The 51027-nt window shown below is 71.1% G+C and carries 41 protein-coding genes; 26 read left to right on the top strand and 15 right to left on the bottom strand.

Features of this window, described 5'->3' with window-relative positions:
• Positions 1-144: 144 nt before the first annotated feature.
• From ACWGI6_RS34250 to ACWGI6_RS34235, 4 genes are all read right to left on the bottom strand, one after another.
• Entirely contained in the window at positions 145-2586 is a 2442-nt protein-coding gene (locus ACWGI6_RS34250) for a transglutaminase family protein (RefSeq protein WP_453271104.1), read from the bottom strand.
• 136 nt (positions 2587-2722) lie between these two features.
• A complete protein-coding gene (locus ACWGI6_RS34245) occupies positions 2723-4105 on the bottom strand; it encodes a DUF58 domain-containing protein (protein WP_453271103.1) in 1383 nt (460 codons plus the stop codon).
• Positions 4105-5124 (bottom strand): AAA family ATPase, encoded by a 1020-nt coding sequence (locus tag ACWGI6_RS34240; protein ID WP_393909696.1) that lies wholly within the window; start codon positions 5122-5124, stop codon positions 4105-4107. The genes ACWGI6_RS34245 and ACWGI6_RS34240 overlap by 1 nt, the downstream gene beginning before the upstream one ends.
• A 232-nt stretch (positions 5125-5356) precedes the next feature.
• A complete protein-coding gene (locus ACWGI6_RS34235) occupies positions 5357-5917 on the bottom strand; it encodes a beta-class carbonic anhydrase (RefSeq protein ID WP_393909695.1) in 561 nt (186 codons plus the stop codon).
• Positions 5918-6424: 507 nt separating this feature from the next.
• On the opposite strand from ACWGI6_RS34235, the gene rsmH reads away from it, so the two are divergent.
• The 16 genes from rsmH to ACWGI6_RS34155 all read left to right on the top strand — a co-directional run bounded on the left by rsmH (position 6425) and on the right by ACWGI6_RS34155 (position 24506).
• Positions 6425-7393: a 16S rRNA (cytosine(1402)-N(4))-methyltransferase RsmH gene (gene rsmH, locus ACWGI6_RS34230; RefSeq protein ID WP_453271102.1), complete on the top strand. Its 969-nt coding sequence runs from the start codon at positions 6425-6427 to the stop codon at positions 7391-7393.
• Positions 7390-8061, top strand: coding sequence for a septum formation initiator family protein (locus ACWGI6_RS34225; RefSeq protein ID WP_453271101.1), 672 nt, complete (start codon positions 7390-7392; stop codon positions 8059-8061). The genes rsmH and ACWGI6_RS34225 overlap by 4 nt, the downstream gene beginning before the upstream one ends.
• 7 nt (positions 8062-8068) lie before the next feature.
• Complete coding sequence (locus ACWGI6_RS34220; RefSeq protein WP_393909692.1) at positions 8069-10051, top strand: peptidoglycan D,D-transpeptidase FtsI family protein; 1983 nt, start codon at positions 8069-8071, stop codon at positions 10049-10051.
• A gap of 18 nt (positions 10052-10069) precedes the next feature.
• A complete protein-coding gene (locus ACWGI6_RS34215) occupies positions 10070-11824 on the top strand; it encodes a UDP-N-acetylmuramoyl-L-alanyl-D-glutamate--2,6-diaminopimelate ligase (RefSeq protein WP_453271100.1) in 1755 nt (584 codons plus the stop codon).
• A 62-nt stretch (positions 11825-11886) separates the two neighbouring features.
• A complete protein-coding gene (locus tag ACWGI6_RS34210; protein WP_453271099.1) occupies positions 11887-13338 on the top strand; it encodes a UDP-N-acetylmuramoyl-tripeptide--D-alanyl-D-alanine ligase in 1452 nt (483 codons plus the stop codon).
• Positions 13339-13343: 5 nt separating this feature from the next.
• On the top strand, positions 13344-14408 hold the full coding sequence (gene mraY, locus ACWGI6_RS34205) for a phospho-N-acetylmuramoyl-pentapeptide-transferase (protein WP_030085860.1): 1065 nt from the start codon (positions 13344-13346) through the stop codon (positions 14406-14408).
• The gene (murD, locus tag ACWGI6_RS34200; RefSeq protein ID WP_393909689.1) at positions 14405-15883 is read left to right on the top strand and encodes a UDP-N-acetylmuramoyl-L-alanine--D-glutamate ligase; all 1479 of its coding nucleotides are present in this window, start codon (positions 14405-14407) and stop codon (positions 15881-15883) included. The genes mraY and murD overlap by 4 nt, the downstream gene beginning before the upstream one ends.
• 60 nt (positions 15884-15943) lie before the next feature.
• Positions 15944-17290 carry a putative lipid II flippase FtsW gene (gene ftsW, locus ACWGI6_RS34195; protein ID WP_453271098.1) on the top strand — a complete coding sequence of 449 codons (1347 nt, stop codon included), beginning with the start codon at positions 15944-15946 and terminating at the stop codon, positions 17288-17290.
• A gap of 6 nt (positions 17291-17296) precedes the next feature.
• The gene (murG, locus tag ACWGI6_RS34190) at positions 17297-18388 is read left to right on the top strand and encodes an undecaprenyldiphospho-muramoylpentapeptide beta-N-acetylglucosaminyltransferase (protein WP_393909687.1); all 1092 of its coding nucleotides are present in this window, start codon (positions 17297-17299) and stop codon (positions 18386-18388) included.
• 22 nt (positions 18389-18410) lie between these two features.
• A complete protein-coding gene (locus ACWGI6_RS34185) occupies positions 18411-19226 on the top strand; it encodes a cell division protein FtsQ/DivIB (protein WP_453271097.1) in 816 nt (271 codons plus the stop codon).
• 282 nt (positions 19227-19508) lie between these two features.
• On the top strand, positions 19509-20735 hold the full coding sequence (gene ftsZ, locus ACWGI6_RS34180) for a cell division protein FtsZ (protein WP_453271096.1): 1227 nt from the start codon (positions 19509-19511) through the stop codon (positions 20733-20735).
• Between the two features lie 13 nt (positions 20736-20748).
• Positions 20749-21513 (top strand): peptidoglycan editing factor PgeF, encoded by a 765-nt coding sequence (gene pgeF, locus ACWGI6_RS34175; protein ID WP_453271095.1) that lies wholly within the window; start codon positions 20749-20751, stop codon positions 21511-21513.
• Positions 21510-22232, top strand: coding sequence for a YggS family pyridoxal phosphate-dependent enzyme (locus ACWGI6_RS34170; RefSeq protein ID WP_453271094.1), 723 nt, complete (start codon positions 21510-21512; stop codon positions 22230-22232). The genes pgeF and ACWGI6_RS34170 overlap by 4 nt, the downstream gene beginning before the upstream one ends.
• Positions 22233-22355: 123 nt before the next feature.
• On the top strand, positions 22356-22976 hold the full coding sequence (locus tag ACWGI6_RS34165; RefSeq protein WP_030085876.1) for a cell division protein SepF: 621 nt from the start codon (positions 22356-22358) through the stop codon (positions 22974-22976).
• A gap of 71 nt (positions 22977-23047) precedes the next feature.
• Positions 23048-23341, top strand: a complete 294-nt coding sequence (locus ACWGI6_RS34160; protein WP_006606159.1) for a YggT family protein — start codon at positions 23048-23050, stop codon at positions 23339-23341.
• 49 nt (positions 23342-23390) lie between these two features.
• Complete coding sequence (locus ACWGI6_RS34155; protein ID WP_393909682.1) at positions 23391-24506, top strand: DivIVA domain-containing protein; 1116 nt, start codon at positions 23391-23393, stop codon at positions 24504-24506.
• A 221-nt stretch (positions 24507-24727) separates the two neighbouring features.
• Here the strand turns inward: ACWGI6_RS34155 and ileS are convergent, their stop codons facing one another.
• A complete protein-coding gene (gene ileS / locus ACWGI6_RS34150) occupies positions 24728-27865 on the bottom strand; it encodes an isoleucine--tRNA ligase (protein WP_453271093.1) in 3138 nt (1045 codons plus the stop codon).
• Between the two features lie 625 nt (positions 27866-28490).
• Here ileS and ACWGI6_RS34145 point away from each other — a divergent pair.
• The 4 genes from ACWGI6_RS34145 to ACWGI6_RS34130 all read left to right on the top strand — a co-directional run bounded on the left by ACWGI6_RS34145 (position 28491) and on the right by ACWGI6_RS34130 (position 32693).
• Positions 28491-29249 carry a TraR/DksA family transcriptional regulator gene (locus ACWGI6_RS34145; RefSeq protein WP_453271092.1) on the top strand — a complete coding sequence of 253 codons (759 nt, stop codon included), beginning with the start codon at positions 28491-28493 and terminating at the stop codon, positions 29247-29249.
• A 121-nt stretch (positions 29250-29370) separates the two neighbouring features.
• A complete protein-coding gene (gene lspA, locus ACWGI6_RS34140) occupies positions 29371-29973 on the top strand; it encodes a signal peptidase II (protein ID WP_453271091.1) in 603 nt (200 codons plus the stop codon).
• Positions 29974-30053: 80 nt separating this feature from the next.
• Positions 30054-30995, top strand: coding sequence for an RluA family pseudouridine synthase (locus tag ACWGI6_RS34135; RefSeq protein WP_453271090.1), 942 nt, complete (start codon positions 30054-30056; stop codon positions 30993-30995).
• A 120-nt stretch (positions 30996-31115) separates the two neighbouring features.
• Positions 31116-32693, top strand: coding sequence for a Na+/H+ antiporter (locus ACWGI6_RS34130; RefSeq protein ID WP_453271108.1), 1578 nt, complete (start codon positions 31116-31118; stop codon positions 32691-32693).
• Between the two features lie 29 nt (positions 32694-32722).
• Here the strand turns inward: ACWGI6_RS34130 and ACWGI6_RS34125 are convergent, their stop codons facing one another.
• Complete coding sequence (locus ACWGI6_RS34125) at positions 32723-33814, bottom strand: mechanosensitive ion channel family protein (RefSeq protein ID WP_453271107.1); 1092 nt, start codon at positions 33812-33814, stop codon at positions 32723-32725.
• Positions 33815-33926: 112 nt separating this feature from the next.
• Between ACWGI6_RS34125 and ACWGI6_RS34120 the strand changes: the two genes are divergently transcribed.
• Positions 33927-34538, top strand: coding sequence for a dienelactone hydrolase family protein (locus ACWGI6_RS34120; protein WP_453271089.1), 612 nt, complete (start codon positions 33927-33929; stop codon positions 34536-34538).
• A 34-nt stretch (positions 34539-34572) separates the two neighbouring features.
• Here ACWGI6_RS34120 and ACWGI6_RS34115 read toward each other — a convergent pair whose 3' ends face one another.
• The 6 genes from ACWGI6_RS34115 to ACWGI6_RS34090 all read right to left on the bottom strand — a co-directional run bounded on the left by ACWGI6_RS34115 (position 34573) and on the right by ACWGI6_RS34090 (position 41209).
• Positions 34573-36216: an alkaline phosphatase D family protein gene (locus ACWGI6_RS34115; RefSeq protein ID WP_453271088.1), complete on the bottom strand. Its 1644-nt coding sequence runs from the start codon at positions 36214-36216 to the stop codon at positions 34573-34575.
• Between the two features lie 89 nt (positions 36217-36305).
• Entirely contained in the window at positions 36306-37244 is a 939-nt protein-coding gene (locus ACWGI6_RS34110; protein ID WP_453271087.1) for a thioredoxin domain-containing protein, read from the bottom strand.
• Between the two features lie 46 nt (positions 37245-37290).
• Complete coding sequence (locus ACWGI6_RS34105) at positions 37291-38004, bottom strand: hypothetical protein (protein ID WP_453271086.1); 714 nt, start codon at positions 38002-38004, stop codon at positions 37291-37293.
• Positions 38005-38127: 123 nt separating this feature from the next.
• Positions 38128-38982, bottom strand: coding sequence for a thioredoxin domain-containing protein (locus ACWGI6_RS34100; RefSeq protein ID WP_453271085.1), 855 nt, complete (start codon positions 38980-38982; stop codon positions 38128-38130).
• A 99-nt stretch (positions 38983-39081) separates the two neighbouring features.
• Positions 39082-39741 (bottom strand): hypothetical protein, encoded by a 660-nt coding sequence (locus ACWGI6_RS34095; RefSeq protein ID WP_453271084.1) that lies wholly within the window; start codon positions 39739-39741, stop codon positions 39082-39084.
• Between the two features lie 109 nt (positions 39742-39850).
• A complete protein-coding gene (locus tag ACWGI6_RS34090) occupies positions 39851-41209 on the bottom strand; it encodes a DUF2252 domain-containing protein (protein ID WP_393909671.1) in 1359 nt (452 codons plus the stop codon).
• A gap of 234 nt (positions 41210-41443) precedes the next feature.
• On the opposite strand from ACWGI6_RS34090, the gene dnaE reads away from it, so the two are divergent.
• Positions 41444-44995, top strand: coding sequence for a DNA polymerase III subunit alpha (dnaE, locus tag ACWGI6_RS34085; RefSeq protein WP_453271083.1), 3552 nt, complete (start codon positions 41444-41446; stop codon positions 44993-44995).
• A gap of 78 nt (positions 44996-45073) precedes the next feature.
• Here dnaE and ACWGI6_RS34080 read toward each other — a convergent pair whose 3' ends face one another.
• Positions 45074-45253, bottom strand: a complete 180-nt coding sequence (locus ACWGI6_RS34080) for a hypothetical protein (RefSeq protein ID WP_393909669.1) — start codon at positions 45251-45253, stop codon at positions 45074-45076.
• 272 nt (positions 45254-45525) lie between these two features.
• Between ACWGI6_RS34080 and ACWGI6_RS34075 the strand changes: the two genes are divergently transcribed.
• From ACWGI6_RS34075 to ACWGI6_RS34060, 4 genes are all read left to right on the top strand, one after another.
• Positions 45526-46827 carry an NYN domain-containing protein gene (locus tag ACWGI6_RS34075; protein WP_453271082.1) on the top strand — a complete coding sequence of 434 codons (1302 nt, stop codon included), beginning with the start codon at positions 45526-45528 and terminating at the stop codon, positions 46825-46827.
• Positions 46828-46943: 116 nt separating this feature from the next.
• Positions 46944-47921, top strand: coding sequence for an ABC transporter ATP-binding protein (locus ACWGI6_RS34070; RefSeq protein WP_453271106.1), 978 nt, complete (start codon positions 46944-46946; stop codon positions 47919-47921).
• A gap of 70 nt (positions 47922-47991) precedes the next feature.
• Positions 47992-48807, top strand: coding sequence for an ABC transporter permease (locus ACWGI6_RS34065; protein ID WP_453271105.1), 816 nt, complete (start codon positions 47992-47994; stop codon positions 48805-48807).
• 68 nt (positions 48808-48875) lie between these two features.
• Positions 48876-49529 (top strand): ABC transporter permease, encoded by a 654-nt coding sequence (locus ACWGI6_RS34060; protein WP_453271081.1) that lies wholly within the window; start codon positions 48876-48878, stop codon positions 49527-49529.
• Between the two features lie 52 nt (positions 49530-49581).
• Here ACWGI6_RS34060 and ybaK read toward each other — a convergent pair whose 3' ends face one another.
• Entirely contained in the window at positions 49582-50076 is a 495-nt protein-coding gene (ybaK, locus tag ACWGI6_RS34055) for a Cys-tRNA(Pro) deacylase (RefSeq protein ID WP_453271080.1), read from the bottom strand.
• A gap of 34 nt (positions 50077-50110) precedes the next feature.
• Entirely contained in the window at positions 50111-50857 is a 747-nt protein-coding gene (locus ACWGI6_RS34050; protein ID WP_393909664.1) for an LON peptidase substrate-binding domain-containing protein, read from the bottom strand.
• Positions 50858-51027: the final 170 nt, after the last annotated feature.

Below are 51027 nucleotides of genomic sequence, written 5' to 3'. Positions count from 1 at the left end.
CCGGGGGTGTGGTGTACACTTCTCGGGTGACCCCGGCCCGGGGCCACCACCGGCCCGGCGCGGTGTGCCCGGGTTTTGTTGTGGTGGGGCCCCCCCGGCCGGTGGGGGCGCCCACCACACGTTTTCCGTGCCAGATGCCGCTGGCTACGCCCGCTGCCGGCCTGGCCGGAGGGCGGCAGCCGCGCGCCGTGCCGAGGCCACCGGGCGGCTGCCGCGGCAGCGGAGCAGCCATGCCGTCCAGCGGGCGGACCAGGCCCAGCGGAGGCGGGCCACGGAGCGCGGGGCGAACTGGGCGCGCAGCCGCATGCCACGGGTCGCGCCGGCCCGCAACCCGGCCCGCACCTGTTGTACGTCGAGGGCGAGACCGGACACCGGCTGCGGTTGCGGTGCGTACAGAACCTGCTCGACCGCCGCCGCAACGCGCTGGGCGGCCGCGGCGGGCTCCGGTTGCAGTTCTCCGAGCTGAATGATCCGCGTCGCCGCCTTACGCGGAGTCAGCGACTCGTCCGGCAGGATGCCGAAGTCCCAGGCGGTGTCCAGCAGCTCCCGCCAGGCGGCGAGGGTGCCCGCGGCGAAGTCCCCGTCCGGACCGTCGGCCGCCAGCCGTCTGGAGCGCGTACGCAGACGCCACAGCAGCGGGGCCGTGGGCAGCAGCAGGACGAGCAGGGCGGCCAGTGCGATACCGGTGGCCGCCCAGGGGGACGAGCCGCTCTCCGGGGGGCGGGCGCCGGGATCCGTGGGCAGCGTGACACATCCCGGGCCGGACCCGGACCGCTGCTCGCCGGGGCCGCACGACGGGGCCGCGGAGGGCCCCTCCGAGGGTGCCGCGGACCGGGAGGGCGCGGGGTCCGGGCCGCCGGGGTCGGCGGTGCCCGGGGTTTCGGGGTACGCGTAGTCAGGGATACTGCCGCGGCTCGGGGTCGGCTCGAAGCGGGTCCAGCCGATGCCCTGGAAGTACAGCTCGGGCCAGGCATGTGCGTCCTTCAGGCCGACCGAGGTCGTGCCGTCGGGCTGCTTGGTGCCCGGGGTGAATCCGACCGCGACCCGGGCCGGGATGCCCAGCGTCCGGGCCATCGCCGCCATCGAGAAGGAGAAGTGGACGCAAAAGCCCTCCTTCTGCCGCAGGAACCGCACAATGGCCGCGGAACCGCTGCCCGCCCGGACGTCCGTGTTGTAGCTGAAGCCGCCGTTGAGCGCGAACCAGTCCTGGAGCTTGACGGCCTTGGCGTAGGTGGTCGGTGCGCCGCGGGTGACCCGGCGCGCGGTGGTCCGTACGACCGGGGGCAGCGAGTCCGGCACCTTGGTGTACTCGCGCAGCAGGCCGGCGGGCGGCGCCGGCGCGGCGGCCAGCTGCCCTGACGTGGGCCGCACTTGGAGGCTCTCGACCTGGTACTGCAGGCCGTGGGTGTTCTGCCCGCGGTCCCCGACGAGCGTGCGGCCCCTGGGCTCGAAGCGCCAGCGTCCGGAAATGTCCACCTTGGACGCCGGGTAGGGGAGCGGCAGCCAGTTCTGGGCGTACCACTCGGCGGTCGAGATGGAGGTGTTGATCCGGTTGAGGCCGACCGCGGAGCTGAGGCCGGGCGGTCGCGGGAGCTGCTCGGGGACATCCGTGACCGTACGCTCGGACGGCTTCCAGGTCGTGCCGTCGAACTGGTCGAGGGCGACGATCCGCAGATACAGATCGCGGGTGTCGGAGGCGGTGGTGCGGTAGTTGAGGACTTCCTTGTCCTCGGGCTGGTTGAGGCTGTCCTGCAGCGACACCAGCGGGTTCACCGCGGAGATCGTGCCACCGCCGCCGCCGGGCCCCGCGCCGCTTCCGGAGGCGCCCAGCAACCCGCCGCCGAGGGAGGGCAGCACGGCGGGCACCACCACGGCGAGCCCGAGCGCCAGCGCGCCGATCCTGCGGCCCGTGCGGACCGGGGCGTACGCCGGCCCGTCGGCGCCGGTGGCGAATCCCCGTCCGCCGCCCGGCAGGTCGGCTCCGGCGCCCGGCCCGCCGAACACCCGGCCCCACTGGGACAGCCGGTCGCGGCCCTCGGCCAGCAGAAGCAGCAGATATCCGGCCGCCGCAATCAGGAACAGCAGCCAGCCCGCGCCGCCCTGGGACAGTCCCGCCGCCACCGAATACAGCGCGAGCAGCGGCAGCCCGGCGGGCGCTGCGCTGCGGTAGGTGACGGCCAGCGCGTCCACGGCCAGGCCGATCACCAGCACGCCGGCGATCAGCAGCAGCCGGATGCCGGGGGTGACCGGGGCGGGGATGGCGTACCGGCCGACGTCCTGTACGCCGTCCTGCAGCAGTCGGCCGAACTCCGCGACGGCGTCCGGGCCCGGCAGCAGTCCGAGGACCGCCTCGTTCCGGGTGAACAGCAGGGTCATCAGCAGGACGGCGGCCAGGGCCTGTGCGCCGATGGTCAGCGGTCCGGCGAGGGGCACCCGGCGGGCGGCCGCGCCCACGCCGCTCATGATGGCCAGCAGGATCGCTGCCTCGAAGATCCAGGTGAGGGGATCCACCAGCGGCAGCAGCGAGCCGGCGGCACACAGGGTGGCCACCGCCGCGCACAGCGCCAGCCGCGCCCGGCCGCTCATGCCCGTGCCTCATTTCCCTCGGGACCCGGGCACCGCCCGCACGGTCCGCCGACCCGGCCGCGGTGGCGGGGTGCACCCGGTTCCCCGTCCCTCAGCGGCCGCCCGTCCGTAGGCCGTCGCATGTCCACGCCCCCGTTCATGACCAGCCCCCGGTCACCGTCTCCGGCGCGCCCGCGTCCGCCGGCCGGTGCGGCTCCGCCCCGCTACGGTCCGCGGCCGTACGCCACAGGTCGGCGAGCGCCTCGCCCGGAGTCACCGGCAGCGCCGTCCAGCCCGCCCTGCGCAGCAGCCGCAGCCGTTCGGCCACCGGGACCTGGCCGCCGGAGAATCTGATGCCGCCGGGGCCCCGCGTCCAGGCGTCGCCGTCCAGGACGAAGGCGACGGCCGCGCCGCTGCGCTGCCGCATCCGTCCGGCGACCGCCGCCTGCTCCTCGTCCAGATCGCCGAAGAAGGCGATCAGCAGTCCTTCGCTGCCGCTGCGCACGGCGTTGTACGCCGCCGACAGCCCCTCTTCCTCGGAGTGGTCCACGACGGCGAGGGTGTCCAGCAACAGGCCCATGGCGTCGGCGGATTCGGCGCCGCCCGCGAAGCCGCCGGCGCCGTCGGGGCCCGGCACCGAGGTGCCCGTGTCGGTCAGCAGCCGCACCGAGAAGCCACGCTCCAGCAGATGCACCGCGGCCGAGGCGGCGCCCGCCACCGCCCACTCGAAGGCCGAGTCGGGGCCCGCTCCCGGGTGGGCGATCCCGCGGGTGTCGAGCAGGACCGTGCAGCGCGCCTTCTGCGGCTGCTCCTCCCTGCGGACCATCAACTCGCCGTAGCGCGCGGTGGACCGCCAGTGGACCCGGCGCAGATCGTCGCCGTGCCGGTAGTCGCGCGGAATGAGATCGTCCTCGCCGGTCAGCGCCAGGGAGCGCCGGCGTCCGTCGCCGTACCCGGCGGCCTCGCCCGCCAGCCGCACCGGCGGCAGCGGTTCGACCCGCGGCACCACCGTCAGGGTGTCGACGGCGCTGAACGAACGGGTCAGCTCGCACATCCCGAAGGGGTCGGAGAGCCGCAGTTGCAGCGGTCCCAGCGGATAGCGTCCGCGCAGATCGGAGCGGACGCGGTAGGAGACCTCGCGGCGGCCGCCGGCTTCGACCCGGTCCAGGACGAAGCGCGGCCGGGGCCCGAGGACGTACGGCACCCGGTCCTGCAGCATCAGTACGCCCGTCGGCAGCCGGGAGATGTTCTCCATCCGCAGCCGGACCCGGGACTCGGCCGCCGCGGGCACCCGGGCGGGGGAGAGCGTACGGCTGCCCGCGACCCGGTAGCGGGTGCGGTGCAGGACCAGGACACACACCAGTGGGAGGGCGGCGAGCAGAAGACCGACCCGCAGCAGATCCGCCTGTCCCAGGAGGTAGGAGCACGCCATGGCAGCCACCCCGGCCGCCAGGAACGATCTGCCCCGCGTCGTCAGCCCCCCGAGGGCCGCCCGCAGTCCGCTGCGCCCCGGCGTCCCCTCGCCGCCCCCCTCGGACATCACAACCCCCGTACGCCGGGCGGCTGCTGGCCGGGTGTCCGCCAGGCCTGCGCGGACGGGTCGGGGACCGGGACGCGCTGCAGGATCTCCAGCACGATCTGTTCGGCCGTCCGGCGGTTCAACTGGGCCTGGGCGGTGGGCAGCAGCCGGTGCGCGAGCACCGCCGCCGCCAGCGACTGGACATCGTCCGGGAGGGCGTACTCCCGCCCCAGGAGCGCGGCCGAGGCCTTGGCCGCGCGCAGCAGATGCAGGGTCGCCCGCGGCGAGGCGCCGAGCCGCAGCTCGGGGTGGCTGCGGGTGGCCGCCACCAGGTCCACGGTGTATCTGCGCACCGTCTCGGCGACATGGACCGTACGCACCGCCTCGATCAGCTTGAGGATCTCGTGGGCGTGCGCGACCGGCTGGAGGTCGTCGAGCGGCGAGGCGCCGCCGTGCACGTCCAGCATCTGCAGCTCGGCCGCCGGGCTGGGATAGCCGATCGACACCCGCGCCATGAAGCGGTCCCGCTGCGCCTCGGGGAGGGGGTATGTGCCCTCCATCTCGACCGGGTTCTGGGTGGCGACCACCATGAACGGGCTGGGCAGCTCATAGGTCTGCCCGTCCATCGTGACCTGGCGCTCCTCCATGGATTCCAGGAGCGCCGACTGGGTCTTGGGCGAGGCGCGGTTGATCTCGTCGCCGATCACGATCTGGGAGAAGATCGCGCCGGGCTTGAACTCGAAGTCCCGCTGCTGCTGGTCGAAGATGCTCACGCCGGTGATGTCGGAGGGCAGCAGGTCGGGCGTGAACTGGATACGCCGCACCGAGCAGTCGATGGAGCGGGCGAGCGCCTTGGCGAGCATGGTCTTGCCGACGCCGGGCACATCCTCGATGAGCAGATGTCCCTCGGCCAGCAGCACGGTCAGCGCGAGCCGTACGACCTCCGGCTTGCCCTCGATCACGCCCTCCACCGACCGGTGAACACGCTCCGCGGTGGTGGTCAGATCGCTGAGGCTCGCTCGTTCGTCATACGTCGTCACTCGGCCCTCCTCGGCCCCGTACTACGGGCCGATGCCCCCTGTGCGGACCCGGCCCACCCCGAAAGTGTGCGTCGCACCCGGCACCGCCAAGACGACGTCACTCACGCATTCTTGCCGCCCGCGCGGCTTCGCGTCATGACCTGTGGATAACTCACAAGGATAAGTCCCGGCCTTCCCGGCGAATCCGGCTTTCCGGGCCGGTCCGCACATCGGCCGGACCGGCCCCGGAGCGTCAGGGCCGCGGGTCGATCTCCCGGAGCAGCCCCGTGGTCACGTCGAAGACGAAGCCGCGGACATCGTCGGTGTGCAGGAGGAAGGGCGAGGTGCGCACCCGCTGCATGGACTGCCGTACGTCCTCGTCGAGGTCCTTGAACGCCTCGACGGCCCAGGTGGGACGCTGCCCGACCTCGGCCGCCAGGTCGTGGCGGAAGTCCTCGGTCAGGCTGAGCAGACCGCAGCCGGTGTGGTGGATGAGGACGACCGAGCGGGTGCCGAGGGCACGCTGGCTGATGGTCAGGGACCGGATGATGTCGTCGGTGACCACACCGCCGGCATTGCGGATGGTGTGGCAGTCGCCGAGCTCGAGGCCCAGCGCGTCGTGCAGGTCGAGCCGGGCGTCCATACAGGCCACGACGGCGACCTTGAGCACGGGCCGGGCGTCCATCCCGGGGTCGCTGAACGCATCGGCGTAGCGCTGGTTCGCCTCGACGAGTCGGTCGGTGACGGTGTCACCGGCACGGCCGCCGGCGCTGTCGGCGGACGGGGGCAACGGCTGCGATGCAGGTATGGGCATGGATTCAAGGTAATCGTCACCCGGCCTTTCGGCTGCATGAGAGGTGGGGCATAGGGGTCAACTTCACCCCTTGTGAGGTAATCCACAGGGCCGTCCGTGTCACCGCCGTCCGGGTGAGAAGCCCGCGGGAAAGGTGGCGCGAAAGCCGTCGGAGGACGCGCGGAACCGGTTGATTGACCGGGACAGCCGGTGGACTAAAGTGGCGCGAAGTGGGAGGCGTGACGCTCTCCTTGGATACCGGATTCCTCGCGTGCGCGCATCGTACGTACGGCTCGGCCTCCTCCCGCTCCCATGGTCTTCCGACGTCACTTCCCCGTCGCCGGAGGGCCACTTCCCCTTCAGAGCGGGCGGGGACCAAGCGGTACGTGCGGCAACCCCCCAGCCAGCGGCCGGGGACCCACCTGCCGCCCAGCCCATCGGAAGGCACATGAGCGAGCGTAGCGAGCGATTCAGGAAGCGGTGCGCGCGTGGCGCCTGCAGGCGGGCCGAGCGCAGCGGGGCCGTCGTATGACCAACAACACTCGCCACGTCCCCGTCATGCTCCAGAGGTGTCTGGACATGCTCGCCCCCGCCCTCGCCGAGCCCGGCGCGGTCGTCGTGGACTGCACGCTCGGACTCGGCGGGCACAGCGAGGCACTGCTCTCCACCTTCCCGGCGGCCCGGCTGATCGCGCTCGACCGCGACCCGTCCGCCCTGAAGCTCGCGGGCGAGCGGCTCGCCCCGTACGGAGAGCGCGCCACCCTGGTGCACGCCGTCTACGACGAGCTCCCCGAGGTCCTCGACCGTCTCGGCACCCCGCGCGTCCAGGGCGTCCTGTTCGACCTCGGGGTGTCCTCCATGCAGCTCGACGAGGCCGACCGCGGCTTCGCGTATGCGCAGGACGCCCCGCTGGACATGCGGATGGACCAGACGACCGGCATCAGCGCCGCGGACGTCCTCAACACCTATGCGCCCGGTGAGCTGGTCCGGATCCTGCGCTCCTACGGTGAGGAGAAGCAGGCCAAGCGGATCGTGGAGGCCGTCGTACGCGAGCGCGCCAAGGAACCGTTCGCCAACAGCGCGCGGCTGGTCGAGCTGATCCGTGACGCGCTGCCGCAGGCCGCCAAGCGCACCGGCGGCAATCCCGCCAAGCGCACGTTCCAGGCACTGCGCATCGAGGTCAACGGTGAGCTGGCGAGTGTCGAGCGCGCCGTTCCGGCGGCTGTGAAGGCGCTCGCCGTGGGCGGCCGGATCGCCGTGCTCTCCTACCAGTCGCTGGAGGACCGGCTGGTCAAGCAGGTCCTCGCGGCCGGAGCGGCCAATACGGCGCCGGCCGGGCTGCCGGTCGTCCCCGAGCGCTACCAGCCCCGGCTCAAGCTGCTCACCCGCGGCGCCGAACTCCCCACGGAGGAGGAGGTCGCCGAGAACCGCCGCGCCGCCCCTGCCCGGCTGCGCGGCGCAGAGCGCATCCGCGAGATCGTCGAGGACACCGCGTGAGAGGCCAGGGGGTGCCGCGCGGCAGGCAGAAACGCTTTGCCGCGCTGTTCCCCTCCGGCGTCGGCACCGCGGCGCGCACGCCCTTCGTGCTCCTCATCGTCGTCCTGCTCGGCTCCGGCCTGATCACCCTGCTGCTGCTCAACTCGGCCCTCAACCAGGGGTCGTTCGAGCTCAGCAAGCTGGAGAAGAAGACCGACGAGCTGACGGACGAGCAGCAGGCGCTGCAGCAGGATGTGGACGCGTACTCCGCCCCGGGCGCGCTGGAGCGGCGGGCCCGCCGACTGGGCATGGTGCCGGGCGGCAGCCCCGCGTTCCTGCTCCCGGACGGCACCGTCCGCGGCAGGACGAGCGCGGCCACGTCGGACGGGGCGCCGCTGAGCACCTCCGCCGAGCCGTCGAGGCCGGGCACGGCCGGCCCCACCGTCCCGTCCGCACCGCCCGTCCCGCCGGAGCCGCCGGCCGTGCGGCCGCCGGTGCCGGCGACGGCGGGTGCGCCGGGCCCGGACCGCGCAGCGCTGACACCGGGCGACCCCGCCCCGCCGGCGCCGGCGGCCGCCCCGGCCTCCCTGGTCTCCTCCGCCCCGCGCATCCCGTTCGCCGGTACCGCCTCCGCCGCACCCGAGGCCGACGCCGCGGCCGCCCTCTTCCCGACGACCTCCGGCAGGTGATCGCGGCATGACCGAGCCCAGGGACCCTCGCCGGGTGCCGCGCCCCGCCCAGCGCGGCGGCCGCGCCGGCCGCCCGCCCGCCAAGCGCCCCGCGTCCCGGCCGGGTCCCAGGCCCCCCGCCCGGCGCCCCGCCGCCCGCCCCCGCTCCGGGCCCCCGGCGCTCCGCCTCGGCAGCCCGCGCCCCCGGCTGCGGCTGGTCGCCCTCGCACTGACGCTGGTGATGCTGGTCTTCGTCGTACGGCTCTTCCAGGTGCAGGCCGTGGACGCCGGGGCGTTCGCCGCCAAGGCCAACGAGAACCGCTATGTACCGGTCAAGCTGGCCGCCGAGCGCGGTGCGATCACCGACCGGAACGGCGTGGACCTCGCCACCACCGTCGATGCGTACGACATCACCGCCGACCCGAGCCTGCTGGCGCCCGGCAAGACCAAGATCGACGACGCTCCGCAGCGGGCCGCCGCGCTGCTCGCGCCGATCCTCGGCGAGGACCGGGCCACCCTCACCGAGAAGCTCGACCGCCCCAAGGCGCGCTACGTCCTGCTCGCCCGGCAGCGGACCCCGCAGATCTGGAAGCGGATCAAGGACCTGCGCAAGAGCCTCGACGCCAAGGCGGCCGCCGCCCCCAAGAGCGCGCCCCGGCCCGATGTCCTGGTGGGGATCTTCGCCGACAAGCACAGCAAGCGCCTCTACCCGAACCAGAACCTCGCCGCCGGCGTCCTCGGCTTCGTCAACGGAGCCGGCAAGGGCGGCGGCGGCCTGGAGGCGCTGCTGAACAAGCAGCTGGCGGGCAAGGACGGCAAGCTCGTCTACGCCCAGTCCGGTGGCCGCCGGGTGCCCACCGCCGACACCCAGGAACACCCTGCCGTCCCCGGCAGCGACGTCGAGCTGACCCTCGACCGCGACATCCAGTGGGCGGCCCAGCAGGCCATCACCCAGCAGGTCGCCAAGTCGAACGCCGACCGCGGCTATGTCGTCGTCCAGGACACCCGCACCGGGGAGATCCTGGCGCTCGCCAATGCGCCCGGGTTCGACCCCAACGAGGTCTCGAAGGCGGACCCGGAAGCGCTGGGCAATGCCGCGCTGTCCGACGCGTTCGAGCCGGGGTCCACCAGCAAACTGATGTCGATGGCCGCCGTCCTGGAGCAGGGTGTCGCCACGTCGTCCACCCGGGTCACCGTGCCCAACCGGCTGCACCGCGGCGACCGGCTGTTCGCGGACGACATCGACCACGCCACCTGGCATCTGACGCTCAACGGTGTGCTCGCCAAGTCCAGCAACATCGGCACGATCCTCGCGGCCGGCCAGCTCGGCAGGACCCAGCCCGCCGCCAACCAGGTCCTCTACTCGTATCTGCGCAAGTTCGGTATCGGGAAGCCGACCGGGCTCGGCTTCCCCGGGGAGACCGACGGCATCCTGGCCAAGCCGCAGGACTGGAACACCTCGCAGCAGTTCACCATCCCGTTCGGCCAGGGGCTGTCCCTCAACGCCGTACAGGCCGCCTCCGTCTACTCCACGATCGCCAACGGCGGCGAGCGCATCGCTCCCTCATTGGTCCGCGGCAGCACCGGACCCGGCGGCCACTACGCACCGGCGCCCAAGCCCGACAGGAACCGCGTGGTCAGCCGGAAGACCGCGAGCACGCTCGCCACCATGCTCGAATCGGTGGTCGACGACGAGGAAGGCACCGGAGCGAAGGCGAAGATCGACGGCTATCGCGTCGGCGGCAAGACCGGCACGTCCAACCGGGTGGACCCCAAAACCGGCCGCTACCACGGCTACACGGCGTCCTTCGCCGGCTTCGCACCCGCCGACAAGCCCCGCATCACGGTCTACTGCGCCGTTCAGAACCCCACTACGGGCAGCTACTTCGGCGGCCAGGTCTGTGGCCCGATCTACCAGCAGGTCATGGCCTTCGCGCTGAAAACCCTCCAGGTCCCGCCGACCGGCGCCAAGCCCCCGAAGCTGCCGGTCACCTTCACGCCAGGCCAATGAAATCGAGGCTATCCCGCCGTGACGACCATCACCCCCGACGGCACCCCCGACGGCACCCCCGTCCCGGGAATCCGCTCCTCCCCACGGCCCTCACTTCGCCCCGGGCCGGTTGTGCCCGGTACGCTCACGGCCGTGTCACATGCTGATCAGTCCCCGAAAGCCCAGCACGCCGAGAAGGGCGGGCCCGGCACCTATCCGGGAGCCCCGCGCCCTGAAACGGTCCGCCCCACCCCCCTGGCGGACCTCGCCGAGCAGCTGGGATGCCCGGCCCCGGACGCCGGCCACTCCGATGTCATGGTCACCGGCATCACCCACGACTCCCGGGCGGTCCGCCCCGGTGATGTCTATGCCGCGCTGCCCGGCGCCCGTCTGCACGGCGCCGACTTCGTCGCCCAGGCCGCCGACCTCGGTGCCGCGGCGATCCTGACCGACCCCTCGGGCGCCGAGCGCGCCGCGGCGACCGGCCTGCCGGCCCTCGTCGTCGAGAACCCGCGGGCCCGGATGGGCGCCCTGGCCGTCTCGATCTACGGGGCGCCGGGCGAGGACCTCCTCCAGATCGGCATCACCGGCACCTCCGGCAAGACCACCACCGCCTACCTCATCGAGGGCGGGCTGCGGGAGGCCGCCGCGAAGAGTGCCGACGGGGGCCTGACCGGTCTGATCGGCACCGTGGAGACCCGTATCGGCGGGGAGCGCATCAAGTCCGAGCGCACCACCCCCGAGGCCACCGACCTGCAGGCGCTGTTCGCCGTGATGCGCGAGCGCGGCGTCCGCGCGGTCGCCATGGAGGTCTCCAGCCACGCACTGGTCCTCGGCCGGGTCGACGGCTGCGTCTTCGACGTCGCGATCTTCAACAACCTCAGCCCGGAGCACATGGAGTTCCACTCCGGCATGGAGGACTACTTCCAGGCCAAGGCCCGGCTGTTCACCAAGGCCCGCAGCCGGGCCGGCGTGGTCAACCTCGACGACGAGTACGGCAAGCGGCTGGCCGAGGGTGAGTCCGAGGTCCCGGTCACCACCTTCTCGGCGGAGGGCCACCCGGACGCCGACTGGCGGGCGTCGGACGTCGAGGTCGGCTCGCTCGGCTCGACCTTCACCGTGCACGGCCCGGACGGCCAGACCCTGCGCGCCGCCTCCCCGATCGCCGGCCCGTTCAACGTCGCCAACGCGCTCGCCGCGATCACCTCCCTGGTCGTCGCCGGCATCGACCCGCAGACCGCCGCCGACGGTGTCGCCGCGGTGCCCGGCGTCCCCGGCCGCCTGGAGCGCATCGACGCCGGCCAGCCGTACCTGGCGGTCGTCGACTACGCCCACAAGACCGACGCCGTCGAATCGGTTCTGCGCGCGCTGCGCAAGGTCACCGACGGCAAGCTGCACGCCGTCCTCGGCTGCGGCGGCGACCGCGACCCGCACAAGCGCGCCCCCATGGGTGCCGCGGTGGCCCGGCTCGCCGACACGGCCATCCTGACCTCCGACAACCCCCGCAACGAGGACCCGCTCTCGATCCTCGCCACCATGCTCGCGGGTGCCGCGGAAGTCCCCATTCATGAACGCGGCACGGTGCTGGTCGAGGAAGAACGGGCCATCGCCATCGCCGCCGCCGTCGCCCGCGCCGAGCCCGGCGACACCGTGATCGTCGCGGGCAAGGGCCACGAGCAGGGCCAGGACATCGCCGGAGTGGTACGCCCCTTCGACGACCGTCAGGTGCTGCGCGATGCCATCGAGGACTCGCAGAAGTCGCAGCAGTCACCGCAGCCGAACCACCAGGGATGACACACCGCCATGCGCGCACAACCCCATTACCGTCACCGCCCGCCCCTCACCGGGGGTGACCTGTGATCTCCCTGTCCCTCGCCGAGATCGCGAGCATCGTCGGCGGCCGGCAGTACGACATACCGGACGACGGCCGCCGGGTGACCGGACCGGTCGTGGCGGACTCCCGCGCGGTATGCCCCGGCGCACTGTTCGTGGCCTTCGCCGGTGAACGTGCCGACGGCCACGACTTCGCGCCGGGCGCCGTCGAGGCAGGCGCGGTGGCCGTCCTGGCCAACCGCCCTGTCGGCGTCCCCGCCATCGTCGTCGACGATGTGGTCGCCGCGCTCGGCGCGCTCGCCCGCGCCGTCGTCGAGCGGCTGGGCACCACCGTCGTCGGTCTCACCGGCTCGGCCGGCAAGACCAGCACCAAGGACCTGATCGCCCAGCTGCTGCAGCGCACCGGCCCGACGGTCTGGCCGGAGGGCAACCTCAACAACGAGATCGGGCTGCCGCTGACCGCGCTGCGCGCCGAGGAGACCACCCGTCACCTCGTCCTGGAGATGGGCGCCCGCGGCGTCGGCCACATCCGCTACCTGGCCGGGCTGACCCCGCCGAGGATCGGTGTGGTGCTGAACGTCGGCTCCGCGCACATCGGTGAGTTCGGCGGCCGTGAGCAGATCGCCCTGGCAAAGGGCGAACTCATCGAGGAGTTGCCTGCGGCCGAGGACGGCGGGGTCGCGGTGCTCAACGCCGACGACCCGTATGTACGCGCCATGGTCCCCCGCACAAGGGCCCGCACGATCCTGTTCGGTGAGGCCGAGGACGCCGCCGTACGTGCCGAGAATGTCCGGATCACGGAGGCCGGACAGCCCGCCTTTACGCTTCACACACCCTCCGGGTGCAGCGATGTGACCATGCGGCTGTACGGTGAGCACCACGTGTCGAACGCGCTCGCCGCGGCCGCCGTCGCCCATGAGTTGGGCATGCCCGTAGACGAGATCGCCACCGCGCTCTCCGAAGCCGGCACGCTCTCCCGCTGGCGTATGGAGGTCACCGAGCGCGTGGACGGCGTGCGGGTCGTCAACGACGCCTACAACGCGAACCCCGAGTCCATGCGAGCGGCGCTGCGAGCGCTGGTCGCCATGGGCGCAGCCGCCAAGGCGAAGGGCGGTCGTACGTGGGCGGTGCTCGGTGAGATGGCCGAGCTGGGCGGGGAGTCACTCGCCGAACACGACGCGGTCGGGCGGCTGGTCGTCCGGCTCAACGTCAGCAAGCTCGTGGCAGTCGGCGGCAGGGAAGCGGCCTGGCTCGACATGGGCGCCAAGAACGAGGGTTCGTGGGGTGAGGAGTCGGTGCACGTGTCCGACGCGCGGGCGGCGGTCGACCTGTTGCGCAGCGAGCTGCGACCGGGAGACGTCGTGCTGGTGAAGGCGTCCAGGTCGGTGGGTCTGGAGCGGGTTGCCGCAGCATTGCTGGACGACGGAGGCATGCTGGGCGCCGCGGGCGCTGAGGGTGGAGCCGCGTCCCGATGAACTCGATGAAGCAGATCCTCTTCTCCGGAATGATCGGGCTCTTCCTGACCCTGATCGGCACCCCGGTGCTGATCAAGCTGCTGGCCAAAAAGGGATACGGGCAGTTCATCCGTGATGACGGCCCGCGCGATCACCACAGCAAGCGCGGTACGCCCACCATGGGTGGTATCGCCTTCATCCTGGCCACGATCATCGCCTATGTGCTGACCAAGGTCATCACGAGCAGTGACCCCACCTTCTCCGGTGTGCTGGTGCTGTTCCTGATGGCGGGTATGGGCCTGGTCGGCTTCCTCGACGACTACATCAAGATCGTCAAACAGCGTTCGCTGGGCCTGCGGGCCAAGGCCAAGATGGCCGGTCAGCTGATCGTCGGCATCGCCTTCGCCGTGCTCTCGCTGCAGTTCGCCGATCTGCGTGGGCAGACCCCGGCGTCCGACCGGCTCTCCTTCACCCAGGACTTCGGCTGGCAGATCGGCCCGGTGATCTTCGTGATCTGGGCGCTGTTCATGATCCTGGCGATGTCCAACGGCGTGAACCTCACCGACGGCCTCGACGGCCTCGCCACCGGCGCCTCGGTGATGGTCTTCGGCGCCTACACGTTCATCGGCATCTGGCAGCACCAGGAGTCGTGCGCCAACCAGATCACCGCGGGACCGGGCTGTTACGAGGTCCGCGATCCACTCGACCTCGCGGTCGTCGCCTCGGCGCTGATGGGCGCCTGCTTCGGCTTCCTGTGGTGGAACACCTCGCCCGCCAAGATCTTCATGGGGGACACCGGTTCGCTGGCCCTGGGAGGCGCGCTGGCCGGTCTGGCCATCTGCTCCCGTACGGAGCTGCTGCTGGCCATCCTCGGCGGTCTCTTCGTCCTGATCACCATGTCCGTGGTCATCCAGGTCGGATCGTTCCGGCTCACCGGTAAGCGGGTCTTCCGGATGGCGCCACTCCAGCACCACTTCGAACTCAAGGGGTGGTCCGAAGTCCTTGTGGTGGTCAGGTTCTGGATCATCCAGGGCATGTGCGTCATCGTGGGCCTAGGCATCTTCTACGGCGGCTGGCAGGCAGCGAAGTGACCACGCACGACCCGACCCGGACCCCCGAGGGGTTCGCCGGTCAGCACATCACCGTCGCCGGCCTGGGCGTGAGCGGCATCAGTGCCGCCCGCGCGCTGGCCGGCCTCGGCGCCCGTGTCACCGTCGTGGACGGCGGCGACGGCGACAAGCAGCGGGCCGCCGCGGGTGAGCTGGAGGCGGAAGGCATCAGCGTCCGCCTCGGCGACGGCGCGACCCTCCCCGAGGGCACGGATCTCATCGTCACCTCGCCCGGCTGGAAGCCGGACAGCCCGCTGTTCGCGGCGGCCGCCGAGGCCGGCGTGGACGTGGTCGGCGATGTCGAGATCGCCTGGCGGCTGCGGGACACCCCCGGAGGACAACCCGCCGCGGCCTGGCTCGGGGTCACCGGTACCAACGGCAAGACCACCACGGTGCGGATGCTGGCCTCGATCCTGGCCGCCGAAGGGCTGCACACCGCGGCCGTCGGCAACATCGGAACCCCGATCATCGATGTCGTCCTCGGCCAGGGCAAGGACGGCGAGCGCCCCTACGACGTGCTCGCCGTCGAACTCTCCAGCTACCAGCTGCACTGGGCGCCGTCGCTGCGCGCCCACTCCGCCGCGGTCCTCAACCTCGCGCCCGACCACCTCGACTGGCACGGATCCATGCAGGCGTACGCCGCCGACAAGGGCCGGATCTACGAGGGCAACACCGTCGCGTGCGTCTACAACGTGGCCGACAAGGCGACCGAGGACCTGGTGCGCGAGGCCGATGTCGAGGAGGGCTGCCGCGCCATCGGCTTCACCCTCGGCACCCCCGGCCCCTCCCAACTGGGCGTCGTCGAGGGCATCCTCGTCGACCGTGCCTTCGTGGAGAACCGTCAGCAGCAGGCTCAGGAGCTCGCCGAGGTCTCCGACATCGCGCCCGGTTCCGGGACCCCCGCCCCGCACAACATCGCCAACGCCCTCGCGGCGGCGGCACTGGCCCGTGCCTTCGGCGTCCGGCCCGCCGCCGTACGCGACGGACTGCGCGCCTTCCACCCCGACGCCCACCGCATCCAGCACATCGCGGACCTCGACGGCGTCAGCTACATCGACGACTCCAAGGCCACCAACACCCACGCCGCCGAGGCGTCGTTGGCGGCGTACGAGCACATCGTGTGGATCGCCGGCGGCCTCGCCAAGGGCGCGACCTTCGACGAGCTGGTGCAGAAGTCGGCGCCCCGGCTGCGCGGTGTGGTGCTGATCGGCGCCGATCGGGCGCTGATTCGCGAAGCCCTGGCGCGACACGCCCCCGATGTCCCGGTGGTCGACCTCGACCGGACCGACACTGGGGCGATGCCTGAGGCGGTCCGGGAAGCGACCCGCCTGGCCGAGCCCGGCGACACCGTCCTGCTGGCTCCGGCCTGTGCCTCGATGGACATGTTCGTCAATTACAACAAGCGGGGCGAGGCCTTCGCCGACGCGGTCGGCGAGCTGACCGCACGGGATCACTAGACCGTTTCTCCCCGCTGTCGTCGTCAGCCGACGGCGAGCGCACCTGTGGAGGGGACGAGGATGACGGCCCGATCGGCGAAGGCGGTCCCGTCGCGTCCGCGTCGGCCGTCCATGGTGCGAGGGCCGCGCGGAGGCCGCACACCGGGCGGGCCCCGGGGCCTGGGCACCCGGCTGAAGCGGGCCTGGGACCGCCCGCTGACCGCGTACTACCTGATCCTCGGCGGCAGCCTGCTGATCACGGTCCTGGGTCTGGTGATGGTCTACTCGGCGTCCCAGATCAAGGCGCTGCAGTCCGGTCTGGCCCCGACGTACTTCTTCCGCAAGCAGCTGCTCGCCGCCGTCCTGGGCGGCGGGCTGCTGCTGGCCGCCTCCCGGATGTCGGTACGGCTGCACCGCACGCTGGCCTATCCGCTGCTCGCCGTCTCGGTGTTCCTGATGTGCCTGGTGCAGATTCCGGGCATAGGGGTCGCGGTCAACGGAAATCAGAACTGGATCAACCTCGGCGGCCCTTTCCAGATGCAACCGAGCGAGTTCGCCAAGCTCGCCCTGGTGCTGTGGGGCGCCGATCTGCTGGCTCGCAAACAGGACAAAAGGCTGCTGGTGCAGTGGAAGCACCTGCTGGTGCCGCTGATCCCGGTGGCGTTCCTGCTGCTCGGGCTGATCATGCTCGGCGGCGACATGGGCACCGCGATCATTCTCACGGCGATCCTCTTCGGGCTGCTGTGGCTGGCCGGTGCGCCGACCCGGCTGTTCGTGGGGGTGCTGGGCAGCGCCGCGCTGATCGGGGCGCTGCTGATCAAGACCAGCGCCAACCGGATGTCCCGGCTGGCCTGCATCGGAGCGACCGATCCGGGCCCCGGCGACCAGTGCTGGCAGGCCGTGCACGGCATCTATGCTCTGGCGTCCGGCGGATTCTTCGGTTCCGGCCTCGGTGCGAGTATGGAAAAATGGGGAGAACTCCCCGAACCGCACACCGACTTCATCTTCGCCATCACCGGGGAGGAACTGGGCCTGGCGGGGACGCTGTCGGTGCTCGCCCTCTTCGCGGCTCTAGGCTATGCGGGTATCCGCGTGGCCGGACGCACGGAGGACCCCTTCGTACGGTACGCCGCGGGAGGTGTGACCACCTGGATCACGGCCCAGGCCGTGATCAACATCGGTGCGGTGCTCGGCCTGTTGCCGATCGCCGGTGTCCCGCTCCCGCTGTTCTCCTACGGAGGCTCCGCCCTGCTGCCGACGATGTTCGCCATCGGGCTGCTGATCGCCTTCGCGCGTGACGAGCCCGCTGCACGGGCGGCGTTGGCCGCGTTGGCCACGCGGAAGCCGGTTTTCGGAAGGAAACCGGCTGGGGTGAGATGGAAGACGATGAGACGGCGCGTCAAGAAGCGACCGTCCGGAGAGCGGTGAATTTCGGTGCATGTCGTACTCGCCGGTGGGGGGACCGCCGGCCACATCGAGCCCGCGCTCGCCCTCGCGGACGCACTGCGGAGGCAGGACCCCACCGTGGGGATCACGGCACTCGGTACGGAGAAGGGCCTGGAGACCCGGCTCGTCCCGGAACGCGGCTATGAGCTCGGTCTCATCCCGGCCGTGCCGCTGCCGCGCAAGCCCACGCCCGAACTGATCACCGTCCCCGGGCGGCTGCGCGGCACGATCAAGGCCGCCGAGCAGATCCTGGAGCGCACGAAGGCGGACTGTGTCGTCGGCTTCGGCGGCTATGTGGCGCTGCCCGGCTACCTGGCCGCCAAGCGCCTCGGGGTGCCGATCATCGTCCACGAGGCAAACGCCCGCCCCGGCCTGGCCAACAAGATCGGCTCGCGGTACGCCAAGTTCGTCGCCGTCAGCACCCCCGACAGCAAGCTGCGCGGTGCCCGCTATGTCGGCATCCCGCTGCGCCGTACCATCGCCACCCTGGACCGTGCCGCGGTTCGCCCGGAGGCGCGGGCCGCCTTCGGGCTCGACCCCAACCTCCCGACCCTGCTGGTGTCCGGTGGTTCCCAGGGCGCCCGCCGGCTGAACGAGGTCATCCAGGCCGCCGTACCGGTCCTCCAGCGCGCCGGAATCCAGGTGCTTCACGTGGTCGGTCCGAAGAACGAACTGCCGCACGTGGACAACATGCCCGGGATGCCCCCCTATGTCCCGGTACCGTACGTGGACCGGATGGATCTCGCGTACGCCGCGGCCGACATGATGCTCTGCCGCGCGGGCGCGATGACCGTCGCCGAGTTGTCCGCCGTCGGGCTGCCGGCCGCTTTCGTTCCGCTGCCCATCGGCAACGGCGAGCAGCGGCTCAACGCCCAGCCGTTGGTCAACGCCGGCGGGGGCCTGCTGGTCGATGACGCCCAGCTGACCCCGGACTGGGTGCAGAACAGCGTGCTCCCGGTCCTGGCAGATCCGCACCGGCTGTACGAGATGTCCCGCGCGGCCTCCGAGTTCGGCCGCCGGGATGCCGACGAGCTGCTGGTCGGCATGGTGTACGAGGCGATCGCGCAGAACAACAAGTAGCGCACGAGAGAAGGCAGGGAGCGTGGCCGGACCGACAACCGCCCGGCGCGGCGAGAAGAAGTCACCGTCCGGCCCGCCCTCCGCCGCGCCGCCCCGCGCGACGGGATTCCGGTGGGTGCGCATTCCTCTTCGCGCGCCGGGCCGCCGCAGTCTGATCATCAGCATGGTCGTCACGGCGTTGCTCGGCGCGTTCGGCGTCTGGGCCCTCTACGCCTCGAACTGGCTCCGGGTGGAACGCGTCAAGGCTGTCGGCACCGAGGTGCTGACGCCGCATGAGGTCATCGCCGCGGCCCACGCCCCGATGAATGCGCCGCTGGTCTCGGTGGATACGGACGCGCTCGCCCGCCGGCTGCGCGTGCGGCTGCCGCGCATCAAGACCGTTGACGTCGAACGGTCCTGGCCGAACACGATCGGTCTGAAGGTGGCCGAAAGGGTGCCGGAACTGCTGATGCAAGCGGGCGGAAAGTTTGTCGAAGTGGACGCCGAGGGCGTCCGGTTCGCCACCGTCGGCACGGCCCCCAAGGGCGTTCCGCTTCTGGAAATGGCCGCATCCGACTCCCCGAGTCTGCGCCGTTTCGGAATCGACCGGTTGCGACGCGCCGCGGTCGAGGTCGCCCAGGATCTGCCCACGGCCGTACGCAAGGAAGTACGCAAGGTCCGTGTACGGTCCTACGACGCCATCACCCTCGAACTGAACGGCGGCCGCACGGTCGCCTGGGGCAGTCGCGAAGAGGGCGCCGAAAAGGCGAAGGTGCTGACCGCACTGCTGAAAGCGGCACATGCCGGGCGCCACTTCGACGTCTCGGTCCCCAGTGCCCCTGCGGTATCCGGGAGTTGACGTGCGGAGCCGCAGGCCAGCACCCTGGATGGCTACGACTATGGGTGATCACATAGGGTGAAAAGAAAAACGGGAGGTTCGGCGTGTTCGTTGAACGGGCGCGCCTTGTCGACTTAGTGTCTCGTTCCAAAGGGACTATGGAACCCAGGAACACAGGTACAGGTAACCCTAAACTTCAACGTTAGGGTTCGGGTCGGCGATACGAACCGTCCCATCGGCATCAGTCGGCGTCCACACGCACGTGCGGCGACGACACGTAACTCGAGGCGAGAGGCCTTCGACGTGGCAGCACCGCAGAACTACCTCGCAGTCATCAAGGTCGTCGGCATCGGCGGCGGTGGCGTGAACGCCATCAACCGGATGATCGAGGTCGGGCTCAAGGGCGTCGAGTTCATCGCGATCAACACCGATGCACAGGCGCTGCTGATGAGCGACGCCGACGTCAAGCTCGACGTCGGCCGCGAAATGACGCGCGGACTCGGCGCCGGCGCCAACCCGGATGTGGGCCGCAAGGCGTCCGAGGACCACCGCGAGGAGATCGAGGAGGTCCTCAAGGGGGCCGACATGGTCTTCGTGACCGCGGGTGAGGGCGGCGGCACCGGCACCGGCGGCGCGCCCGTCGTCGCCAACATCGCCCGATCGCTGGGCGCCCTGACGATCGGTGTGGTCACCCGGCCGTTCACCTTCGAGGGCCGCCGTCGCGCCAACCAGGCCGAGGACGGCATCGCGCAGCTGCGCGAAGAGGTCGACACCCTCATCGTGATCCCCAACGACCGGCTGCTGTCCATCTCGGACCGTCAGGTGAGCGTGCTCGACGCGTTCAAGTCCGCGGACCAGGTGCTGCTGTCGGGTGTCCAGGGCATCACCGATCTGATCACCACACCGGGTCTGATCAACCTCGACTTCGCAGATGTCAAGTCCGTGATGTCGGAGGCCGGTTCCGCGCTCATGGGCATCGGCTCGGCACGTGGCGACGACCGCGCGGTGGCCGCCGCTGAGATGGCGATCTCCTCGCCGCTCCTGGAGGCCTCCATCGACGGCGCCCGAGGGGTGCTGCTCTCCATCTCCGGCGGTTCCGACCTCGGTCTCTTCGAGATCAACGAGGCCGCGCAGCTGGTCAGCGAGGCCGCGCACCCGGAAGCCAACATCATCTTCGGTGCGGTCATCGACGACGCACTGGGCGACGAGGTCCGGGTGACGGTCATCGCCGCGGGCTTCGACGGCGGTCAGCCGCCGGCCCGCCGCGATGCGCAGTCGGCGCTGTCGTCCCAGAAGCGCGAGGAGCCCACCCCGGCCCCGAGCCGTCCGGCCGCCCCGCCGGAGCCGCGTTCGTCGTCCTTCGGCGGACTGGGTTCGGTGCCCGTGCGTGACGAGGAGCCGGCCCCGGCCGAATCCTCCTCGCTGGGCGAGGTCCCGGCGCCCCCGGCGGGCGCCCCGCAGGTTCCCCCGGCCCGTCCGTACTCGGACTCCGCGGCCGAGGAACTGGACGTCCCCGACTTCCTGAAGTGACCGAAGCAGCGAAGTGATAGGGCAACAGCACCACGAGAGCGGCGCGCATTTCGCCTTCACCGACAGGTGGGGCGGGGTGAGCGCCGCTCCGTATGAGCAGCTCAACCTGGGCGGCGCGGTCGGCGACGACCCGCAGGCCGTACGCGCCAACCGTGCACGGGTCGCCGCGGAACTCGGCGTCGACCCGGCCGCGGTGGTCTGGATGAACCAGGTGCACGGCCGGGACGTCGCGGTGGTCGACGGGCCGTGGCACGGTACGGAGATTCCCGGTGTCGACGCGGTGGTCACGGATCGCCGCGGCCTCGCGCTCGCCGTTCTGACCGCCGACTGCACCCCGGTCCTGCTGGCCGATCCGGTCGCCGGGATCGCGGGGGCCGCGCATGCCGGCCGGCCCGGTCTGGTCGCCGGGGTCGTCCCGGCGGTCGTCGAGACGATGGTGAAGCGGGGTGCGGTGCCGGCGCGGATCGTCGCGTACACGGGACCGGCGATCTGCGGTCGGTGTTACGAGGTGCCCGAGACGATGCGTTCCGATGTCGCCGCGGTGGTGCCCGAGGCCCGTGCGACGACCAGCTGGGGCACTCCCGCGGTGGACGTGACGGCAGGTGTACGGGCCCAACTCGCCGCGGCGGGCGTGCCGGTGCGTGAGGATTCCCACATCTGCACCCGCGAATCCGCCGACCACTTCTCTTACCGGCGCGACCGTACGACGGGACGGCTCGCGAGCTATGTATGGCTCGGGGACACCCCCGGCCCGGGGCTGGGGGAGGCCGAGCTGTGACGGACGACCGCAAGACGCAACTGGCCGAGAACCTGGCGCGGGTGGAGGAACGTATCTCCGCCGCCTGCGCCAAGGCCGGCCGGCCGCGTGACGAGGTGACCCTGATCGTGGTCACCAAGACCTACCCCGCGAGCGATGTCCGGTTGCTCGCGGAGCTGGGGGTGCGGCAGGTCGCGGAGAACCGCGATCAGGAGGCGGCACCCAAGGCCGCCGAATGCGCTGATTTGCCCCTTACTTGGCACTTCGTCGGTCAACTGCAGACGAACAAGGTGCGCTCCGTGGCCGGTTATGCCGGAATTATTCAGTCGGTCGACCGGGCCAGGCTCGTCACCGCACTCTCCAAGGAGGCGGTGCGTGCCGAGCGTGAACTGGGTTGTCTGATCCAGGTGGCGCTCGATGCGGAGTCGGGGGAGCGGGGTGAGCGCGGCGGAGTGGCGCCCGACGGAGTCGAGGCGCTCGCCGAGGTGATCGCCGGGGCCCAAGGTCTGCGGCTGGACGGTCTCATGACCGTCGCGCCGCTGGCCGGGCCGTATGCCGGACGTGAACTCGCCGCTTTCGGGCGGCTCATGGAAATGTCATCCGACCTGCGCGCGGCACATCCTGGTGCCAACATGGTGTCCGCAGGCATGAGCGCGGACCTCGAAGACGCCGTGGCGGCCGGGGCGACACATGTGCGCGTCGGCACTGCGGTACTCGGAGTCCGACCACGGCTCCGGTAACGTCGCCAAGCAAGTCGGACCACAGCACAAAATATGGTCATTACCGCAAAAAGCGGGCAGGCCGAGTGGATCCAAGGCCCCTGGTGACGGAGCCGATCCACCACAGAGCGGAGGACGCAGAGAATGGCCGGCGCGATGCGCAAGATGGCGGTCTACCTCGGCCTCGTGGAGGACGATGGGTACGACGGCCGGGGGTTCGACCCCGATGACGAGTTCGAACCCGAGCTTGACCCGGAACCCGATCGGGGACGGCGGCAACAGCACCAAGTGCAGGCCGAAACGCACCCGGAACGGGAGGAACCCGTCCGTGCCGTGACACCTCCGGCCCAACGCGAACCGGCCCCGCTCGCCGCGGAAAGCGGACGACCCGCGCGAATCGCCCCCGTGGCATCCATCACACCCGAACGTCCAAATCTGGAGAAGAACGCACCGGTGATCATGCCCAAGGTTGTGTCCGAGCGGGAGCCCTACCGCATCACCACACTTCACCCCCGGACCTACAACGAAGCCCGTACCATCGGGGAACACTTCCGTGAGGGCACTCCGGTGATCATGAATCTCACGGAGATGGATGACACCGACGCGAAGCGACTTGTCGACTTTGCGGCCGGTTTGGTGTTTGGTCTTCACGGCAGCATCGAGCGGGTGACGCAGAAGGTGTTCCTGTTGTCGCCTGCTAACGTCGATGTCACGGCGGAGGACAAGGCCCGCATCGCAGAGGGCGGGTTCTTCAACCAGAGCTGAGACGCAACACCGGGCACACCGCGGCCGTAAGGCCAACACAGGAGCAAGGCAAGGGGAGAGGGAAGCGCGAGATGAGTGTCTTTGGTCAGGTGATCTACATCGCGCTGTACTGCTTCCTGATCGTGTTGATCTTCCGGCTGGTGATGGACTATGTCTTCCAGTTCGCCCGTTCATGGCAACCCGGCAAGGCGATGGTGGTCGTTCTTGAGGCCGCCTACACTGTCACTGATCCGCCACTCAAGCTTCTGCGGCGGGTAATCCCGCCGCTGCGTCTCGGGGGCGTGGCGCTCGACCTGTCCTTCTTCGTATTGATGATCATCGTGTACATCCTGATCACCGTCGTGAGGTCGGTGTTGTTGGTGTGAACGATACGGTCTTGCCGATTGCCGACGACTACGTTGAGGTGAAGTAGAGATGCCGTTGACCCCCGAGGACGTGCGGAACAAGCAGTTCACGACCGTCCGCCTCCGAGAAGGCTATGACGAGGACGAGGTCGATGCCTTCCTCGATGAGGTCGAAGCCGAACTGACCCGGCTCCTGCGGGAGAACGAGGACCTGCGCGCCAAGCTTGCCGCTGCCACCCGCGCCGCCGCGCAGAACCAGCAGCAGCAGGGTCTGCGCAAGGGACCGGACCAGCAGCAGGATCAGCAGCAGAGGCCCGGGTCTCCGGTGCCCGCCGCCATATCCGGTCCGCAGCCGGTCCCGCCGCAGCAGCAGCAGGGGATGGGTGGCCCGCCCCAACTGCCCGGTGGTGCACCGCAGCTGCCTCCAGGTCCCGGTGGCCACGGCCCCGGTCCGCAGGGCCCGCACGGCCCCGGTCCGATGGGCCCCGGCGGTCCGATGGGTGGCCCGATGGGCGGCCCCGGTGGACCGCAGCTGCCGCAGGCTGCCCAGCAGCAGGGTGGCCCCGGCGGTGACAGCGCCGCGCGCGTGCTGTCGCTGGCACAGCAGACCGCCGACCAGGCGATCGCGGAGGCCCGTTCCGAGGCCAACAAGATCGTCGGCGAGGCGCGCAGCCGTGCCGAGGGTCTGGAGCGGGACGCCCGCGCCAAGGCCGATGCGCTGGAGCGGGACGCGCAGGAGAAGCACCGCGTGGCGATGGGCTCGCTGGAGTCGGCCCGCGCGACGCTGGAGCGCAAGGTCGAGGACCTGCGCGGCTTCGAGCGCGAGTACCGCACGCGGCTGAAGTCCTACCTGGAGAGCCAGCTGCGTCAGCTGGAGAACCAGGCCGACGACTCGCTGGCTCCGCCGCGGACCCCGGCAGCCGCTTCGCTGCCGCCGTCCCCGTCGATGGCGTCGGCCGGTGCCGGCACCATGGGCGGCAACCACACCATGGGTGGCGGCCAGCAGATGGGCGGCAACCACTCCATGGCCGGTCCGTCCAACGGTGGTCCGTCCTACGGCGGTCAGCAGCAGATGTCGCCGGCGATGACCCAGCCGATGGCTCCGGTGCGGCCGCAGGGCCAGCAGCCCATGCAGCAGACGCCGTCGCCGATGCGCGGCTTCCTCATCGACGAGGACGACAACTGACGTCCGCGTAGCGCGCACAGTCGGCAATCAGGGCCGGGCCTCGAGGGAACACTCCTTCGGGGCCCGGCCCTTTTGTGTGTACTTGTGCGCGTGGGCCGGATACGTCCGCCGCATGGGCCGGGTGTCCGCCGGGTGGGCCGGTTGCGTCCGCGGGGACGGCAAGGCCCCCCGGTGCGGGTTGCGCCGGGGGGCCTGGTGCGCCGTCGTGGCCGCGGGTGCGGTTACGCCTTGCGCAGCTGGAACGTGAGGGACAGGCTCTCGTCGGTGAACGCGGGGCCGTACGATCCGTCCGCCTCGCCGGGGGTGAAGTCGTCGGCGAGCACCTCGTCGGAGATCAGGCCGGTGTGGTCGGCCAGCGCCGTCCGCACCTCCTCGTCGGTGGACTGCCAGCGCAGCGCGATCCGGTCGGCGACGTCCAGGCCGCTGTTCTTACGGGCCTCCTGGATCAGCCGGATCGCGTCGCGGGCCAGGCCCGCCCGGCGCAGCTCCGGGGTGATCTCCAGGTCGAGGGCGACCGTGGCACCGGCGTCGGAGGCCACCGACCAGCCCTCGCGCGGGGTCTCGGTGATGATGACCTCGTCCGGGGCGAGCGAGACGGTCTCACCGTCGACCTCGACGTGGGCCGTGCCCTCGCGCAGCGCGAGGGAGAGCGCCGCGGCATCGGCCGCGGCGACGGCCTTGGCGACCGCCTGGACGCCCTTGCCGAACCGCTTGCCCAGGGCACGGAAGTTCGCCTTCGCGGTGGTGTCGACCAGCGAGCCGCCCACCTCCGACAGCGAGGCCAGCGAGCTGACGTTGAGCTCCTCGGTGATCTGTGCCCGCAGGTCCTCGGGCAGGCCCGCGAAACCGTGGGCCGCCACCAGCGCACGGGACAGCGGCTGGCGGGTCTTCACCCCCGACTCGGCGCGGGTCGCGCGGCCCAGCTCGACCAGCCGGCGCACCAGCTGCATCCGGCCGGACAGCGCCGGGTCGATGAGCGTCCGGTCGGCGACCGGCCAGCCGGCGAGATGGACGGACTCCGGTGCCTCCGGGGTGACCGGGACGACCAGGTCCTGCCAGACCCGCTCGGTGATGAACGGGGTGAGGGGCGCCATGAGGCGGGTGACGGTCTCGATGACCTCGTGGAGCGTCCGCAGCGCGGCGGCGTCGCCCTGCCAGAAGCGACGGCGGGAGCGGCGGACGTACCAGTTGGAGAGGTCGTCGACGAAGGAGGACAGCAGCTTGCCGGCCCGCTGGGTGTCGAACGTCTCCAGGGACTCGGTGGCCTGCTCGACCAGGGTGTTCAGCTCGCCGAGCAGCCAGCGGTCCAGCAGCGGGCGGTCGGCGGGGGCCGGGTCGGCCGCGGAGGGCGCCCAGTTCGACGTACGGGCGTACAGCGCCTGGAAGGCGACGGTGTTCCAGTACGTCAGCAGCGTCTTGCGGACGACTTCCTGGATGGTGGAGTGGCCCACCCGGCGGGCGGCCCACGGGGAGCCGCCGGCGGCCATGAACCAGCGGACTGCGTCGGCGCCGTGCTGGTCCATGAGCGGGATCGGCTGGAGGGTGTTGCCCAGGTGCTTGGACATCTTCCGGCCGTCCTCGGCCAGGATGTGACCGAGGCAGACCACGTTCTCGTACGAGGACTTGTCGAAGACGAGCGTGCCGACGGCCATCAGCGTGTAGAACCAGCCGCGGGTCTGGTCGATGGCCTCCGAGATGAACTGCGCCGGGTAGCGCTTCTCGAACAGTTCCCTGTTGCGGTACGGGTAGCCCCACTGCGCGAACGGCATCGAGCCCGAGTCGTACCAGGCGTCGATGACCTCCGGGACACGGGTCGCGGTGCCCTGGCACGTCGGGCAGGCGAAGGTGATCGCGTCGATGTACGGGCGGTGCGGGTCCAGGTCCGACTGGTCGGTGCCGGTCAGCTCGGTCAGCTCGGTGAGCGAGCCGACGCAGGTGAGGTGGCCCTCCTCGCAGCGCCAGATGGGCAGCGGGGTGCCCCAGTAGCGGTTGCGGGACAGCGCCCAGTCGATGTTGTTCTTGAGCCAGTCGCCGAAGCGGCCGTGCTTGACCGACTCCGGGAACCAGTTGGTGTTCTCGTTCTCCCGCAGCAGGGCGTACTTGACCGCGGTGGTGCGGATGTACCACGACGGCTGGGCGTAGTAGAGCAGCGCGGTGTGGCAGCGCCAGCAGTGCGGGTAGCTGTGCTCGTACGCGAGGTGCCGGAAGAGCAGGCCGCGGGCGTCGAGGTCGGCGACCAGCGCCTCGTCGGCCTTCTTGAAGAACTGGCCGCCGACCAGGCCCAGTCCTTCCTCGAACGTGCCGTCCGGGCGGACCGGGTTGACCACCGGAAGGTCGTACGCCTTGCAGGTCTTGAGGTCGTCCTCGCCGAAGGCCGGGGCCTGGTGGACGAGGCCGGTGCCGTCGTCGGTGGTGACGTACTCGGCGTTGACGACGATGTTGGCGCCCTCCAGCTCGACGAGGTCGAAGGGGCGCTCATAGGCCCAGCGCTCCATCTCGCGGCCGGTGAACGACTCGCCGGTGGTGGTCCAGCCTTCGCCGAGGGCCTTCTCCAGCAGCGGCTCGGCGACGACCAGCTGCTCGCTGCCGTCGGTGGCGACGACATACGTGACGTCGGGGTGCGCGGCGACGGCCGTGTTGGAGACCAGGGTCCAGGGGGTGGTGGTCCAGATCAGCAGCGCGGCCCGGCCGGCCAGCGGGCCGGACGTCAGCGGGAGGCGGACGAAGACCGAGGGGTCGACGACCGTCTCGTAGCCCTGCGCCAGCTCGTGGTCCGACAGGCCGGTGCCACAGCGCGGGCACCAGGGGGCGACACGGTGGTCCTGGACCAGCAGGCCCTTGTTGAAGATCTCCTTCAGCGACCACCACACCGACTCGATGTAGTCGGGGTCCATCGTGCGGTACGGGGCGTCCAGGTCGGTCCAGTAGCCCATACGGGTCGTGAGCTCGGCGAAGGCGTCGGTGTGGCGGGTCACCGACTCGCGGCACTTGGCGTTGAACTCGGCGATGCCGTACGCCTCGATGTCCTTCTTGCCGCTGAAGCCCAGCTCCTTCTCCACGGCCAGCTCGACCGGGAGGCCGTGGCAGTCCCAGCCGGCCTTGCGGTCGACGTGGTAGCCCTGCATCGTGCGGAACCGGGGGAAGACGTCCTTGAAGACGCGCGCCTCGATGTGGTGCGCGCCGGGCATGCCATTGGCGGTCGGGGGGCCCTCGTAGAAGACCCACTCGGGCCGTCCCTCGGACTGCTGGAGGGTGCGGGCGAAGATCTTCTGCTCCTGCCAGAACTCGAGCACGGCGTGCTCGAGGGCGGGGAGGTCTACCTGGGCGGGTACCTGGCGGTACTGGGGCTGCGGACTCATCGGGGGCTTCCTCCGGCGGACACCTGCTGCTTCTCCGTCCGGAGGGACGAGAGCCTTCGCTCCCGCGGTACCACCCTCCTTGGCGGTGCCGCTGCACCGCCCCCTCATTGGGGTCGCGCTGCCGGTTCTACTCGCCGCGGGGGTGATCCACGGGCTTTCTTCCGGCGGCTCCGGGGTGATCTTCGCGTCGTGCACACCCCCGGGCTCCCACCGTCCCCGGGTCGCTGCTGGCTGCGTACGGCGCTACTCGTCCCATCAATGCCTCTCGCTCGGCCCAGTGTACGGGGCGGCGCCGACAGTGGCCGACCGGATTTCGTGCAACCGGGGGGCGGGCCGGGCCGGGGCGTCGTGCGGGGAGGCCCCGGCCGCTCGTCGGGCCGGCGGTCCGGCTCCTCGCGGTGCCGGGCGCGGGCGCGCTCCGTGACCCGAATGGCGAGCAGGCGGGTGCCGCGCCGACGGGCGGATTACCGGCCGGGGAGCGGGGCACAAACGAGGCAGACCGGACGTCAGGGCCCGGGTGGCAGGTCCCGAAGGGCGGTGCGTCCCGTTGCCGCGTGGCGTGCGGCGATTTATCGTTCCCGTCACGATTCGCGAACAAAGTCACATATGTGAAGGGGTCGCGGCCATGGTGGCGAAAAAGACCGCCGCGGAGAAGAGCACGACGCCTGCCGACGAGGCCGTCGCGAAGCAGCCTGCACCGAAGAAGACAGCTCCGAAGAAGGCAGCTCCGAAGAAGGCCGCGGCCAAGAAGACGGCGGCCGGCACGACCACGCCGCGGAAGGCCACGGCCAAGAAGGCGGCGTCGAAGAAGGCGGCCGCGAAGAAGACCGCGGCGAAGAAGACCGCGAAGAAGGCTCCGGCCAAGACGGCCGCGGTGCCCGCTAAGAAGACGGGAGCCAAGACGGTGGTGGCGAAGAAGACTGCGGCCGCAACGGCCAAGGCCCACGGCGACGACTCCGCGGTGCCCATGGCCCGGGTGGCCGCGGCGCCGGGGGAGCTCGCCGTACGGCCCGGCGAGGAACCCTGGACGCCCCAAGAGGTCGCCGAGGCGCGGACCGAGCTGATGGAGGAGACGGCGCGGCTGCGGCTGGAGATCGCCTCGGCCGAGGACGCCATCGCCGGGCTGATGCGTGACTCCGGTGACGGAGCGGGCGACGACGAGGCCGACACCGGCACCAAGAACATCACCCGCGAACACGAGCTGTCGCTCGCCTCCAACGCCCGCGAGATGCTCCACCAGACCGAGCGGGCCCTCGGCCGGCTGGACGCGGGCACCTACGGGCTCTGCGAGAACTGCGGCAACCCCATTGGCAAGGCGCGGATGCAGGCTTTCCCCCGGGCGACGCTGTGCGTGGAGTGCAAGCAGAAACAGGAGCGCCGATGAGGCGGCCGGCAGTCGTCGCGGGCGGCACCCGGATCGCCCGCGCCCGTACGTGTGTGCCGTACTCTCGTGGTTCAGCCGGGCACGGCCCGGCCGGGGATACAACGGGCTGAGGGACTCACACGTGGCAGAGGCGGAACGCATCACCGGTATGCCGGAACCCGAACCGGGTGCCGGAGCGGATTCCACGAAGGGATCCGAGGGGGGAGAGCCGGTGACGCCGGAACAGGGCGCGGGCCGCGGCAAACGGCGGATCGGCGCGCTGTTGCTGGTCGCGCTCCTCGTCTACCTGCTCGACCTGGGCAGCAAGCTGCTGGTGGTCGCGAAGCTGGAGCACCACGAGCCCATCGAGGTCATCGGAACGCTGCTGCAGTTCACCGTGATCCGTAACCGCGGCGCCGCGTTCAGCATGGGCGAGGCGCTGACGATCTTCCTCACCATCATCGCGGCGGCCGTGATCCTGGTGATCGCCCGGATCGCCCGCAAGCTCTACAGCATGCCCTGGGCCATCGCGCTCGGGCTGCTGCTGGGCGGCGCCTTCGGCAACCTCACCGACCGGCTGTTCCGCTCGCCGGGGGTCTTCGAGGGCGCGGTGGTCGACTTCATCGCCCCGGCGCACTTCGCCGTCTTCAACCTCGCCGACTCCGGGATCGTCTGCGGCGGCATCCTGATCGTGATCCTCTCCTTCCGCGGGCTCGACCCCGACGGGACCGTCCACAAGGACTGACCGGCCCCGCAGACGCTGACGAGCCGTCCGGGTCCCGGCCGCCGGGCAGGGCACCACGGTGGGACTGCCATACTCGTGGGGTGAGCACCATTCCCGAGATCCGCACCCTGCCCGTACCGGACGGCCTGGAGGGCGAGCGCGTCGACGCCGCGCTGGCCCGGATGTTCGGCTTCTCCCGTACGAAGGCGGCCGAGCTGGCCGCCGCCGGCAAGGTCCGGGTCGACGGCTCCGAGGTGATGAAGTCCGAGCGGGTGAGCGGCGGCGCCTGGCTGGAAGTCGAGATGCCGCAGTCCGCGCCGCCCGTGGAGATCGTCGCCGAGCCCGTCGAGGGCATGGAGATCGTGCATGACGACGACGACATCGTCGTGATCGTCAAGCCCGTCGGCGTCGCCGCGCACCCCAGCCCCGGCTGGACGGGAACGACCGTCATCGGCGGTCTGGCCGCGGCCGGCTACCGCATCTCCACCTCCGGTGCCGCCGAGCGCCAGGGCATCGTGCACCGTCTCGACGTCGGCACCTCGGGCCTGATGGTGGTCGCCAAGTCCGAGCGCGCCTACACGCTCCTCAAGCAGCAGTTCCGTGAGCGTACGGTCGACAAGCGCTATCACGCCCTGGTCCAGGGCCACCCGGACCCGATGAGCGGCACCATCGACGCCCCCATCGGCCGGCACCCGCAGCACGACTACAAGTGGGCGGTGACGGCCGAGGGCAAGGCGTCCGTCACGCACTACGACCTGATCGAGGCGTTCCGCGCGGCCAGCCTGCTCGACATCAAGCTGGAGACCGGCCGCACCCACCAGATCCGGGTGCACATGTCCGCGCACCGCCACCCCTGCGTCGGCGACCTGACCTACGGCGCCGACCCCACCCTCGCCAAGCGCCTCGGCCTCACCCGGCAGTGGCTGCACGCCATGCGGCTGGGCTTCGAGCACCCCTCCGACGGCCGCTGGGTCGAGTTCGAGAGCGGCTACCCGGACGATCTGCAGCGCGCCCTCGACACCGTCCGGGACGAGAGCAGCTGACGCGGAGGGCATCCTGCGGGATGCGACACGGCGGGCAACCGCGGGTGTCGTGGCAGGCTGGGGCCGGCAAGTGATCGAATCCGACCCCGGAGCGTAGCCACCGTGGACCAGCTGGCTCTGATGTTCGTCCTTCTGCTGGGAGCCGTGGTCATGGTTCCGGTCGGCGACCGACTGGGGCTTCCGTCACCGGTGCTGATGACCCTGGTCGGCGCGGTGCTGGCACTGCTGCCGTTCGTGCCCAACGTCGAGGTACCGCCCGAGTTCATCCTGCCGGTGGTGCTGCCGCCGCTGCTCTACGCGGCCGTGCAGCGCACCTCCTGGCGGCAGTTCACCGCCAACCTCCGGCCGATCTTCCTGCTCGCCGTGGCACTGGTCTTCGCCACCACCGCCGCGGTCGCCGCCGTCGCCCAGGCGGTGGTGCCCGGTATGCCGGTGGCCGCAGCGGTGGTGCTCGGCGCGCTGGTCGCGCCGCCCGACCCGGTGGCCGCGACCGCCGTCGCCGGCAAGCTCGGACTGCCCCGCCGGATGGTCTCCATCCTGGAGGGCGAGGGGCTGTTCAACGATGTCACCGCGATCGTGCTCTACCACGTCGCGCTCGCCGCGGCGGTCAGCGGAACCTTCTCGGTGCCCGCCGCGGTCGGCTCGCTGGTGCTCTCCGCGGTGGTCGCCATAGCGGTCGGCCTGGGGCTCGGCTGGCTCACCAACAAGCTGATGGGGCTGCTCGGTGACCCCACGCTGCAGATCGGTCTGACGCTGCTGGTGCCGTTCGTCGCCTACGTCCTGGCCGAGAACTTCCGGGGTTCCGGTGTGCTCGCGGTGCTGACCTGCGCGCTCTTCCTGGCCGAGTACGCGGTCGACCCGGACGATGTGATGGGCCGGCTCGCCGGTTACACCTTCTGGGAGGTCGTCGACACCCTCGTCACCGGTGTCGCCTTCGGGCTGATCGGCCTGGAGCTGCACAACATCTTCGGGGCGGCTTCGCACCGTTGGGGCCAGCTGCTCGGCGCCGGCGCCGCCGTCGTCGGGGTGGTCGTCGGGGTCCGGCTGCTGTGGCTGCTGCCCGCCGCCTGGCTGGCCAAGCGGATGCACAAGCGGCGCGACTACGACGAGGAGATCCCGATGAGCTGGCGGGAGACGCTCATCATGTGGTGGTCGGGGATGCGCGGGGTGGCCTCGGTGGCGCTGGCGCTGGCCATCCCGTACAGCATCGACGGCGGCAACGGCTTCCCGGCCCGCGACGACATCCTCTTCATCGCCTTCGCGGTGGTGCTCAGCACCCTCCTCATCCAGGGCCTCACCCTGCCCTGGCTGGTGCGCAGACTGCGGGTTCGGGCCGACACCGATGCCGTCGACGCGCTGGAGCGGGAGCTGGCGATCCGGGTGATCAAGGCGTCCAAGCGGCGGCTGAAGGAGATCCTGGAGGTCGAGGAGCTGCCCGACGAGGTCAGCGACCAGCTGGCGCGCCGCGCGCACGACATCGGTGCCCGGATCGCGCCGGACATCGTCGACGACGAGCGGCGCGAGCTCTTCGACAAGCGCATCACCCGGCTGAAGAAGGTGCACCGCATCCAGGGGGAGATGCTCTCGGCCGCCCGGCACGAGGTACTGGCGGCGCGCAGTGAACCGGGCGCGGACCCGGAGATCGTCGACCGGGTGCTGCGGCATCTGGACATGCGCAGCCTGCGGGGCGCGCCGTAAGGACGTAACGGGCGGGCGGGACCGGGGGCTCAGCCCTGCGCGGACCGCCCGCCCGGCTCCCCTCCCCGGTCGAATGCGGGGGTGCCCAGCGGCGCCGGCGCGGTGCTGATCCGCGGCAGCGCGTAGGCATGTTCGGCCTGCAGCCACTCCAGCATCCGCTCGCGCACCTCGCAGCGCACCGTCCAGAGGGTGTCCGAGTCCCGGGCGGTCGCCAGCGCACGCACCACGATCGTGGACGGTGTGGTGTCGGTGACCACCAGGCTCCAGGACCTGCCGTCCCACTCCGGGCACGCCTGGAGGATCTCCAGCAGCCGCTGGCGCATCTTCTCCACCGGCGCACTGTGGTCGAGGTGGAAGAGGACCGTCCCGGTCATCTGCGCACCGCCGCGCGACCAGTTCTCGAACGGCTTGCCGGTGAAGTACGACACCGGCATGGTGATCCGGCGCTCGTCCCAGGTCCGTACGGTCAGAAAGGTCAGCGTGATCTCCTCGACGGTGCCCCACTCGCCGTCCACGACGACGGTGTCCCCGATCCGCACCATGTCGCCGAACGCGATCTGCAGTCCGGCGAAGAGATTGCCGAGGGTGGACTGGGCGGCGACACCGGCGACGATCCCCAGCAGTCCGGCCGACGCCAGCATGGAGGTGCCGACCGCCCGCATTTCGGGGAACGTCAGCAGCATCGAGGCGGCCGCGACGATGATCACCACGGCCGTCACCACCCGCTGGATCAGCGTCACCTGGGTCCGTACCCGCCGCACCCGTGCCGCGTCCCGGGCGCCCGCCGCATAGCGCGAGTACGACGACTCGACGATCGCCGCGGCGGCCCGGACGACCAGCCAGGCGGCGGCCGCGATCAGGACCAGGGTCAGCGCCTGGCCGACGCCCGCCGCATGCTTTTTGACGGACGTCAGCCCGGCGTGGTCGAACGAGCCGCCCAACAGGGCCGCGCAGAGCGTCACTTGCAGCGGCATCCGGCAGCGGCGCAGCAGCCCCCACAGGGGGGTCTCCGGGTGGGCGGCGTCGATCCGGCGCAGTGCCCGGTCGGTGAGCCAGACCAGGATGAGCGCGAGCAGGACCGCGCCGCCGATGACGACGACCGGACGCACGACGTCCTCCAATGACACGAGACTCCTCCTCCATGGGGTGCGAGGGGCGGTGGTGTGCTGGTACCCGGTCCCTGCGACGGTAACTGGCACGATGGGGGGAGATCGATCCAACTCCAGGGAAGTGATGTCAGTGCCGCCCTCCACCGAGTCCTCGACCAGCGGACTTTCGACGATTGTCCTGATTCATTCGGTGTGCGGGCTGCGTCCCGCGGTGCACGCGGCGGCGGACCGGATGCGCGCCGCGGGGCACGAGGTGATCGTCCCCGACCTGTTCGACGGCCGGACCGCCGACTCCGTCCCGGACGGCATTCTCATCAAGGACGAGATCGGCAAGGAGGAGCTGCTCAAGCGCGCCATCACGGCCGTCGCGCCCTACTCGGACCGCGGACTGGTCTACGCCGGCTTCTCCTTCGGCGGCTCGGTCGCGCAGAACCTCGCGCTGGGTGACGAGAAGGCCCGGGGGCTGCTTCTGCTGCACGGAACCTCGGACATCGCGGAGGGCACCGTCGCCGACGACCTGCCGGTGCAGCTGCATGTCGCCGACCCGGACCCGTACGAGCCGCACGACTGGCTGACCGCCTGGTATCTCCAGATGCGCCGGGCCGGCGCGGACGTAGAGGTCTTCCGCTACGCCGGCGCCGGCCACCTCTTCACCGATCCCGAGCTGCCCGATTACGACGCGGAGGCGGCGGAGAGCACCTGGAAGGTGGCGCTGGGCTTCCTCGCCGACCTGTGAGCCGGTAAGCCGGCCGGGCCCGGGCGGATACCTCCTATCCGAGCGGCTGGTCCGCCCGCTCCACCTGCTGGGTGCCGGACCGGGTCCGGTACGAGCGCAGCAGTGTGCTGGTGGCGTGCGGGTCTGTTTTGTCGGAGATGCCGAAATAGTCCATCTGCGTACGCTCAGCGTTGACGTCCAGGACCCCGTAGCCGTGCGAGTCCATGTCCAGCCACTTCACATGCCGGTTGGCGGCCTTGATGGCGGCGACCCCGGCCAGCGAGATGGTGTGCGGGGCGACATGCAGGAAGTCGTCCACGTTGTCGGAGGTGACGGAGGTGACCACAAACTCCGTCGCCACCGGCCGGGTGGCGGGGTAGGTCGCCGCCTGCAGCGGCACATCGTTGGCCCAGGCCATGTGGATGTCGCCGGTCAGGAACACGGTGTTGTCGATACCGCGGTCGCTGAGGTGGGAGAGCAGCTCGCGCCGGTCGTCGGTGTAGCCGTCCCACTGGTCGGTGTTGATCGCCAGGCCCTCCTTGGGTATCCCGAGGATCTCGGCGAGCGGGCCGAGCAGCTTGGCGGGAACGGAGCCGAAGGCGACCTGCGAGATCATCACCGAGGTGCCGACCAGCCGCCAGGCGGTGTCCGAGCGTTCGAGCCCGGACTTGAGCCAGTCCAGTTGGGCCCGGCCGGTGATCGTACGGCTGGGGTCGTCCACCTCACCGCTGCCCGGCTTGGCCTGGGCGTCGCGGAACGACCGCAGATCGAGCAGATGCAGATCGGCGAGGGTGCCGAAGCGCAGCCTGCGGTAGGTGGTGCCGGCGATCGAGGGGCGCACCGGCATCCACTCGAAGTAGGCCTGCTTCGCGGCGGCCATCCGCGCGGACCAGGGGCCCTCGGTGTCCGCGGTGTGGTTCACCGCGCCGCCCTTCCAGGCGTTGTCGGCGAACTCGTGGTCGTCCCAGATGGCGATGACCGGGTGCGTGGCGTGCATGGCCATCGCGTCCGGGTCGGTCTTGTGGACGCCGTGCCGGGTGCGGTAGTCGGCGAGCGTCAGCAGCTCGTGGGCGGGGGTGTGCGGGCGGACGACGTACTTGAAGTCCGGGTACTCGCCGGACTTGTACTCGTAGAGGTAGTCGCCGACGTGCAGCACCGCGTCCAGCTCGGTACGGGCGGCCAGATGCCGGTACGGCGAGAAGTAGCCGGACTCCCAGTTGGCGCAGGAGACCACACCGAAGCGGACGTTGCCGGCCGCGGTGTCGTGGGCGGGGGCGGTGCGGGTCCGGCCGACGGGGGAGTGCTGCCCGTCGACGGTGAAGCGGTAGTAGTAGTGGGTGGCCGGGTGCAGGCCGCGGACGTCCGCCTTGACGGTGTGGTCGGCGGCGGCGGAGGTGGTCAGGGTTCCCCGTGCGACGACGGACGCGAAGTCCTTGTCGCTCGCCACCTGCCAGCTCACCTTGGTGGCCGGCCCGCGGCCGGAGCCGGGTGTGGCCGCCGGGGTCGGCGTGACCCGGGTCCACAGCAGGACGCCGTCGGGAAGGGGGTCACCCGAGGCGACCCCGTGCTGGAAGAACGAGCCCTGGTCCGGGGCCCCTTGGGCGTGCGCGGCGGCGGCGCCGGCGAACGGCAGAAGTGCGGCGGTGGCGGCTACGGCCGTAACGGCAGTGCGGCGCGAGATCTGGTCATGATCGGTCACGGCCGATCACCTTACTGGCCGGTAATCGGGCCCGGGAGGGCGATTCCCGATAACCCCGAGAATTCGCCCGCCCGTTGTCCGAAAGGCGCTCAGTTCGCGCCCGTGGGGTCCTTTTCGCCCTCGCGAATGCCCTTCTCGCCGTCTTCGCCCTTGCTGCCGCCCTTGCCCCCGTTCCCTTGGGCCTGTCCCTTCGCCGGGCCGAACTCCTTGTCGATCATCTTCTTGAAGTTGGTCTGCGCGAGCTGGTTGTACTGCGCCTGTGTCATCTGCTGCTGCGGGACCTGCGGCATCACCAGCTTCTTGCCGCCGTGCATGAACGTGGGCGTGGCTTTGACGCCCTTGCGTCCGAAGAGCGCGGTCATGTCCATCGCCCAGCGGTCGTAGGTGCCCTTCTTGACCGCCGTGGCGAACGCCTTGTCGTTCTTCAGCTCCGGCACGTCGGCGGCGACCTTGAGGAGTTCGGAGTCCTTGGCGTAGAGGTCCTCGCGCTCGTCGGGGTGGTACTTGGCGGAGTACAGCGCCGACTTGTACTTCAGGAAGGCCTCCGGGCTGACGTTGAGCGCCGCGCCGAGCGCGCTCAGCGCGTTCTTCGAGCCCTCGCCGCCGCCCACGCCGTCGATGAAGGTGTACATCGTGAAGCGGACCCGGTAGCGGCCGTCCTCGATGTCCTTGAGCAGGGCCTTGCCGCTGCTCTGCTCGAAGGCCGCACACGCCGGGCAGCGGACGTCCTCGAAGACCTCCAGGGTCTGCTTGGCGTTCTTGTCACCTATCAGGATCTCGGTGCCGTTCTTGCCCTGCGTGTGCGCGGGCGTGACGAGCTTGGCCTCCTTGGCGGCCTCCCAGCCCTTGGGCTCGTTGGCCTTCATCACGGCGTAGCCGATGCCGCCGGCCACGGCGAGGACGCCGACCACCGCGCCCACCGCGGTCAGTTGGCGGCGCAGCTTCTCCTTCTTCTTCTGGCGTTCCCGCTCGGCCCGGATGCGTTCGCGGGCCGCGGTCTTGTTGGCCAGGTTGTTGCGGTTGCTCATGGGTGGTCCCGTCCCCTCAAGGGTTGTGCCGGCTTCTGCGGGCTGGTCAGGCGGCAGCCGGAGGGGGCGGGCCGCGGCGCCGTACGCAGTGCACGAGGAGGGGGAGCGGGCGGGCCGGCGGCAGCGGGTGCAGCGGCCGGATCCGCCGACGGGGCGGGGCGAACGCGGCGGTGCTCACCGCGACCGCGGTGAGCAGGGGGCGGAAGGCGCCGGCCGCCGCGGCGCGCAGCAGGGCGTCCAGGGCGGCATCGCCACGGTGCAGCCAGGCCGCGGCCAGCAGGCCGATCGCGACATGGGCGGCGAGCAGCAGCCAGGGGGCCGCCGCCGGAACGGCCGGCGGCAGCGGCGCGCCCGGATGGGCGGCCACCCGGGCCAGCGGTGTGCCCAACTCGCCGCCCCGGCACAGCAGATCGACGCCGACCGAGCGCAGCGGGCCGGTGACCGGGCCGCCGGCCGGGCCGTAACAGGTGTGCTGCCCGGCGGTGAAGACGGTGTCGGCGGCCAGTTCCAGCGGTACCAGGAGCGCGGCGACGCTGCCGAAGCCACGCTCCCGGCCGGTCAGTACGTAGGCCACGGCGAAGACACCGGCGCAGATCGCGGCGACCGAAGCGGGCGGCAACGGGGCGTGGGAGAGCAGCACATGGGAGGCCGCGGACAGGGTGGTGCACAGCGCGGTGAACAGCGCCGCCCGCACCGCCCTGAGCTGAACCCCCGGCGCGGCCGCCGGCCGGGCCCCGGGGTGAACTCCCGTCGCCTGCATGGCGGGAGTCTGCCATGTGCACGGCACCGGTCCGGGTCAAGATTTGGCATCGGCCGACGTGCACGGAGCACGCCGGCCGAGAGGTGCGGGATGCGGCCCGGCCTGGGGAGCGGACCGCCCGCGTCAGCTCTTCAGTGCCTTGCCGACCATGGAGTTGAAAGCGGCCACGCTGGACGGGGCCACCTTGCCCTGCGGGCTGTCCGTGCCCAGCACGGAGTCATTGAGCTTGATCGTCGGGGTGCTGGTGACGTCCTTGACCGCGCTGAAGGCGTCGGACATCTCCAGCGCCCACCGGTCGTAGGTGCCCGACTTGACGGCCTTCTGGAAGGCCGCGTTGCCCTTGAGCGCCGGGATCGTGTCGGCGACCTTGATCAGGTAGCTGTCGTCGGCGAACTTGTCCGGACCGGTCTCGTCCGGGTGGAACTCCTTCGAGTACAGCGCGTACTTGTACTTCAAGAAGGCGTCCGGGCTGACGTCGAGGGCGGCGCCCAGTGCGCTCAGCGCGTTCTTGGAACCGGTGCCCTTGAGGTTGGCGTCGAGGAACGTGCCCAGATGGTAGGACGCCTTGTACTTGCCGTCCTTGATGTCCTTCTCGACGGTGGCGCCGACGTTCTGCTCGAAGCCGGCGCAGCCGGGGCAGCGCGGGTCCTCGAAGAGGTTCAGGGTGTTCTTGGCGTCCTTCTTGCCGACGACGACCGTGGTGCCGTTCTTGCCGCTGGTGTTCTGGGGCTTGGTCAGCGGGGCCTTCGCGGCCTTCGCCCAGTCGGTGCTGCCCCCGCCGCTGCTGCTGACGGAGCTGCCGCCGCCCATATTGGCGACCGCCACCCCGATACCGCCGGCTATCGCCAGGACACCGACGATCGCGCCGCCGACGATCAGCTGCCGGCGGACCCGGTCCTTCTTCGCCTGCCGCTCACGCTCGGCGCGCAGCCGCTCGCGGGCTGCCTGCTTGTTGGCCTGGTTGTTGCGGTTGCTCATGACTGTTCCTGCTCCGTGGTTGTCCGTGGGACGGAAGATGCGTGCGGTCAAAGGCGTAGGCGCGCGGTGCGGGCGTACGCGGGCCGCGTGGCCGAAGGCTCACGCAGCGAGCGCGCAGGGCGGCCCACGGCGCACGACACAGTGCACGAGCAGGGGGACGGCGCGGGCGGGGCGCCCGGACCGTACGGGGGCGGGCGCCGGGTGGCGGGGCACGGCGGTGGCGCCGATCACCGCGACGGCGATCAGCAGCGGGCGGAAGGCGAAGCCCGCCACCGCGCCCAGCAGCTGGTGCAGCGCTCGCTCGCCGCGGCGCAGCCAGCCCGCCGCCAGCAGCCCGGTGCCCACATGCGCCGCGAGCAGCACCAGCCAGGTGGCCACGGGCGCAGCGTCGTCCTGGGACAGCCGTGCCAGCGGTGACCCGACGGGGTCGCCGCCGCACAGCAGATCCACGCCCAGCGAGCGCAGCGGGCCGGCGACCGGGCCGCCGGCCTCCCCGTAACAGGTGTGCTGCCCCAGGCTGAAGACCAGATCGGCGGCCAGTTCCAGGGGGACCAGCAGCGCCGCGATCCGCCAGAAGCCGCGCTCCCGCCCGGCCAGCGCATAGGCGAGGGCGAACACGGCGGCACTGAGCGCGGCGACGGTGGTCAGCGGCAGCGGCATACGGGACAGCAGCACATGCGACGCCGCGGACAACGTCACGCACAGCGCCGTGAAAAGCGCCGCGCGCAGTGCCCGCAGGTGTGCCGCCGAGATGTCCATTGCAGCCGAGTGTGCCATGGGCCGGGGTAAGCGGCGGCTAAGGGGGTCCGAAGCCGTACGCACCGGGATACACGGTGCGTACGGCACGCCTCGGGCGCCGCCCCGGCCCCTACAGGCCCGGGATCCGCCCGTTCCGGAACAGATCCACGAAGATCTGGTGGTCGCCGCGGGCGCGGGCCCCGTAGGAGTGCGCGAAGTCCACCAGCAGCGCCGCGAAGCCGTCCTCGTCGGCCGCGATGGCCGCGTCGATGGCCCGCTCCGTCGAGAACGGCACCAGCGAGTGGCCGCTCTCGTCGTCCGCTGCGGCGTGCATGGTCGCGGTGGCCCGGCCCAGGTCGGCCACCACCGCCGCGATCTCCTCCGGGTCGTCGATGTCCGACCAGTCCAGGTCGACCGCGTACGGCGAGATCTCGGCGACCAGCTGGCCCGCGCCGTCCAGTTCGGTCCAGCCCAGCCACGGGTCGGCGTGATCCTGCAGGGCGCGCTGCGAAATCACCGTGCGGTGGCCCTCGTGCTGGAAGTAGCCGCGGACCGCGGGGTCGGTGATGTGCCGGGAGACGGCCGGGGTCTGCGCCTGCTTCATGTAGATCACGACATCGTTCTCCAGGGCGTCGCTGTTGCCCTCCAGGAGGATGTTGTACGACGGCAGACCGGCCGAGCCGATGCCGATGCCGCGCCGGCCCACCACGTCCTTGACGCGGTAGGAGTCCGGGCGGTCCAGGCTCGATTCCGGCAGCGTCTCCAGATAGCCGTCGAAGGCGGCGAGGACCTTGTAGCGGGTCGCCGCGTCCAGCTCGACGCTGCCACCGCCCGCCGAGAAGCGGCGCTCGAAGTCGCGGATCTCCGTCATCGAGTCCAGCAGCCCGAACCGGGTCAGCGAGCGGGCCATGCGCAGCGCGCCCAGCAGCGGGCCCTCGGCGGTGTCCAGCGTGAAGGGCGGCAGCTCGTCCCGGTCGGAGCTCTTCGTCCCCGAGGCCAGCGCGTGGATGCGCTCCCGGTAGGCGGCGGCGTAGGTGCGCACCAGGTCGGTGATCTGCTTGTCGCTGAGCGCCTTGGCGTAGCCGATCAGCGCGACCGAGGCGGCGAACCGCTTGAGGTCCCAGGTGAACGGCCCGACGTACGCCTCGTCGAAGTCGTTGACGTTGAAGATCAGCCGGCCCGTGGCGTCCATGTACGTGCCGAAGTTCTCGGCGTGCAGATCGCCGTGGATCCACACCCGGCCGGTCCGCTCGTCCAGATACGGGCCGCTGTCCTTGCCGCCGTCGTCCTGCGAGGCCTCCAGGTCCCGGTAGAACAGACAGGCCGTGCCCCGGTAGAAGGCGAAGGCGGAGGCGGCCATCTTCCGGAATTTCACACGGAAGGCTGCGGGGTCGGCGGCGAGCAGCTCCCCGAAGGCGGTGTCGAATACGGCGAGGATTTCCTCGCCGCGCTGCTCGGCGTCCTGCGCGGGGGCATGCTGGGACGGCATCGCTGGGTGCCTCCTGAGGTGGAAGAGGGTACGGAGAACCGTGGCGGAGCCCGTCGCGGATCTGCCACTGACAACGCGCGAGGCTACTCGTCGGTGCCCGGCGATTGTCAGTCAGGAGTCGTAGACTTCGAGACCGTCTCACCCATCCGTCGCCGACCGTCCATCCGTCGTCCGACCACCGCCCCCCCCGCCGATGCGCTTTGTGCCGCTTCGTTCCTTTGGAGGTCCTCCGCCGTGGCAGCCCCGTCCAGGCCCCCGTTCACGCACCTGCATGTCCACACCCAGTACTCACTGCTGGACGGTGCGGCGCGGCTGTCGGACATGTTCAAGGCGTGCAACGAGATGGACATGACGCATATCGCCATGTCCGACCACGGCAACCTCCATGGTGCGTACGACTTCTTCCACTCGGCGAAGAAGGCGGGGGTGACGCCGATCATCGGCATCGAGGCGTATGTGGCGCCGGAGTCGCGGCGCAACAAGCGCAAGGTGCAGTGGGGCCAGCCGCATCAGAAGCGCGATGACGTCTCGGGCTCCGGTGGTTACACGCACAAGACGATCTGGGCGGCGAACAGGACCGGACTGCACAACCTCTTCCGGCTGTCCTCGGACGCGTATGCCGAGGGCTGGCTGACGAAGTGGCCGCGGATGGACAAGGAGACCATCGCCCAGTGGTCCGAGGGCCTGATCGCCTCGACCGGCTGCCCCTCCGGTGAGCTGCAGACCCGGCTGCGGCTCGGCCAGTTCGACGAGGCGCTGAAGTCCGCGTCCGAGTACCAGGACATCTTCGGCAAGGACCGGTATTTCCTGGAGCTGATGGACCACGGCATCGAGATCGAGCGCCGGGTCCGTGACGGTCTGCTGGAGATCGGCAAGAAGCTCGACATCCCGCCGCTGGTCACCAACGACTCGCACTACACCTACGCGCACGAGTCCACGGCGCACGACGCCCTGCTGTGCATCCAGACCGGCAAGAACCTCTCCGACCCCGACCGCTTCCGCTTCGACGGCACGGGCTACTACCTCAAGTCCACGGACGAGATGTACGCCATCGACTCCTCGGACGCCTGGCAGCAGGGCTGCGCCAACACCCGCCTGGTCGCCGACCAGATCGACGTCTCCGGGATGTTCGAGAAGCGCGACCTGATGCCGAAGTTCGACATCCCGCAGGGCTTCACGGAGGTCACCTGGTTCCAGGAGGAGGTCCGGGTCGGCATGCAGCGCCGTTACCCGGGCGGTGTCCCCGAGGACCGGCAGAAGCAGGCCGAGTACGAGATGGACATCATCATCCAGATGGGGTTCCCCGGCTACTTCCTGGTCGTCGCCGACTTCATCATGTGGGCCAAGAACAACGGCATCGCGGTCGGCCCCGGCCGTGGCTCAGCGGCCGGCTCGATCGTGGCGTACGCGATGGGCATCACCGACCTCGACCCGATCACGCACGGGCTGATCTTCGAGCGGTTCCTCAACCCCGAGCGCGTCTCCATGCCCGATGTCGACATCGACTTCGACGAGCGCAGGCGCGTCGAAGTCATCCGGTATGTCACGGAAAAGTACGGCGCCGACAAGGTCGCCATGATCGGCACCTACGGCAAGATCAAGGCCAAGAACGCCATCAAGGACTCCGCGCGCGTCCTGGGCTATCCGTACGCCATGGGCGACCGCCTCACCAAGGCCATGCCCGCCGACGTCCTCGGCAAGGGCATCGACCTCAGCGGCATCACCGACCCCCAGCACCCGCGCTACAGCGAGGCGGGCGAGATCCGGGGGATGTACGAGAACGAACCGGACGTGAAGAAGGTCATCGACACCGCCAAGGGCGTCGAGGGCCTGGTCCGGCAGATGGGCGTGCACGCGGCCGGCGTCATCATGTCCAGCGAGCCGATCGTCGACCACGCCCCGGTCTGGGTCAGGCACACCGACAACGTCACCATCACGCAGTGGGACTACCCCCAGTGCGAGTCGCTCGGCCTGCTCAAGATGGACTTCCTGGGCCTGCGCAACCTCACCATCATGGACGACGCCGTCAAGATGGTGAAGAAGAACAAGGGCGTCGACCTGGAGCTGCTCTCCGTCTCGCTGGACGACCCCAAGACCTACGAGATGCTCTGCCGCGGTGACACGCTCGGCGTCTTCCAGTTCGACGGCGGTCCGATGCGCTCGCTGCTGCGGCTGATGAAGCCCGACAACTTCGAGGACATTTCCGCCGTCTCGGCGCTGTACCGGCCCGGCCCCATGGGCATGGACTCGCACACCAACTACGCGCTGCGCAAGAACGGCCTCCAGGAGATCACCCCGATCCACCCGGAGCTGGAGGAGCCCCTCAAGGAGGTCCTCGGCCTGACCCACGGCCTCATCGTGTACCAGGAGCAGGTGCAGAAGGCCGCCCAGATCATTGCCGGGTACTCCCTCGGCGAGGCCGACATCCTCCGCCGCGTCATGGGCAAGAAGAAGCCCGAGGAGCTGGCGAAGAACTTCGTGCTCTTCCAGGAGGGCGCGCGGAAGAACGGCTTCTCCGACCAGGCCATCCAGGCCCTGTGGGACGTCCTGGTCCCCTTCGCCGGCTACGCCTTCAACAAGGCGCACTCCTCCGCGTACGGCCTGGTCACCTACTGGACCGCCTACCTCAAGGCCAACTACCCGGCCGAGTACATGTCCGCGCTGCTGACCTCGGTGCGCGACGACAAGGACAAGTCGGCGGTCTATCTGAACGAGTGCCGCCGCATGGGCATCAAGGTGCTGCCGCCGAACGTCAACGAGTCGGAGGCCAACTTCGCCGCCCAGGGCGACGATGTGATCCTCTTCGGTCTCACCGCGGTCCGTAACGTCGGTCAGAACGTCGTCGACTCGATCATCCGCTGCCGCAAGGCGAAGGGAAAGTACCTCTCCTTCCCCGACTACCTCGACAAGGTCGACGCGGTCGTCTGCAACAAGCGCACCACCGAATCGCTGATCAAGGCCGGTGCCTTCGACGAGATGGGCCACACCCGCAAGGGCTTGACGGCGCACTACGAACCGATGATCGACAACGTCGTACAGGTCAAGCGCAAGGAGGCCGAGGGGCAGTTCGACCTCTTCGGCGGCATGGGCGACGCCGCCGCGGACGAGGGCCCCGGCTTCGGCCTGGACGTGGAGTTCTCGGACATCGAGTGGGACAAGGCCTACCTCCTCGCCCAGGAGCGCGAGATGCTCGGTCTCTACGTCTCCGACCACCCGCTCTTCGGCCTGGAGCATGTGCTGTCCGACAAGGCGGACGCCGCCATCGCCCAGCTGACCGGCGGCGACTACTCGGACGGTTCCATCGTCACCATCGGCGGCATCATCTCCGGCCTGCAGCGCAAGATGACCAAGCAGGGCAACGCCTGGGCGATCGCCACCGTCGAGGACCTGGCCGGCTCCATCGACTGCATGTTCTTCCCGGCGACCTACCAGCTGGTGTCCACCCAACTCGTCGAGGACACCGTGGTCTTCGTCAAGGGCCGCCTCGACAAGCGGGAGGACATCCCGCGGCTGGTGGCCATGGAGATGATGGTCCCCGACCTCTCGGAGGCCGGCACCAACGCCCCCGTGACGATCACCATTCCGACGGTCAAGGTCACTCCGCCGATGGTCGAGAAGCTCGGTGAGGTGCTCAGCAGCCACCGCGGTTCCACGGAGGTGCGGATCAAGCTGCAGGGGGCCCGCAAGACGACCGTCCTCCGACTGGACCGGCACCGGGTCACGCCCGACCCCTCGCTGTTCGGCGATCTGAAGGTGCTGCTCGGCCCGTCCTGCCTGTCGGGCTGAGCCGCCGGCCCCGGCCGTTCGCACCCCGAGGGGCGCGCCCCGTAGCGGACGCGCCCCTCAACCTCTGTGTGGCGTGGATCAGTTGTGACCGAAGCGCCGCTGGTGCTTACGCGCAACATCTGCCGGGCTGCCCTGCGCCTGTGACCGCGACTGGGACTGTGCCTCGAGGCTCGACTTCTGGGCTTCCTGCTGGCCGCGTTCCGCCGAGGATGCCGTCTTCTGCTGCTGACTGCGGTCCTGCTTCTTGTCCTTGGCCATGATCTTGCCTCCTGAGGGGGAATCTGGGATCGGGGCCGGATCCAGACTTACATGCCGGACAGAGCGCTGCATTTCGGGCAATTACCCTGCGTTATATGGTTGATCACGCGCTGTACTCAACATCCCCGCCGAATCCGCCACGCCGATGATCGAGTTCGGGCAGATAACGCCCGTAGGGTCGGGCAGACTCGAAGGACAACCGAAGAGAACTCGTGCCACGGGCCGAGCCGGGGGGCGACCGGACATCAGCACCTCAGGGAAGAGGGTGGATCGTGGATCGCTGTGTCGTCCTGGTGGACGCCGGGTATTTGCTCGGCGCCGCGGCGAGCCTGCTCGCCGGAGAGCCCGCCCGTTCCCGGATCACGGTGGATCACGCCGCCCTCATCCAGGGCCTGCGCCAGCGTGCCGAGGCGGACACCGAACGCCCGCTGCTGCGGATCTACTGGTTCGACGGCGCCCCCGACCGCGTCCCGCAGCCCGAGCACCGCCGGCTGCGGGTGATGCCCCGCGTCACCGTCCGGCTGGGCGCGCTGACCCGCAGCGACGGGCGCTGGGCGCAGAAGGGCGTGGACGCCGCGATGCACGCCGAGCTGACCGAACTCGCACGCAACCGGGCCTGCTCCGACATCGTCCTGGTCACCGGCGACGGCGACCTCCTGCCCGGTCTGATGTCGGCGAAGGAACACGGCGTCGCGGTCCATCTGTGGGCCGTCCAGGCCGCGGACGGCGACTACAACCAGTCCGAGGACCTGGTCGCCGAGGCCGACGAGCGGCGGGTGCTGGACCGGACCTGGATCACCCGCGCGGTCCGCGCCAAGGAGCTCGGCGGTCCCTGTGCGCCGCCGCCGGTACCCCGCCCCGAGATCGCCGCGATCCTCTCCGCCCCGCTGCCCGAGTCCGCGGTCGCGGCCGCCGCGGCGGCCGCCTCCGGCCCGGAATCCGCCGAGCACGCCCATGAGCGCAACGGCGCCAACGGCGTCTCCCGGGCGCCGGGCGGCGCCGAGGGCGCACCGGCCGCCGCTGACGAGGCCGGCGCCGCGGGCTCCAAGGTCGTCCCCACCCCCAAGGACCTGGCCGGGCTCGGCCGGGCCCACGCCGCGGGCCAGGGCCCCGCCGCTGGTGCGGCCGGCCCCGCCCCGCAGGCACCCGGCGGTGCCACCCTGCGCTGGTCGTCCGACAAGGGCTGGGTCGAGCGCGGCGGCCCGGTCGGTGAGCCCTCCGAGACCGCGGCCCTGCCCACCCTCGCCCAGCTCACCAGCGCCGAGCAGCGCTGGGCCGACCGGGAGGAGGACATCACCGCCGTCAGCGGCGACCCCTTCGAGGTCGGCCAGGTCTTCGCCCGCCGCTGGACCGACCGGCTCTCCGACACCTCCCATCTCCAGCAGCTGTCGACGGAGTACCCGCGCATCCCGCACCGCATCGACGGTGAACTGCTGCGCTACGCCGCCCGGTTCGGGCTGCTCGCCCACAAGGACGACCAGATCGACGAGCACGACCGCTATGCGATCCGGGCCGGATTCTGGCGCGAGGTCGATCTGCGGACGGCCGCCGAGCACGCTCCGGCCGGGGACTGACCGGCCGGACGGCCCCTGCCCGTCCCCGCCCGCCGGAGCCCCGCGGCCCGGAGGCGGGCCGGGGACGCGTACCCTCATAGCTCGTGAGGACGGGCGCAAAACAGGTGGAGCGCGGGATGCCGGTGTGCGCCGTGCGTGACCTGGTCAAGACGTACCCCGCGATGCGCGGGCGCCGCGGGGCGGCACGCCCGTCCGCCGTACGCGCCAATGACGGCATCACCCTGGAGGTGCGCCGCGGCGAGATCTTCGGGCTGCTCGGCCCCAACGGCGCCGGCAAGTCCACCCTGGTCCGTCAGCTGACCGGACTGCTGCGCCCGGACTCCGGCAGCATCTCCGTACTGGGCCACGACCTGGTGCGCCACCCTGAGCGGGCCGCCCGGCTGCTCGGCTACCTGGGCCAGGAGTCGACAGCTCTGGACGAGATGACGGTCTCGCTGGCGGTGGAGACCACCGGCCGGCTGCGCGGGCTCGGTGCCCGCGAGGCGCGCGCCGAGCGGGACGCGGTGATCGGCGAGCTGGGCCTCACCGACATCACGGGACGGGCACTGAAGAAGCTGTCCGGCGGGCAGCGGCGGCTGGCCTGCCTGGCCACCGCGCTGATCGGCGAGCGGCCGCTGCTGGTGCTGGACGAGCCGACCACCGGTATGGACCCGGTCGCACGGCGCGCCGTGTGGGCCGCGGTGGACCGGCGCCGGGCCGAGCACGGCGCCACGGTGGTGCTGGTGACCCATAACGTCCTGGAGGCCGAGAGCGTGCTCGACCGGGTCGCGGTGATCGACCGGGGCCGTGTCATCGCCTGCGACACGCCCGGCGGACTGAAGGAAATGGTGAGCGAGGAGGTCCGGCTGGAGCTGGTGTGGCGCGACCGCCCGCCGCTGGAGGTGCCCGAGGTCGCCGCCCTCGAAGCCGACGCGCACACCTCCGGCCGCCGCTGGACCCTCCGCCTGCCCGCCGACCGGGCCCGCTCCGCCGTCGCCGCGGTCACCGCGGGCCCCGCCTTCGCGGCCCTGGACGACTTCACGCTGGCCACGCCCAGCCTGGAGGATGTGTACCTGGCCCTGGGGGGCCGGGCGGAAGGACTGGTCAAGGCGTGAACGGAGGCCGGTGCGGCGGACGTATGGAGTACCACGGGGGCAGCGAGGAAGGCTTGGTGACAGCGTGAGTGTGGTTCCCGCGCAGGCGGTGGCCGGGGCGGTCCGGGGCGCCGGGGCGCGGCCCGAGGAGGCCGCCCCGCTGGCGCCGCGCGCCCGTCTGGTGCCCGCGCTGGGCGCCGTCTACCGGGCCCAGCTCTCCCGGGCCCGGGTCGCACGGATACCGCTGCTGTTCGTCGCCACCTTCCAGTCCATCGGGATCATGGTCCTGCTGCGCGGCGTGGTCGACGGCGGGGATCCGGCCCGGTCCGTGGTGTCCGGCTCCAGCGTGCTGGTCGTCGCCTTCGTGGCGCTCAATCTCCTCGCCCAGTACTTCGGACAGCTACGGGCCGGCGGCGGGCTCGACCACTACGCGACACTGCCGGTGCCGCCGGCCGCCGTGGTGCTCGGCGCCGCCGCCGCGTACGCCTCGTTCACCGTGCCGGGGACGGTGGTCACCGCGGTCACCGGCTGTGTGCTCTTCCAGCTGCCGATGGCCCACCTGTGGGTGCTGGCCGCCGTGCTCCCGCTCGCCGGGGCGGCGCTGGCCGGCCTCGGCGCGGCCCTCGGCCTGCTCGCCCCTCGGCCTGAACTCGCCACGCTCTGCGGCCAGTTGGGTATGTCGGCGGCGTTGCTGCTGGGGGTGCTGCCGGCCGAACGGATGCCCGCGGCGATCGGCTGGGCCCGCGATCTGCTGCCCTCGACCTACGGCGTGGAGGCGTTGGCACGCAGCTTCGACCAGCATCCCGACTGGGTCGCGGTCGGGGCGGACCTGGGCGTCTGCGCGGCCGTCGGGGTGCTCTCGCTGGCCGTCGCCACCTGGGCGTACCGCCGGGCGGCGGCCCGATGACGGGCGCCACCACACCGAACGGCCGTCCTGCTTCCGGTCCCACCAGCCCCACCTGGCACGATGACGGGGTGACCGCACCGCTGACGCCATCCGACAACCAACCGCCCGACGAGCCGCAGCGCCCCGAGGCCGCGCCCGTCACCGACCACGGCGGCCTCGGCGGCCCCGAGCTGGCCCGCGAGCTGCGCGAGGGCGCGCTGATCGCGCTCGTGGTCGCGGTGAGCGGCGTGCTGCTCGGACTGCTGTGGAACTGGCTCGCGCCGCACATCCCGCTGATCGCGGACACCCGCAACGTCTACCTCAAGAACACCGAGGGCGAGGAGGCGATCGGCGCGGACGGCACCTTCGTCCTGCTGTCCCTCGGCTTCGGTGTGCTGAGCGCCGCCGCGGTCTTCCTCTTCCGCCGGCGTGGCGGGATTCCGCTGGTCGTGGCGCTGGTCGTGGGCGGGCTGCTCGGCGCGGTGCTGGGCTGGGTGACGGGTATGTGGCTGGGCCCCACAGCGGACGTGGCCGCGCACGCCAAGCAGGTCGGCCCCGGCGTGATCTTCAACGGCCCGCTGCGGCTGCAGGCCAAGGGCGCGCTGCTGGCCTGGCCGATCGCCTCGATGCTCACCCAGCTCGCGCTGACCGGGCTGTTCGGGCCGCGTGACCCGGAGCCGGAGCCGGAGTCGCCGCACTGGCCCGTGGACCACCACGATCAGCGGCCGCCCGACGCGGGCTGACCTCCACAGACACCTCAGGGGCGGCCGGTCCACCGGCCGCCCCGCAGTGCGTTCAGCCGCGGGCGATCGGCGCGAGGTGCGCCCCCGTGAGCGCCACCAGGTCCGCCGGCGACAGCTCGACCTCCAGCCCGCGCCGCCCCGCCGACACACAGACCGTCGGCCGGCCCTCGGCCGAGGCGTCCACGACCGTGCGCAGCCGTTTGCGCTGTCCCAGCGGCGAGATCCCGCCCAGGACGTAGCCCGTGCTGCGCTCGGCCGCCGCCGGATCGGCCATCGTGGCCCGCTTGCCGCCCACCGCGGCCGCCAGCGCCTTGAGGTCCAGTGACCCCGACACCGGGACCACGGCGACCGTCAGGGTGCCGTCGACGTCCGCCAGCAGTGTCTTGAACACCTGGTCGGGCGCGACGCCGAGGGCCTCGGCGGCCTCCTCGCCGTACGACGGGGCGGCCGGGTCATGCGCGTAGGAGTGCGTGGTGAACGGGACGCCGGCCGCGGTGAGGGCGGCCGTCGCAGGGGTGCCGACGGACTTCCTGGACTTCTTCGCCACCGTATTCGTGCCTCGCGTCCGTGGGGCCGGTCGTTCAGTTGGGGCTGGTCGGCTGCCGGGTCAGATCCACGGCCGGCAGCGACGGGAGCTTACCGAGCAGCGCCGACTCCTGGCGAAGCAGTTTCAGCTCCTGCCCCAGCCGCGACGCGGTGTCCGGTGCCTCCAGCAGCCGCTGCTTGGCGGGGACGTCCAGCACGGCCGCCGCGGCGACGAGATACGACAGCACCGCCGGGTCGGCCGGCAGGTCCTGCCCGCTCGACAGGGTGCGCTCGTTCGCCCAGGCCAGCCGCTTCTGGTACGTCCGGAAGGCCCGCACGACGCCCGAGGCGAGCGCGCCCGCGCCCTCTCCCTCGCCGTCCTCCAGCTCCTCCAGCTCGCCGGTCAGATACGGCCCAGAGGCGTCCACCGACAGCAGCCGGAAGCGGGTGATGCCGGTCGCGAGGACCTCGTAGCCGGTGTCGTCGGCGGACGACTTCTCCCGGACGGTCGCCGCGTCGGCGATACAGCCCACGGCGTGGAACGCCTGCATCGGATCGTCGCCGAAGCCCGCCGTGGGGCCGTCCGCGGACGGCAGCGTGGCGTCCGGCATGCCCTGCGCGGTGGCGGCGACCTCGCGGCCGTCCCGGATCGCGATCACGGCGAAGCGACGGTCGTCCTCGGGCACCGCACTCAGATCACGCATCATCGCCCGGTACCGCGCCTCGAAGACGTTCAGCGGGAGCACGAGTCCTGGGAACAGCACCGAGTTCAGCGGGAAGAGCGGTAGGCGCACGGAGGTCACAGCCCGTAAGCCTAGACGCTGCACTTCGCTGTGCCCCCACGCGGGCGGGAATCCCGTCGTGGACGCTGCCTCGCCGTTGCGCCTCCGTCGTGCGGTCTCGGGTGTGTTGCCGGCCGTCCCGCCGTGGGGCGGGGGCGGGGGGGCGGGCGGCCCCCGGGGGCGCAACTGGC

It is taken from the genome of Streptomyces sp. NPDC054786 (assembly GCF_053611685.1).
Note: the sequence above shows the minus strand (reverse complement) of the source record. Positions and strands in the feature narration are given on the sequence as shown.

Excerpts from the sequence above, each read along its gene's own strand:
- ACWGI6_RS34105 (WP_453271086.1), bottom strand. The coding sequence starts at position 38,004 with ATGCAGGCGACGGGAGTTCACCCCGGGGCCCGGCCGGCGGCCGCGCCG.
- ftsW (WP_453271098.1), top strand. The coding sequence starts at position 15,944 with ATGACGGCCCGATCGGCGAAGGCGGTCCCGTCGCGTCCGCGTCGGCCG.
- ACWGI6_RS34095 (WP_453271084.1), bottom strand. The coding sequence starts at position 39,741 with ATGGACATCTCGGCGGCACACCTGCGGGCACTGCGCGCGGCGCTTTTC.
- ACWGI6_RS34235 (WP_393909695.1), bottom strand. The coding sequence starts at position 5,917 with ATGCCCATACCTGCATCGCAGCCGTTGCCCCCGTCCGCCGACAGCGCC.
- ACWGI6_RS34145 (WP_453271092.1), top strand. The coding sequence starts at position 28,491 with ATGGTGGCGAAAAAGACCGCCGCGGAGAAGAGCACGACGCCTGCCGAC.
- ACWGI6_RS34090 (WP_393909671.1), bottom strand. The coding sequence starts at position 41,209 with ATGCCGTCCCAGCATGCCCCCGCGCAGGACGCCGAGCAGCGCGGCGAG.
- rsmH (WP_453271102.1), top strand. The coding sequence starts at position 6,425 with ATGACCAACAACACTCGCCACGTCCCCGTCATGCTCCAGAGGTGTCTG.
- ACWGI6_RS34120 (WP_453271089.1), top strand. The coding sequence starts at position 33,927 with ATGTCAGTGCCGCCCTCCACCGAGTCCTCGACCAGCGGACTTTCGACG.
- mraY (WP_030085860.1), top strand. The coding sequence starts at position 13,344 with ATGAAGCAGATCCTCTTCTCCGGAATGATCGGGCTCTTCCTGACCCTG.
- ACWGI6_RS34080 (WP_393909669.1), bottom strand. The coding sequence starts at position 45,253 with ATGGCCAAGGACAAGAAGCAGGACCGCAGTCAGCAGCAGAAGACGGCA.
- ACWGI6_RS34110 (WP_453271087.1), bottom strand. The coding sequence starts at position 37,244 with ATGAGCAACCGCAACAACCTGGCCAACAAGACCGCGGCCCGCGAACGC.
- ACWGI6_RS34070 (WP_453271106.1), top strand. The coding sequence starts at position 46,944 with ATGCCGGTGTGCGCCGTGCGTGACCTGGTCAAGACGTACCCCGCGATG.
- ACWGI6_RS34100 (WP_453271085.1), bottom strand. The coding sequence starts at position 38,982 with ATGAGCAACCGCAACAACCAGGCCAACAAGCAGGCAGCCCGCGAGCGG.
- ileS (WP_453271093.1), bottom strand. The coding sequence starts at position 27,865 with ATGAGTCCGCAGCCCCAGTACCGCCAGGTACCCGCCCAGGTAGACCTC.
- ACWGI6_RS34220 (WP_393909692.1), top strand. The coding sequence starts at position 8,069 with ATGACCGAGCCCAGGGACCCTCGCCGGGTGCCGCGCCCCGCCCAGCGC.
- ACWGI6_RS34165 (WP_030085876.1), top strand. The coding sequence starts at position 22,356 with ATGGCCGGCGCGATGCGCAAGATGGCGGTCTACCTCGGCCTCGTGGAG.
- ACWGI6_RS34250 (WP_453271104.1), bottom strand. The coding sequence starts at position 2,586 with ATGAGCGGCCGGGCGCGGCTGGCGCTGTGCGCGGCGGTGGCCACCCTG.
- ACWGI6_RS34155 (WP_393909682.1), top strand. The coding sequence starts at position 23,391 with ATGCCGTTGACCCCCGAGGACGTGCGGAACAAGCAGTTCACGACCGTC.
- ACWGI6_RS34160 (WP_006606159.1), top strand. The coding sequence starts at position 23,048 with ATGAGTGTCTTTGGTCAGGTGATCTACATCGCGCTGTACTGCTTCCTG.
- ACWGI6_RS34130 (WP_453271108.1), top strand. The coding sequence starts at position 31,116 with ATGTTCGTCCTTCTGCTGGGAGCCGTGGTCATGGTTCCGGTCGGCGAC.
- ACWGI6_RS34245 (WP_453271103.1), bottom strand. The coding sequence starts at position 4,105 with ATGTCCGAGGGGGGCGGCGAGGGGACGCCGGGGCGCAGCGGACTGCGG.